57 protein-coding genes and 1 pseudogene (2 of these 58 only partly in view) are annotated in these 57,671 nt (G+C 47.5%); 32 read left to right on the top strand and 26 right to left on the bottom strand.

The window, feature by feature from the left end:
• The 11 genes from ACKFKH_RS13920 to ACKFKH_RS13870 form a co-directional block, all read left to right on the top strand.
• On the top strand, nt 1-291 hold the 3' portion of the coding sequence (locus ACKFKH_RS13920; protein ID WP_446858906.1) for a ParB N-terminal domain-containing protein. Its footprint begins 1,044 nt before the window's first position; 291 of the gene's 1,335 nt are visible here — the last part of the coding sequence; its start codon lies off the left edge, out of view; the stop codon is at nt 289-291.
• Nucleotides 292-915: 624 nt separating this feature from the next.
• Nucleotides 916-1,203, top strand: a complete 288-nt coding sequence (locus ACKFKH_RS13915; RefSeq protein WP_446858905.1) for a hypothetical protein — start codon at nt 916-918, stop codon at nt 1,201-1,203.
• Between the two features lie 305 nt (nt 1,204-1,508).
• Complete coding sequence (locus ACKFKH_RS13910) at nt 1,509-6,410, top strand: beta-ketoacyl synthase N-terminal-like domain-containing protein (RefSeq protein WP_446858904.1); 4,902 nt, start codon at nt 1,509-1,511, stop codon at nt 6,408-6,410.
• 8 nt (nt 6,411-6,418) lie between these two features.
• The gene (locus ACKFKH_RS13905; protein WP_446858903.1) at nt 6,419-7,159 is read left to right on the top strand and encodes a hypothetical protein; all 741 of its coding nucleotides are present in this window, start codon (nt 6,419-6,421) and stop codon (nt 7,157-7,159) included.
• Between the two features lie 25 nt (nt 7,160-7,184).
• A complete protein-coding gene (locus tag ACKFKH_RS13900) occupies nt 7,185-8,924 on the top strand; it encodes an SDR family NAD(P)-dependent oxidoreductase (protein ID WP_446858902.1) in 1,740 nt (579 codons plus the stop codon).
• A gap of 50 nt (nt 8,925-8,974) precedes the next feature.
• Nucleotides 8,975-14,905 carry a PfaB family protein gene (locus ACKFKH_RS13895; protein ID WP_446858901.1) on the top strand — a complete coding sequence of 1,977 codons (5,931 nt, stop codon included), beginning with the start codon at nt 8,975-8,977 and terminating at the stop codon, nt 14,903-14,905.
• A gap of 147 nt (nt 14,906-15,052) precedes the next feature.
• Entirely contained in the window at nt 15,053-16,696 is a 1,644-nt protein-coding gene (locus ACKFKH_RS13890) for a PfaD family polyunsaturated fatty acid/polyketide biosynthesis protein (protein WP_446858900.1), read from the top strand.
• A gap of 212 nt (nt 16,697-16,908) precedes the next feature.
• Nucleotides 16,909-17,262 carry a phosphopantetheine-binding protein gene (locus tag ACKFKH_RS13885; RefSeq protein WP_446858899.1) on the top strand — a complete coding sequence of 118 codons (354 nt, stop codon included), beginning with the start codon at nt 16,909-16,911 and terminating at the stop codon, nt 17,260-17,262.
• Nucleotides 17,263-17,289: 27 nt separating this feature from the next.
• Nucleotides 17,290-18,672 (top strand): thioester reductase domain-containing protein, encoded by a 1,383-nt coding sequence (locus ACKFKH_RS13880; protein WP_446858898.1) that lies wholly within the window; start codon nt 17,290-17,292, stop codon nt 18,670-18,672.
• 28 nt (nt 18,673-18,700) lie between these two features.
• Nucleotides 18,701-20,098 carry a phthiocerol/phthiodiolone dimycocerosyl transferase family protein gene (locus ACKFKH_RS13875; RefSeq protein WP_446858897.1) on the top strand — a complete coding sequence of 466 codons (1,398 nt, stop codon included), beginning with the start codon at nt 18,701-18,703 and terminating at the stop codon, nt 20,096-20,098.
• Entirely contained in the window at nt 20,095-21,318 is a 1,224-nt protein-coding gene (locus tag ACKFKH_RS13870) for a glycosyltransferase (RefSeq protein ID WP_446858896.1), read from the top strand. The genes ACKFKH_RS13875 and ACKFKH_RS13870 overlap by 4 nt, the downstream gene beginning before the upstream one ends.
• Nucleotides 21,319-21,388: 70 nt before the next feature.
• Here the strand turns inward: ACKFKH_RS13870 and ACKFKH_RS13865 are convergent, their stop codons facing one another.
• The 3 genes from ACKFKH_RS13865 to ACKFKH_RS13855 form a co-directional block, all read right to left on the bottom strand.
• A complete protein-coding gene (locus ACKFKH_RS13865) occupies nt 21,389-21,787 on the bottom strand; it encodes a hypothetical protein (RefSeq protein ID WP_446858895.1) in 399 nt (132 codons plus the stop codon).
• A 408-nt stretch (nt 21,788-22,195) separates the two neighbouring features.
• Complete coding sequence (locus tag ACKFKH_RS13860; RefSeq protein WP_446858894.1) at nt 22,196-22,345, bottom strand: hypothetical protein; 150 nt, start codon at nt 22,343-22,345, stop codon at nt 22,196-22,198.
• Nucleotides 22,346-22,427: 82 nt separating this feature from the next.
• Nucleotides 22,428-22,559, bottom strand: coding sequence for a hypothetical protein (locus ACKFKH_RS13855; protein WP_446858893.1), 132 nt, complete (start codon nt 22,557-22,559; stop codon nt 22,428-22,430).
• A 48-nt stretch (nt 22,560-22,607) separates the two neighbouring features.
• On the opposite strand from ACKFKH_RS13855, the pseudogene ACKFKH_RS13850 reads away from it, so the two are divergent.
• The 10 genes and pseudogenes from ACKFKH_RS13850 to ACKFKH_RS13805 all read left to right on the top strand — a co-directional run.
• Nucleotides 22,608-22,788 (top strand): annotated as a pseudogene (locus ACKFKH_RS13850) (hypothetical protein); the annotation flags it as partial.
• 119 nt (nt 22,789-22,907) lie between these two features.
• A complete protein-coding gene (locus ACKFKH_RS13845; RefSeq protein ID WP_446858922.1) occupies nt 22,908-23,051 on the top strand; it encodes a glycoside hydrolase 100 family protein in 144 nt (47 codons plus the stop codon).
• A 116-nt stretch (nt 23,052-23,167) separates the two neighbouring features.
• Entirely contained in the window at nt 23,168-23,938 is a 771-nt protein-coding gene (locus ACKFKH_RS13840; RefSeq protein ID WP_446858892.1) for a PRC and DUF2382 domain-containing protein, read from the top strand.
• A gap of 257 nt (nt 23,939-24,195) precedes the next feature.
• Entirely contained in the window at nt 24,196-25,128 is a 933-nt protein-coding gene (locus ACKFKH_RS13835) for an S-layer homology domain-containing protein (RefSeq protein WP_446858891.1), read from the top strand.
• 95 nt (nt 25,129-25,223) lie between these two features.
• Nucleotides 25,224-26,084, top strand: a complete 861-nt coding sequence (locus ACKFKH_RS13830; protein ID WP_446858890.1) for a formate/nitrite transporter family protein — start codon at nt 25,224-25,226, stop codon at nt 26,082-26,084.
• A 115-nt stretch (nt 26,085-26,199) separates the two neighbouring features.
• Nucleotides 26,200-26,826, top strand: coding sequence for a DUF3611 family protein (locus ACKFKH_RS13825; protein ID WP_446858889.1), 627 nt, complete (start codon nt 26,200-26,202; stop codon nt 26,824-26,826).
• 6 nt (nt 26,827-26,832) lie between these two features.
• Nucleotides 26,833-27,669, top strand: coding sequence for a potassium channel family protein (locus ACKFKH_RS13820; protein WP_446858888.1), 837 nt, complete (start codon nt 26,833-26,835; stop codon nt 27,667-27,669).
• 72 nt (nt 27,670-27,741) lie between these two features.
• Nucleotides 27,742-29,016, top strand: a complete 1,275-nt coding sequence (locus ACKFKH_RS13815; RefSeq protein WP_446858887.1) for a TIGR00341 family protein — start codon at nt 27,742-27,744, stop codon at nt 29,014-29,016.
• Nucleotides 29,017-29,102: 86 nt separating this feature from the next.
• Nucleotides 29,103-30,095: a mechanosensitive ion channel family protein gene (locus ACKFKH_RS13810; RefSeq protein WP_446858886.1), complete on the top strand. Its 993-nt coding sequence runs from the start codon at nt 29,103-29,105 to the stop codon at nt 30,093-30,095.
• Nucleotides 30,092-31,438 carry a DUF2254 domain-containing protein gene (locus tag ACKFKH_RS13805; RefSeq protein ID WP_446858885.1) on the top strand — a complete coding sequence of 449 codons (1,347 nt, stop codon included), beginning with the start codon at nt 30,092-30,094 and terminating at the stop codon, nt 31,436-31,438. Before ACKFKH_RS13810 ends, ACKFKH_RS13805 begins: the two co-directional genes overlap by 4 nt.
• A 105-nt stretch (nt 31,439-31,543) precedes the next feature.
• Here the strand turns inward: ACKFKH_RS13805 and ACKFKH_RS13800 are convergent, their stop codons facing one another.
• From ACKFKH_RS13800 to ACKFKH_RS13775, 6 genes are all read right to left on the bottom strand, one after another.
• Nucleotides 31,544-32,893 carry a cation:proton antiporter gene (locus ACKFKH_RS13800; protein WP_446858884.1) on the bottom strand — a complete coding sequence of 450 codons (1,350 nt, stop codon included), beginning with the start codon at nt 32,891-32,893 and terminating at the stop codon, nt 31,544-31,546.
• A 41-nt stretch (nt 32,894-32,934) separates the two neighbouring features.
• Nucleotides 32,935-33,156, bottom strand: a complete 222-nt coding sequence (locus ACKFKH_RS13795) for a hypothetical protein (protein ID WP_446858883.1) — start codon at nt 33,154-33,156, stop codon at nt 32,935-32,937.
• 60 nt (nt 33,157-33,216) lie between these two features.
• Nucleotides 33,217-33,549, bottom strand: coding sequence for a P-II family nitrogen regulator (locus ACKFKH_RS13790; protein WP_446858882.1), 333 nt, complete (start codon nt 33,547-33,549; stop codon nt 33,217-33,219).
• Between the two features lie 88 nt (nt 33,550-33,637).
• The gene (locus ACKFKH_RS13785) at nt 33,638-34,768 is read right to left on the bottom strand and encodes a sodium-dependent bicarbonate transport family permease (RefSeq protein ID WP_446858881.1); all 1,131 of its coding nucleotides are present in this window, start codon (nt 34,766-34,768) and stop codon (nt 33,638-33,640) included.
• A gap of 116 nt (nt 34,769-34,884) precedes the next feature.
• Nucleotides 34,885-35,094, bottom strand: coding sequence for a SulP family inorganic anion transporter (locus ACKFKH_RS13780; RefSeq protein WP_446858880.1), 210 nt, complete (start codon nt 35,092-35,094; stop codon nt 34,885-34,887).
• 324 nt (nt 35,095-35,418) lie between these two features.
• The gene (locus ACKFKH_RS13775) at nt 35,419-35,739 is read right to left on the bottom strand and encodes a cation transporting ATPase C-terminal domain-containing protein (protein WP_446858879.1); all 321 of its coding nucleotides are present in this window, start codon (nt 35,737-35,739) and stop codon (nt 35,419-35,421) included.
• 524 nt (nt 35,740-36,263) lie between these two features.
• On the opposite strand from ACKFKH_RS13775, the gene ACKFKH_RS13770 reads away from it, so the two are divergent.
• From ACKFKH_RS13770 to ACKFKH_RS13760, 3 genes are all read left to right on the top strand, one after another.
• Nucleotides 36,264-37,262: a DUF389 domain-containing protein gene (locus ACKFKH_RS13770; protein WP_446858878.1), complete on the top strand. Its 999-nt coding sequence runs from the start codon at nt 36,264-36,266 to the stop codon at nt 37,260-37,262.
• Between the two features lie 96 nt (nt 37,263-37,358).
• Entirely contained in the window at nt 37,359-37,706 is a 348-nt protein-coding gene (locus tag ACKFKH_RS13765; RefSeq protein ID WP_446858877.1) for a hypothetical protein, read from the top strand.
• Between the two features lie 12 nt (nt 37,707-37,718).
• On the top strand, nt 37,719-38,162 hold the full coding sequence (locus ACKFKH_RS13760; protein WP_446858876.1) for a DUF3991 domain-containing protein: 444 nt from the start codon (nt 37,719-37,721) through the stop codon (nt 38,160-38,162).
• Nucleotides 38,163-38,432: 270 nt separating this feature from the next.
• Here ACKFKH_RS13760 and ACKFKH_RS13755 read toward each other — a convergent pair whose 3' ends face one another.
• The 3 genes from ACKFKH_RS13755 to ACKFKH_RS13745 form a co-directional block, all read right to left on the bottom strand.
• On the bottom strand, nt 38,433-38,666 hold the full coding sequence (locus ACKFKH_RS13755) for a helix-turn-helix domain-containing protein (protein WP_446858875.1): 234 nt from the start codon (nt 38,664-38,666) through the stop codon (nt 38,433-38,435).
• A gap of 238 nt (nt 38,667-38,904) precedes the next feature.
• The gene (locus tag ACKFKH_RS13750) at nt 38,905-39,393 is read right to left on the bottom strand and encodes an anthrone oxygenase family protein (RefSeq protein ID WP_446858874.1); all 489 of its coding nucleotides are present in this window, start codon (nt 39,391-39,393) and stop codon (nt 38,905-38,907) included.
• Between the two features lie 100 nt (nt 39,394-39,493).
• A complete protein-coding gene (locus tag ACKFKH_RS13745; RefSeq protein ID WP_446858873.1) occupies nt 39,494-40,126 on the bottom strand; it encodes an FMN-dependent NADH-azoreductase in 633 nt (210 codons plus the stop codon).
• A 189-nt stretch (nt 40,127-40,315) separates the two neighbouring features.
• Here ACKFKH_RS13745 and ACKFKH_RS13740 point away from each other — a divergent pair, with 189 nt between their 5' ends.
• From ACKFKH_RS13740 to ACKFKH_RS13730, 3 genes are all read left to right on the top strand, one after another.
• On the top strand, nt 40,316-41,188 hold the full coding sequence (locus tag ACKFKH_RS13740; RefSeq protein WP_446858872.1) for an AraC family transcriptional regulator: 873 nt from the start codon (nt 40,316-40,318) through the stop codon (nt 41,186-41,188).
• Between the two features lie 33 nt (nt 41,189-41,221).
• Nucleotides 41,222-41,776, top strand: coding sequence for a hypothetical protein (locus ACKFKH_RS13735; protein ID WP_446858871.1), 555 nt, complete (start codon nt 41,222-41,224; stop codon nt 41,774-41,776).
• 115 nt (nt 41,777-41,891) lie between these two features.
• Nucleotides 41,892-42,464, top strand: a complete 573-nt coding sequence (locus tag ACKFKH_RS13730) for a dihydrofolate reductase family protein (RefSeq protein ID WP_446858870.1) — start codon at nt 41,892-41,894, stop codon at nt 42,462-42,464.
• A gap of 180 nt (nt 42,465-42,644) precedes the next feature.
• Here ACKFKH_RS13730 and ACKFKH_RS13725 read toward each other — a convergent pair whose 3' ends face one another.
• Nucleotides 42,645-42,962 carry a hypothetical protein gene (locus tag ACKFKH_RS13725; protein ID WP_446858869.1) on the bottom strand — a complete coding sequence of 106 codons (318 nt, stop codon included), beginning with the start codon at nt 42,960-42,962 and terminating at the stop codon, nt 42,645-42,647.
• A 323-nt stretch (nt 42,963-43,285) separates the two neighbouring features.
• Here ACKFKH_RS13725 and ACKFKH_RS13720 point away from each other — a divergent pair, with 323 nt between their 5' ends.
• Nucleotides 43,286-44,455 carry a tetratricopeptide repeat protein gene (locus tag ACKFKH_RS13720; protein ID WP_446858868.1) on the top strand — a complete coding sequence of 390 codons (1,170 nt, stop codon included), beginning with the start codon at nt 43,286-43,288 and terminating at the stop codon, nt 44,453-44,455.
• 12 nt (nt 44,456-44,467) lie between these two features.
• On the opposite strand, the gene ACKFKH_RS13715 is transcribed toward ACKFKH_RS13720, so the two are convergent.
• The 3 genes from ACKFKH_RS13715 to ACKFKH_RS13705 form a co-directional block, all read right to left on the bottom strand.
• Entirely contained in the window at nt 44,468-44,782 is a 315-nt protein-coding gene (locus ACKFKH_RS13715) for a hypothetical protein (protein ID WP_446858867.1), read from the bottom strand.
• Complete coding sequence (locus ACKFKH_RS13710) at nt 44,782-46,206, bottom strand: radical SAM protein (protein WP_446858866.1); 1,425 nt, start codon at nt 46,204-46,206, stop codon at nt 44,782-44,784. Before ACKFKH_RS13710 ends, ACKFKH_RS13715 begins: the two co-directional genes overlap by 1 nt.
• Nucleotides 46,207-46,287: 81 nt before the next feature.
• Nucleotides 46,288-47,019, bottom strand: a complete 732-nt coding sequence (locus ACKFKH_RS13705) for a prolipoprotein diacylglyceryl transferase (protein WP_446858865.1) — start codon at nt 47,017-47,019, stop codon at nt 46,288-46,290.
• An 86-nt stretch (nt 47,020-47,105) separates the two neighbouring features.
• Here ACKFKH_RS13705 and ACKFKH_RS13700 point away from each other — a divergent pair, with 86 nt between their 5' ends.
• Both ACKFKH_RS13700 and ACKFKH_RS13695 read left to right on the top strand, forming a co-directional pair.
• Entirely contained in the window at nt 47,106-47,807 is a 702-nt protein-coding gene (locus ACKFKH_RS13700) for a M15 family metallopeptidase (RefSeq protein WP_446858864.1), read from the top strand.
• A gap of 304 nt (nt 47,808-48,111) precedes the next feature.
• Nucleotides 48,112-49,035, top strand: a complete 924-nt coding sequence (locus tag ACKFKH_RS13695; protein WP_446858863.1) for a hypothetical protein — start codon at nt 48,112-48,114, stop codon at nt 49,033-49,035.
• A 109-nt stretch (nt 49,036-49,144) separates the two neighbouring features.
• Here the strand turns inward: ACKFKH_RS13695 and ACKFKH_RS13690 are convergent, their stop codons facing one another.
• The 5 genes from ACKFKH_RS13690 to ACKFKH_RS13670 form a co-directional block, all read right to left on the bottom strand.
• Nucleotides 49,145-49,564 carry a peptidylprolyl isomerase gene (locus ACKFKH_RS13690; RefSeq protein ID WP_446858862.1) on the bottom strand — a complete coding sequence of 140 codons (420 nt, stop codon included), beginning with the start codon at nt 49,562-49,564 and terminating at the stop codon, nt 49,145-49,147.
• 285 nt (nt 49,565-49,849) lie between these two features.
• On the bottom strand, nt 49,850-50,341 hold the full coding sequence (locus tag ACKFKH_RS13685; RefSeq protein WP_446858861.1) for a TspO/MBR family protein: 492 nt from the start codon (nt 50,339-50,341) through the stop codon (nt 49,850-49,852).
• Between the two features lie 292 nt (nt 50,342-50,633).
• The gene (locus ACKFKH_RS13680; RefSeq protein ID WP_446858860.1) at nt 50,634-50,900 is read right to left on the bottom strand and encodes a hypothetical protein; all 267 of its coding nucleotides are present in this window, start codon (nt 50,898-50,900) and stop codon (nt 50,634-50,636) included.
• Between the two features lie 51 nt (nt 50,901-50,951).
• Nucleotides 50,952-51,110: a tetratricopeptide repeat protein gene (locus ACKFKH_RS13675; RefSeq protein ID WP_446858921.1), complete on the bottom strand. Its 159-nt coding sequence runs from the start codon at nt 51,108-51,110 to the stop codon at nt 50,952-50,954.
• 20 nt (nt 51,111-51,130) lie between these two features.
• Nucleotides 51,131-52,501 (bottom strand): tetratricopeptide repeat protein, encoded by a 1,371-nt coding sequence (locus ACKFKH_RS13670; RefSeq protein ID WP_446858859.1) that lies wholly within the window; start codon nt 52,499-52,501, stop codon nt 51,131-51,133.
• A gap of 217 nt (nt 52,502-52,718) precedes the next feature.
• Here ACKFKH_RS13670 and ACKFKH_RS13665 point away from each other — a divergent pair, with 217 nt between their 5' ends.
• Complete coding sequence (locus ACKFKH_RS13665) at nt 52,719-53,699, top strand: carbohydrate kinase family protein (protein ID WP_446858858.1); 981 nt, start codon at nt 52,719-52,721, stop codon at nt 53,697-53,699.
• A gap of 80 nt (nt 53,700-53,779) precedes the next feature.
• Entirely contained in the window at nt 53,780-54,262 is a 483-nt protein-coding gene (locus tag ACKFKH_RS13660; RefSeq protein WP_446858857.1) for a CYTH domain-containing protein, read from the top strand.
• A gap of 209 nt (nt 54,263-54,471) precedes the next feature.
• Here ACKFKH_RS13660 and leuD read toward each other — a convergent pair whose 3' ends face one another.
• From leuD to ACKFKH_RS13635, 5 genes are all read right to left on the bottom strand, one after another.
• Nucleotides 54,472-55,077: a 3-isopropylmalate dehydratase small subunit gene (leuD, locus tag ACKFKH_RS13655; protein WP_446858856.1), complete on the bottom strand. Its 606-nt coding sequence runs from the start codon at nt 55,075-55,077 to the stop codon at nt 54,472-54,474.
• Nucleotides 55,078-55,153: 76 nt separating this feature from the next.
• Entirely contained in the window at nt 55,154-55,366 is a 213-nt protein-coding gene (locus ACKFKH_RS13650; protein ID WP_446858855.1) for a hypothetical protein, read from the bottom strand.
• A gap of 20 nt (nt 55,367-55,386) precedes the next feature.
• Nucleotides 55,387-55,713, bottom strand: a complete 327-nt coding sequence (locus tag ACKFKH_RS13645; protein ID WP_446858854.1) for a Uma2 family endonuclease — start codon at nt 55,711-55,713, stop codon at nt 55,387-55,389.
• 95 nt (nt 55,714-55,808) lie between these two features.
• Nucleotides 55,809-56,972, bottom strand: coding sequence for a glycosyltransferase family 4 protein (locus ACKFKH_RS13640; protein WP_446858853.1), 1,164 nt, complete (start codon nt 56,970-56,972; stop codon nt 55,809-55,811).
• Nucleotides 56,973-57,109: 137 nt separating this feature from the next.
• A protein-coding gene (locus tag ACKFKH_RS13635) for a class I SAM-dependent methyltransferase (protein ID WP_446858852.1) crosses the window boundary here: on the bottom strand, nt 57,110-57,671 show its 3' portion. Its footprint extends 230 nt past the window's final position; 562 of the gene's 792 nt are visible here — the last part of the coding sequence; its start codon lies off the right edge, out of view; it ends in the stop codon at nt 57,110-57,112.

The following is a 57,671-nucleotide window of genomic DNA, read 5'->3' as shown; positions in this document are numbered from 1 at the left end:
GACCTTTATGCGGCGGTCTTTTCTCGTCAGACGATCTCCAAACCCCAGGCAGCGATCGCCGTGCGCGGAGTTGAAGGAATCGTGGCTTATCTAATCAGTGCTTACGCCCAACCTGGGAATTTTGTGATTGCGCCATTTATGGGTCACGGTGAAGTGTTGATGGTCTGTGAGCGGATGGGGCGCATTTGCTTTGTGGGGGATCAGGAGCCAGACTGTATCGAGCGGGCGATCGCGAACTGGCAGTCTTTCACCGGAAAACAGGCAACCTTTGGAGGAGGGACTGAGCGGTGAGGGGTGGTTTTTGGCACACTGAGCGAAAAAGTGGGGGACTGAAACGGAAAAAACCTCAAGACTCGCGACAACTACGCACCTCAGACCTCTTTTTCTAACTCCGGGGTATTGTGTTTTTTTGATGAAGATTCCGTTAATTTACTGGAAGTTTCCATACCGCCTGTGATAACCTTTCTGCAAATGAAATCGCATCTCTGACCTTCCACCGAAGTTAAGAGACCTGAGATTTCTACGCTCTGAATTGCTGGTCTTGAACGCTTCTGAATCCTGTCATTCTTATGAAGTGGCAAAGTAAGTCCCGGATGGTCTGACTCACACCGTTAGCAGTTCCTCAAGTCACGTAAACAGTATGGCTGGCAAAGGTCTGTACAGCCGACTTCTGACCCAACTGGCAAGGTAAAACAGATGGGTAATTCGCGTAAAGAACTTGGACACAAAGCTTAAATCTGGCTCCTGAAGGTAAGTCTTTTCAATTTCTTGACCAATAATGTAGGGTTGACTACTAAGTGACTATCGCTCCTACTCTAGATTTGATTTAAGCAGACACAAGCCCGAAAGATTGATTGTTTTGAGGCTTTGATTTCTCGTATCAAGTCTTGCTCTAATTTTGGGGGATCTATTACTATGGCGTTTATCAGAGTTGACAGTCTTGTCATCAACACTGCTTACATTGCTGCCGTTGACCTTGAAAGCCATACTTCCTCTGGAGAAGACAGTGTAGCGATTTTGATGGTGACTCCCAAGTTCCCGTTGGCTCGGAAGGAAGATATTTCTCATAGTCCTCACCATTACGAATGGCTTGAATTTACTGGCAAAAAGGCGGTGGCCTTGAGAACCTACTTTAGTAGTCTCAACAATGTCATTGATCTACTGCCCAGTTCTTATTATTCAGTTGCGTGTGTTAACTCATAGGTTTCTCGATCGACTAAAAGTTAGGGCAACACTAGCTTTCACTGATTAACCCAGTCATTATAGAGCGTGCATTTTTGGTAGGGCGGCTCACACTCCCTGCACTTCCCACCTGCCGTTGGTGGGCTAACTGTGTGTACTCTCAACAGTCAGGTTAATCACGACGTTAGTTGGTAAAGCGAATTGAATAACCTCTACCGATCGAGCGAGTTTATCTATTTTGGCAAAGCTTACGCTAGTGAGCTATTGATCTCCGATCGCGACGGTTATTTCGCAAGCATTCATCCATCACGAATAAGGGTTTGTCTATGTCTACTTCTAGGATTGACCCGATCTTGGCACAGCTACACAGCGAAGTTGGCAACTTTGAGAAGGCGCTATTAGAGCTAATAAAGAGTAAAAACAAAAAAAAAGCGAGGTCTGAAACATTGGTGGACATCAACAAGACCAATCGGCAGCTCAAAAGCACCCCGATCGCCATTATTGGTATGGCTTCTCTCTTTCCGGAGGCTAAAAATCTTCAGGAATATTGGGACAACATCATGCGCGAGGTGGACTGTATTACCGAAGTTCCGTCGTCTCGCTGGGATGTCGATGAATTCTATGATCCCGACCCCAAAGCACAAGACAAAACCTACTGTAAGCGGGGCGGATTTATCCCAGATATTGACTTTAATCCGATGGAGTTTGGGCTACCTCCCAACATTCTGGAATTTACGGATGTATCGCAGTTGGTGTCGCTGGTGATTGCCAAAAAAGCGATGGAAGATGCGGGCTATGGGGAGACTCGGCAGTTCGATCGCGATCAGGCTGGTGTGATTCTCGGTGCTGCTGTTGGACGGCCGTTGAGCGGCCCGTTAACTGCCCGAATGCAATACCCCGTCTGGGAAAAAGTTCTTAAAAACAGTGGTTTATCGGATGAAGACACGCGGCGGATTGTTCAAAAAATCAAACTCGCCTACCTCGACTGGGAAGAAAATTCGTTTCCGGGCATGTTGACCAACGTGATCGCGGGACGGATTGCCAATCGGCTTGATTTTGGAGGCACTAACTGCGCGATCGATGCCGCCTGTGCCAGTTCTCTCAGCGCTTTCAAGATGGCAGTCAGTGAATTGAGCGAACACCGCGCCAACTTGATGTTGACCGGGGGCATTGATATTGACAACTCGATCGTCACTTATCTCTGTTTTAGTAAAACGCCTGCGCTGTCCAAACGTCAGGAAAGCCGACCCTTTGATGCAGAGTCTGACGGAATGCTGGTTGGCGAAGGCGTGGGAATGCTGGTGCTGAAGCGATTGGAGGATGCCGAACGGGATGGCGATCGCATCTATGCGGTGATTCGAGGCATTGGTTCTTCTAGTGACGGACGCTACAAAAGCATTTATGCACCTCGCCCAGAAGGGCAAGCCAGAGCCTTGCGACGAGCCTACGAAGAAGCGGGATTTTCTCCAGCCACGGTGGGCTTGATCGAAGCGCATGGAACAGGCACCGCAGCAGGCGATCCGGCGGAGTTTTCGGCGCTGGATCAGGTGTTTCGAGAAGCCGATGCGGAGCAGCAATCGATCGCATTAGGAAGTGTCAAGTCACAGATCGGACATACCAAAGCTGCGGCGGGTGCGGCCAGTTTGATCAAAGCAGTACTGGCGCTCCATCACAAAATCCTGCCTGCGACCATCAACATCACATCTCCCAATCCCAAGTTGGGCATTCAAACGTCTCCTTTTTACCTCAACACGCGCACTCGACCGTGGATTCGCCCTGCTGGAGAGCCTCCCAGACGCGCAGGTGTGAGTTCTTTTGGCTTTGGCGGCACTAACTTTCACATCGTGCTGGAAGAATACCAAGCCGAACATCAACAGTCCTATCGATTGCACAGTACGATTCAGACGCTACTCTTGACGGCCGCGACTCCCGAAAAATTGTTGCAGCACTGTCAAACAATTTTGCAGACGCTGCAATCTGAGGGCGGCGATCGAGACTATTTGGCGATCGTAAACGCTTCTAAACACCTGACGCTTGAACAAAATGCCGCTCGATTGGGATTTGTGGCAGGGTCACGCAGCGAAGCCTGTAATCTGTTGCAAATCAGCATTGAGCAGTTGCAGAAAAACCTGACGCTCTATGGATGGAACCATCCCCAAGGTATCTACTACCGCAAAAGCGGCATGGTAGGCAAAGTAGTGGCACTGTTTTCGGGGCAGGGATCGCAATATCTCGAAATGGGACGAGAACTCACGCTCAACTTTCCTACCTTGCGAGAAGGACTGGGCGAGATGGATCGGCTGATGATTCAGGATGGGCTAACCCCGTTGTCAGAAGTCGTGTTTCCTGTACCCACCTTTGAGAGCCAATCGCAGCAAGATCAAGTGGCAGCCCTACAGCGAACGGACTACGCCCAACCCGCGATCGGTATCTTCAGCAGCGGACTCTACAAACTATTGCAGCAAGCTGGGTTCCAACCTGATTTTGTGGCAGGACATAGCTTTGGAGAATTGACGGCACTGTGGGCAGCAGGCGTGTTGGGCGATGGAGATTACTACCGTCTAATCAAGGCAAGAGGGCAGGCGATGGCGACTCCCTTGGGAAATAGCGATGCGGGAGGAATGCTGGCGGTGAAGGGGGATGTCAGTCGCATTGAGGCGCTGATTCAACCGTTTCCCCAGGTGACGATCGCAAACTTGAATTCTCCTCAGCAGGTCGTTTTAGCGGGTGCCAGGTCAGAAATTGCTAAGGTGCAGTCGATTTTACAAGAACAGGGACTCTCTGCGATCGCGCTCCCCGTGGCGGCGGCGTTTCATACTCCCTTAGTTGCCCATGCTCAAAAGCCGTTCGCTCAAGCGGTTGAGTCGGTGACCTTTGCAAATCCTAAAATTCCGGTTTACACCAATGTGACGGGCAAGCAGTATCCCCCGGATGCGCCGACGATTCAAAAAATTCTCAAGGAGCATCTGATCAATAAGGTCTACTTCAGGCAGGAGATCGAGGCGATCTATGCAGATGGCGGTTTTTGCTTTGTGGAATTTGGCCCCAAAAATGTGCTGACCAATCTGGTGAAAGAGATTTTGGCAGACCAACCCCATGAAGCGATCGCCCTGAATGCAAACTGGCGCAAAGATAGCGATCGTCAATTACGTGAGGCGGCGGTGCAGTTGCGGGTTGTGGGGCTGCCCTTGGGAGATTTTGACCCCTATCCGCTAGAGCGAATCACGCCTGAAGTCAGTCCCAGAGCCAAAGCGCTGAATGTGCGATTAACAGCAACCAACTACATCAGCGAAAAGACGAGAATGGCGTTTGACATGGCGCTGCAAGATGGGCATAAGGTGACATTGGCGATTCCAGAGGCGATCGTGATGGATCGATCCCTTGAAGTTGTCTCCACCACAGATTCCAGCCGCAAAGCTGACCTAAACTCAAAAAAAGTTTTGCAATCTACCAAACCCGCACCCAAAGAGCAGTCGCAAAACGGACATGCGACAAACGGACATGCGACGAACGGACATGCGCGCAATGAGCCGCCAAAAGATGAGCCGCTCAAAGAGCAGTCGCAAAACGGACATTCAGCCCAGACGATAAAAGCGGTCGCCCAAGAAGCGGTCGCTCAAAAAGTGACTCAAAAAATGGTTGACTCTGTACCGCTCGATCGCTCTGCTCCCCAGCATTCTCAGCCCAAAACGACGACTTCCAAGCCTGAACCTGTTTCCATTCAGCCACCTTCTGAACCCAAGGGACTCCCTATGTCAAACTTACCTTTGCACTACCAACGCATTTTAGAGAGTTTGGAGTCTAGTCTGACGGAATTTAGCCACCGCCAACAAGACATTTTGCAAGTACACGAACAGTATTTGCAGCAGCATATTGACTATGCCCAAGCTTTTCTCGATTTGACTCAGCAGCAGAATGCTTTGTTTGGCAATTCAGACACTGTGACTCCCCAGGCTCAGACGACGGTAGCCGAAAGTCTGGAACGCAGTATGACGCAGTTTCATCAACATCATGGCGAGACGCTGCGGGTTCACGATCGTACGCTACAACATCAAGCAGACCACACTCGCAGTTTCTTTGAGGTTTTGCATTATCAGTATTCTGGACTGGTTTCTGGGGAAGTTGCATCAGAACAGCCTTCTAGACACAATGGGGCAAAGGTTCTACAAGAAAAAGTAGCGGTGTTGTCAGATACCATCTCTGCAAGTTACTCACAAGAAATCGCGACACCTGCGAACATTACACCAAAGGCAGTTCCCCCAGTGAGACAGCCGGAAGCGATCGCTCAACCTATTGCCAAAAATGGTGCTCTCAAGGTTAGTGCGGCTGAGTCTTTCAAGGTTGTGACGACTGTTGAATCGCTTCAGCAAGACATTCCAAAGGTAGTCCAGTCTACAGTCGCTAAAGCGGAAGTGCCCAAGGTGGAAGTTCCCAAAGCTGAAGCTCCCAAAGTCGAAGTTCCCAAAGTGGAAGTTCCAAAGGTCGAAGTTCCCAAAGTCGAAGTTTTACAGCAGTCTGAGCCTAAAACAGATGAAATGGCTGCTCTGGTAGATGCGCTACTAGAAATTGTCAGCGAAAAGACAGGCTATCCGGCAGAAATGTTGGAGTTAGACCTGGACATGGAGGCTGATTTGGGGATTGACTCGATCAAGCGAGTCGAAATCATGGGCACGATGCAGCAGCAGTTTCCTGACTATCCGGTGGCCAACCCCGAAGACTTGGGCGAGTTGCGGACGCTGGGACAAATCATCGAACAAATGCGTCAGGTTGCTTTGGTTGCAGTGCCGACAACTACAAAATCAGATACAAAATCAGAGGACACTTCCCTACCAGCGGTTAACAACCACACTGGAGTATTAGAAGTAGAGTCTGCCAAAGTAGTTGTGACCAAAGAGGTCGAGCCTACTGTTTCTGACCCCGATAACCCGACTTTAGACGATCTCTCAGCTCTGGTAGATGCGCTACTAGCAATTGTCAGCGAAAAGACAGGCTATCCGGCAGAAATGTTGGAGTTAGACCTGGACATGGAGGCTGATTTGGGGATTGACTCGATCAAGCGAGTCGAAATCATGGGCACGATGCAGCAGCAGTTTCCTGACTATCCGGTGGCCAACCCCGAAGACTTGGGCGAGTTGCGGACGCTAAGACAAATCGTTGAGCAGATGAAACAAACTGGGACGGAAAAAAAAACCATTCAGGCACCTATTTTAGCGAACAGTCCCGCCTGAGTTCACCGTTGCCCAACCATGCGATTCGTCGTCAGACTGTAAGACTGCAATTTTTGCCCGATCCCGATCGCCTCGATTTTGCCCTGCCCAAAGACCAGATTTGTTTGCTGACCGATGAGGGTTCCCCGATGACCATGAAAGTCGCAAAGTCTCTCATCCAGCAAGGTTGGAAGGTCGTCGTCTTGAGCTTTCCACACGCTTTGGTGACCAAACCAACCATTGCAGAGGGAATCAATCGAGTCGTAATGGACGGCTGGAGCGAAGATCAGTTAAAGTGGCAACTCAACACGATCGCAGACACTTACGGCCCGATCGGCGCATTCATTCACCTAAATCCCAGTCTAGAGGACTATCAGAATGCTGGAATCCAGGCTCCCGAAGTAGACAAGGCGATCGTTCAGCAGGTCTTTTTAATCGCCAAACATCTCAAAAAATCGCTGACTCAACCCCGGTCTGTTGGTCGCGCTTGTTTTCTAACAGTGGCTCGACTGGATGGCGCATTTGGTCTAAGTCAGCGGCTCAAGTTTAGTGCAATCAGTGCGGGATTGTTTGGACTCACCAAAACGCTAAATGCTGAATGGGAATCGGTGTTTTGTCGAGCGATCGACCTTAGCCCCCGTCTAGATTTTGGTCAATCCGCCCAGTGTATTCTTGCTGAGTTACATGATCCCGATCGGGGGATTGCTGAAGTCGCTTACGGAGAGCAAGGTAGAGCCACGCTGATTGCAGAAGTCAGCACAATGAGTTAACAACTAGCTTGGAGTCGGGGCACTTATGGTTAATGTGATTGCTCAAATCGATTCAGAATCCGTGTTTTTAGTCAGTGGTGGAGCAAGGGGCGTGACGGCTCAATGTGTACTCCGACTCGCTCAACAGTATCCGTGTAAGTGGATTTTATTGGGACGATCGTCGATCGCGACACCAGAGCCTACCTGGGCAGAGAATTGTTTTGACGAAGCTGAACTCAAAAAACGGGCAATGACCGCACTGCTCGAAACTGGCGAGAAACCAACTCCCGTCAAAGTTCAGAAACAACTCACGGCACTGACTGCCCGACGCGACATTGAGGCTACCTTGCAACAACTAGCCCAGTTAAATCGATCCGCAGAATATCTCAGTGTAGACGTGACCGATCGACCCGCCCTGCAAGAAAAGTTGTCTGGTGTCGTAAATCGACTGGGACGAATTACAGGCATTGTTCACGGCGCTGGAAACCTTGCCGACAAGCTAATTGAGAACAAAACTGCACAGGATTTTGAGTTAGTCTATGCTGCCAAAGTTCAGGGACTAGAAAATCTATTAAGCTGCGTTTCTCCAAACCAACTTCAGCATCTCGTATTGTTCTCATCAGTAGCTGGATTTTACGGCAACGCAGGACAGTCAGACTATGCGATCGCCAACGAAATTCTCAACAAATCGGCTCATCTGATTCGACAACACCATCCTCAATGTCACGTTGTCTCGATCAATTGGGGCCCGTGGGATAGCGGCATGGTCACACCCGAACTCAAACAAGCCTTTGCCGCACGCCAAATAGAAGTCATTCCGCTAGAGGTCGGGGCACAACTGTTTGTGGAAGAGGTAACGGCTCACACAGCGGCTCAAGTTGTGATCGGGAGTCCTCTGACTCGACAGGCTAACCCTCTGGATACAGAACTCAAAACACATCGGATTCATCGTACCCTGACGAGCGATCGCAATCCTTTTTTACAGCATCACGTCATTGGGGGACATCCCGTTTTACCTGCGATGTGCGCGGCTGGTTGGATGATTAGCACCTGCGAACATCTTTACCCTGGCTACCATTTTTTTGGTCTGGAAACCTTCAAAGTTCTCAAAGGCATTGTGTTCGATCGGACTCAGCCAGAAGAGTTTATTGTCGATGTGCAAGAAGTTGCCAAACTCTATAACGAGATTCAGTTTGATGTGAGAATCTGGAGTGAACCAGAACTCAAAAAGCTGAGATTTCACTACAGTGGTCAGGTGACACTGCGCCGGGAAGCCCTACCCGCACCCATCTACAATGCTTTCAACAATGAGTCTGGCAGCGCCATTTCTGGACAGTCTTACTATCAAGATAAAACGCTGTTTCATGGAGCCTCTTTTCAAGGAATTGAGCAGGTATTGAATATCACTTCAAAACACTTAATCATGCAGTGTTTTCTACCTGGAATTGCGGCAAAAGATCAAGGACAATTTCAAGCAGAAATGTTCAATCCTTACATTCAGGATGTGGGCATTCAAAGTATTTTGATTTGGTTGAGACACTTCCATCAAACCGGGGCGTTGCCGTTAGAAATTCAGCAGATTACTCAATTCAAACCGATCGCCTTTGAGCAGCGCTTTTACGCCGTGATGGAACTGCAACTCAAAACCGAAACCGAAATCGTAGCCAACATCACCGCATACGACCAGGAGAATGAAGTCTACGCCCGTCTGTCTGGAGTCAAAATGATTATCAGCGATCGCCTTAACCAGCTTTTTGAGCGATCGTCCTCGACCACAACCGTCTAGCCGCAAGTTGCCCATCCCTGAAAGCAGGGAATCGTATCAGGAGATTGATCATGGAGAAAATCGCGATTATTGGGCTATCTTGCCTTTTTCCCGATGCCAAAAGCCCTGCTGAGTTCTGGCAAAACTTAATCAATCAAACCGATTCTATTTCGCTTTCCACCGCAGAGCAAATGGGCGTTGATCCCGCAATCTTTTACGATCCAGTCAAGGGAAAAACGGGAAAAACGGGCAAGTATTACTGCATGAAGGGTGGCTACATTAAGAATTTTGAGCTTGACCCCGCAGGCTATCACATTGCTCCCGAAATTCTTCAAAGCTTAGACAGCATTTATCAATGGTCGCTCTACATTGCCAAACAAGCTTTACAAGACAGCGGCTACTTAGAAAATGCTTCTGTTCTTGCTAAATGTGGCGTGATTTTAGGTAACCTTTCTTCACCGACGCGATTTTCTTATCGACTGATTGCCCCCATCTATCAACGCATCATTGCTTCAGCCGTTCAAGAACTCTTTAATCAACCTCAATTCAAGCTCAACAATCTGCCTTGTCCAGATCAGATGTCGATTTTGAATGGGCTAACGGCCGGGTATCCGTCGGCGATCGTAGCCCAGGCATTAGGACTTTCTGGCATTAACTTTTCACTGGATGCCGCCTGTGCGTCGTCGCTCTATGCAGTTAAGTTGGCGTGTCACTACTTGTCCTCTGGTAAAGCTGATTTGATGTTGGCGGGAGCCGTAAGCTGCACTGATCCCTTCATGACGCATACGGCGTTTTCGCTATTTCAGGCTTACTCCGATGATGGCATCAGTCGCCCACTGGATCAGGATTCTGGTGGTTTGATGACGGGAGAAGGCGCGGGAATGCTGGCGCTCAAACGCTATAGTGATGCGGTCAGAGATGGCGATCGTATCTATGCCACAATTCTCGGACTGGGACTCTCCAATGATGGCAGAGGCAAGCACTTTCTTAGCCCAAACCCCAGAGGTCAGGTACTAGCTTTTGAGCGGGCCTACGCGGCGGCAGACATTGATCCGCAGTCGATTCAGTATGTCGAATGTCATGGCACAGGTACGCCCCTGGGCGATCGTACCGAACTCAACTCAATGGATACCTTTTTTGGGCAATATGGCGGCAAGCCTAAAATCGGCTCCGTCAAATCCAACATTGGGCACCTACTTACAGCTGCGGGAATGCCCAGTATGCTCAAGGTGATTTTGAGTATGAATGAAGGAGTGATTCCGCCGACGCTCAATCTTCAGGAGCCACTGAGTTCTGTTAACAATGTGATCGCACCTGAACAGATCGTCAAATCTGTCACCCCCTGGAATAGCCAAACTCCGATAAAACGCGCTGCTGTCAGTGCTTTTGGCTTTGGGGGCACCAATTCTCACCTGGTACTAGAACACGGAACTTCTAATAAAATTCTTCCTCCCACTAACCCAGTAGAACTGCCCAAACTCGCGATCGTTGGCATGGATGCGTTCTTTGGTCAGTGTCATAGTCTGGATGCCTTCGATCGCTGTATCTATGACGGATCTCAGCAGTTTATTCCGCTACCCAGCGATCGCTGGCGGGGGTTTGAGAAACTACAATCGCTGATGACGGATGCTGACTTGCCCAATGCTGAACCCCCGCTGGGAGCCTATATCAAAGAATTTGAACTAGACTATCTGCATTTTCGCATTCCTCCCGACGCAAACGATCAGCCCATTCCTCAGCAGTTGTTGATTCTCAAAGTAGCCGACGATGCGCTCCGCGATGCTGGGCTAGAAGAAGGAGCTAATGTGGCGGTGATTGTGGCGATGTCTACTGAGCTTGCGTCTCACCAACATCGGGCCCGCTGTGATTGGCTCTGGCAGGGAGAAGAAGCATTGGCTAAAGTGGGCATTGTTCTACCTCCTGAGAAAAAAGAGGAACTAGAAGAAATTCTCAAAGAAGGCTTCCAAAAGGGGCCGATGCAGGTAAATCAGTGCATTAGCTTTATTGGCAACATTATGGCCAGCCGGATCTCTACGGTCTGGGATTTCACAGGCCCGACGTTCACGGTTTCTGCTGAAGAGAATTCTGTGTTCAAAGCGTTAGAAGTTGCTCAAATGCTACTGTCTGATAGTACGGTGGATGCTGTTTTAGTAGGAGCGGTTGACCTGACTGGCGGGGTTGAGAATGTTTTACTCAGAAGCCAGATTGCTCCCCTGAATACGGGAACAGCTACCCTGGGCTGCGATCGCGCCAGCAATGGTTGGATGGTCGGAGAAGGAGCGGGAGCCGTCGTCGTCAAGCGTCTGGACACTGCTCAGGACGATCGCGTTTATGCGGTAGTTGATGCGATTAGTCTAGTACAAGATGAGCCAACGCGCTCTAACAACTTACCTTTGTCGCCTCAGCCCCAAGCTGTTGATCAGTCCTGTCAGCAAGCATTTCAGCAAGCAGGCATTACGCCCGACGAAGTAGGCTATGTAGAAATGTTTGGCAGCGGGATTGCTGAAGAAGATGCGGCAGAAGTTGCGGGACTAACTCGTGCTTATCAATCGGCGGCTGAATTGAATTGTGCGATCGGCAGCGTCAAAGCCAACATTGGACACACCTTCTCAGCGTCTGGGATGGCAAGTCTGATCAAAACAGCACTCTGTCTCTATCACCGCTACATTCCCGCAACCCCTCGCTGGTCACGTCCCAAACAGCCAGAACTATGGCAGGGCAGTCCTTTCTATGTTGCCACAGATTCTCGACCCTGGTCAGTGCCTGATCGCGCCCTCAAACGCACTGCCGCAATTAACGGATTGGGACTCGATCGCACCTATGCCCACGTAATTTTGTCAGAAGATCCCAACCAGTCCAGCCGAAGTAATCGGGTGCTAGAACAGCTTCCGTTTCGGCTATTTCCGATCGCAGGTGACGATCGCGCCAGCATTCTGAATCAGCTAGCGGGTCTTGAGCAGATTTTGGATCAGTCTTCCTCCCTCGTCATTGCTTCTGGAAGAGCATTCGAGGCATTTCGCGCTCAGTCTAGTCCTACTTACACAGCAGCGATCGTGGGGCATAGCAAAGAGGACATTCGGCGTGAGGTCGGGCGTGCCCGAAGTGGAATTGCCAAAGCCTTTGAGCAGAATGGAGAGTGGAAAACACCGCTAGGCAGCTACTTCACCGCGAATCCCCTGGGTAAAGGGGGGCATGTTGCCTTTGTGTATCCGGGTGCATTTACGTCTTACATCGGTATGGGGCGAGAATCCTACCGATTATTTCCCAACTTATTCGACAAGCTGACTTTATTTGGGGAAACCAACCTTCAGCAACAGCAATCTCACCAATCTAATCAAGCCTTGTATCCCCGCAGTTTAGAAGCTTTGTCAGTGCGGCAACTAGAAGCGTTAGAACTCCAAATGATCGGAGACGCTAACAATATGCTGATGGCTGGTACGCTCTCGACGATGGCGGCGACAGCGATGCTCAAAGATCATTTTCAGGTGCAGCCCAAAATTGCTTTTGGTTACAGTCTGGGCGAAGTGAGCATGATGTTTTCGCTCAATGTTTGGACAAGTTCAGAATCTATTGCCCACGGTGCAGATGATTCTCCATTGTTTCAGACAAGGCTTTCTGGCCCTAAAAATGCTGTGCGCGACTATTGGGGATTGCCCCCCAGTCAGGAGACCGCCAGCGACGATTTTTGGAGTACCTATGTTGTGATGACGAAGGCTGATCGTGTTCTGGAAGCCTTGAAGCAAACTGATCGCGTGTATCTAACCCACATCAATACTCCCAATGAAGTCGTCGTTGCTGGAGATGCTAAAAGCTGTCAGCAGATGATCGATCGCCTGGAGTGTGAATCTTTTCGGGCACCTGCTAACTATGTGCTGCACTGTGAACCCATGCGGTCTGAATACAATGAGTTTGCCAGGTGGATGGTGTTGCCTACGCAGAAGATTGAAAACGTAAATCTCTACACGGCTGCTACTTACAACAAGTCGATCTTAGATAGTCAGAAGATTGCCCACAATGTTGCTGAAGCGCTAACTCGACCTTTGAACTTTCCGCGTCTAGTTGATCGCGTCTATGCTGACGGAGCCAGAATTTTTATAGAAGTCGGCCCAGGGGGCACCTGCTCTCGTTGGATTCGAGAAACCCTGAAGCACAAGCCTCATACTACGATGCCCGTTGTGACGAGAGGGGTTGAAGATGCGGTGTCGATCGTGCGGCTATTAGCCAAGTTGGTGAGCCATCAAGTTCCCGTTGATTTGTCTTCTCTGTATCCTCCCATCGTCGATCGTAAGGCTCGATCGCTGATCAAAACTGTGACCTTGGGAGGTCAGGACATTCGAGCCGCTATTCTCACTGAGGAAAATCGGAAAATCTTTGCGGAGTACAGGTCGCCTGATTCTACTCAGAGCAGCCCCGCTAAGAGTCCACTCTTTCCTTATCGCAAGCCCAGCGACCCGCTACCCCAGGCGATTCCCGCTCTAGAACGGCTTTATTCTTTGTCTTCAACCTCTCTCCGCCCTATGTCCAAGCTCTACCAAACGCTTAGAGAAAACCTCACACTCACAACTCAAACTCAGCGTACCTTCCTACAAACTCGCCAGGAATCACTACAGCAATTGAGTAGCCTGATCCAACTTCAAGTCAGTGCTTTGCAACAGATGATAGGCAGTCCAAACGACACAGGATATAGGACAGGAGACAGTGGACAGGAGACGGGAGACAAGGGACAACAGACAATAGACAGAAGACAAGCTTACCCGCCTCGCCATACCCCTAAAGAACCTACTAAACTTACGCCTCCCCCTGCTCAACCTGCAACTTCCTTCGATCGCCCCCTAATTTTTGACGAAGCCCAGGTATTAGAATTTGCAGAAGGTAAGCTGTCTAAAGTGTTTGGGTCAGAGTATGCGATCGTAGATACTTATCCTCGACGGGTGCGCCTCCCCATGCCGCCCTACTTATTTATTAGTCGCGTCACCAAAATGCAGGCAAAGCGAGGCTGTTTTGAACCCTGCTTTATCGAAACTGAGTTTGACCTTCCTGATACAGCAGGCTATCCCGTTCCCTGTGCAATGTTTATCGAGGCCTGCCAGGGCAACATGATTTTGATCAGCTACCTGGGCATCGATTTTGAGATTAAAGGAGAACGGGTTTATCGCGCCCTAGACGGCATTGCTAGCTTTGTTGGAGACTTGCCCCAACCGGGTGAAACTATTCGCTGCTGTGTACAGATTACGTCGTTTGTGAGAAGTGGCGATACGCTGCTGTACTTCTTTGAGTTTGAAATCTTTGTGGGCGATCGCAAGTTTCTCGAAGCCCGTGGAGGCGCAGGATTCTTTACTGACGACGAACTGAAAAAAGGGCAAGGGGTCACCTTGAGCGATCGAGAAAAAGCCGCCCGTAACCAAATTCAAAAACAGTCCTTCAAGCCACTGTTGCCTTGTTCAAAAACCTACTTCGACAAGGCTGATCTGATTGGACTCAGTGAAGGCAATTTCTCTTGTTTTGGAGCCGACTACCATCCTCGCGATCGCAATCCTGCCCTGAGATTTCCATTACCTTTGACGCAAATGGTCGATCGGATTGTAGCGATCGATCCCACGGGTGGAGCCTGGGGACTAGGACTCATTGTTGCCGAAAAAGACCTGAATCCAGAACACTGGTACTTCAACTGTCACTTTAAAGACGACTACTGTCTACCTGGTACGCTGATTGGAGAAGGCTGCTCTCAAGTTTCTGTCTTCTATGCTCTCTACCTGGGACTACAAACTCGCACCCAAAACGCCAAATTTGACCCCATCATGCACCTCACCCAATCTGGTCGCAGCCGTGGCCAAGTCACCCCCACTTCTGGCACCCTCACCTATCAGCTAGAAATCACCGAAATTGGTCTAGAACCCACCCCTTACCTGAAAGCCGATGCTTCCGTCATCTTCGAGGGCAAAACCATTTCATTCATCAAAAACCTAGGAACTCGCCTAGTCGAGCAAACCATTAGCGATTAAGTATTAGCGATTAAGTATTAGAGCGATTCACCTGGCAACGCCTGAAAACACACAATTGTAGTTCACCACCCAGCACATGCTTTGAACCACAAGTTTTGTGAGCAGTGCCCCTACTAGACTTCATCCCTCATCCCTCATCCCTCCCCTATGCTCACCCTCACCCCCAACGGCATCCACAGTTCCAAAGCGCTCACCCAACAGGCACAACCCTGGCAAGTAGCGTTTGATGACATTACCTTCGACCCGATCGGCATTCAATCAAAACTACTAGACCTCGAACACCCCTGTCACATCGTCTGCATCAATGGGCAAATAGGCGTTACCCAAACTGGACATCTTGCTTACGGCAACGGCAACACAGCACAGGTCGATTGCCTCCTCACTTCCCCCGCTATGACCCTTCAACAGTTAGGCGATCCGAGCTTTCTCAGCTTTCATGGGGTTCGGTTTGCCTACACAACAGGCGCAATGGCGGGAGGGATTGCTTCTGAAGAATTAGTGATTGCTTTAGGCAGACAGCGAATTTTGGCATCTTTTGGCGCAGGTGGTGTTCCTCGTTCTCGAATTGAAGCAGCGATTAATCGAATTCAGCTTGCGCTACCGATCGGGCCCTATGCCTTCAATCTCATCCACAGTCCCAGTGAGCCAGCCTTAGAACGCGGAGCCGTTGATCTGTTTCTCAAGTATCGAGTCAGAACAATAGAAGCCTCTGCCTTTCTCGATTTGACTCCCAATATTGTCTACTACCGGGCTGCTGGACTAACCCTAAATTCTGCCAATCAGATTCAGATCAAAAACAAAGTAATTGCCAAAGTGTCTCGTCGAGAAGTTGCCGCCAAGTTTCTACAACCTGCTCCTCCTCACCTACTAAAGCCACTGGTCGAACAAGGCTTAATTACTGAACTGCAAGCAACGCTGGCCGAACAAGTGCCAATGGCAGACGACATCACTGTAGAAGCCGACTCGGGTGGACACACTGACAATCGATCGCTGGTTTGCCTACTCCCCGCCATTCTTAATCTAAGAGACGAAATTCAAGCACAGTGTGGCTACGAACAAGTCGTCAGAATCGGCGCGGCGGGCGGAATTGGCACTCCAGAATCAGCACTCGCGGCTTTTACGATGGGGGCTGCTTATGTCGTAACTGGATCAGTGAATCAGTCTTGCATTGAAGCGGCGGCTTCTCCCCACACCAAACAACTGTTAGCTCAGGCTGAAATGCCGGATGTGATGATGGCTCCCGCAGCCGATATGTTTGAGATGGGTGTCAAACTACAAGTGTTAAAAAAAGGCACCCTCTTTCCAGTCCGAGCACAAAAGCTCTACGAGATTTACAACCGCTATCAGAGCATTGACGAGATTCCGATCGCCGATCGACAACAACTAGAAAAGCAAATCTTTCGCCGTAGTTTGGATGAAGTCTGGGCAGGTACTGTGGAGTTTTTTAGCCAACGAGATCCCGACCAGATCACGCGCGCCGAGGACAACCCAAAACGTAAGATGGCACTAATTTTTCGCTGGTATCTAGGCTTATCGTCTCGCTGGTCAAACTCTGGTGAAAAAGGAAGAGAACTCGACTATCAAATCTGGTGTGGGCCAGCAATGGGAGCCTTCAACGACTGGGTAAAAGGATCTTATTTGGAGAATCCGAGCGATCGCCGAGTCGTCGATGTTGCCTTTCAAATCATGACTGGAGCCGCTTTCTTACATCGTCTACAAGGTCTAAAGGTTCAGGGACTACATTTTCCGGCTGTTTATAGTCGATATCGACCGAGGAGGGATGAGGGATGAAAAAGTTGGATTGCTCTGCTTAACTGGGGACTATTAGAAAGATCAGCCTCCCTAGCCACCTTGAATCATTTGTGAGAAACGTTAAAGAACGGGTTCTTAGTCATTTGTTCTTAGCGTTACGACTGATTACTAACTACCAATCACCGAATTCTCACAGCTCAAATAGGATAGCTATCGTCACGATCACTTTTGTTAAATTTGGAGAAGTGCAAATGAACCAGTCTAGTGCTGACACAATCGCTCAACTCCCTAAGACCACAGACAATATTCAGTCCTGGTTTGTAGCGCAGATTGCCGAGCAGTTGGCGGTTGATCCGGGTGAAATTGATGTTCGAGAAACCTTTGAGAACTATAGTTTAGACTCGGCTCAAGCATTAGCCGTTGCGGGTCGTGCCGAAAAGTTTCTGGGATTTCAACTTTCGCCTACTTTGTTGTGGCATTACCCCACGATCGCTGCCCTCTCAGAACGTCTTGCTGAAGAAGCTGCCTCTGATGCTGATCTATTAGCTGCGATCGACGACGAAACTCTGGCTCAAGCCCTGGCAGAAATTGAGCAGCAAACCTAGTAGCAAAGTTCTAGTACCACACTACCCATGACCAACCTCTCAACTCGTATCGAAAATCTTTCTCCAGAACAACGACAACGGCTGGTACAGCGACTTCAAGAAAAAACGGGAACAACTCGTCGCATTGCTAGTCCGACAGCCGTGGATTTGGAAACTGAAGCAATTCTCGACTCAGCGATTTCTCCTCAAGGTAAGCCTGTTGAAACTACAATCCACCCGCGATCGATTTTCTTCACCGGAGCAACTGGTTTTTTAGGAGCGTTTCTGCTGGTTGAACTGCTGAATCAAACTCATGCTACATTCTACTGTCTAGTCCGGGCAAACAGTCTGGAAGCAGGTAAACAGCGCATTCAACAGAATCTCAAAGAGTATGGTATCTGGCACGATCGCTTTAGTTCTCGAATCATTCCTGTTTTGGGTGATCTAGAACAGCCACAAATGGGCATTCCTACTGAACTATGGGAAACGCTGTCGGCTGACATTGATGTAATCTATCACAATGCCGCTTCTCTCAATTTTGTCTTCCCCTACTCGGTGGTAAAGCCGATGAATGTTTTGGGAACGCAGGAAGTCCTTCGCCTGGCTTGTCAGACCAAAGTTAAACGGCTCCACTATGCCTCTACTTATGCAGTGTTTGAGTCTCCGGCATACGCTGGTAAAATCGTAGCTGAGGCAGATTCAGTTGACCACAGTGAAGGAATTGCCCTGGGCTATACCAAAACAAAATGGGTTGCTGAGAAGCTAGTTCAGTCTGCTCGATCGCGCGGTTTGCCTGTTTGTATTTATCGTTTGCCATTAATTTCTGGACACAGCAAGACGGGAGCCTGGAATCTGAAGGACTTCACCTGTCTAATGATCAAAGGCTGTGTTCAGATGAAATGCTGGCCGATATTAGATAGCTTGATTAGCATGTCTCCAGTAGACTACACGGCTCAAGCGATCGCTTACCTCTCCCAACAGCCAACATCTCTAGGACAAAACTTTCATCTAACTAACCCCAACCCAGTCCATGTGACTGAAGTACAGCAACAGAGTCGTTCTAAAGGTCTGTTTGAGTATCTTCCCTATGATCAGTGGCAAGCACGATTAGTTGAAGCCACGCGATCGCAAGACAACGCTCTATCAACCCTGAAACCGTTTTTCTTGGAACCGTGGACTGACGAACAACTCACCATTCCAGAGATGTATCAGCGGTCTAGAACACCGATTCTCGATTGTCAAGCAACGCTGAAAGCTTTGGTAGGAAGCTCGATTGTTTGCCCTCCCTTCGATCGTAAGCTGATGACTACTTACCTTTTCTACTTCGTTCAGAATAACTTTCTGAATGCTGAGACGCTGGGACGCTCCAGGTTTCTTGCACTAAAGCTCTTACTGCCTTTCCACCGACTCAAGCAATGGTTCCGTAGCTGAGATAACAATCATATTTCAACAGTTCACCATGCTGCCACTTGACACTCGAAGCGCGTTTAGCGCAAAGCGCAACCCTGAAGGAACTGAGTCCAGGCTTCTTGCTGCCAATGAGCAAATGATGGAAATGCTAAACCGTCAAGGCTCTGGCAGTCTAAATGTAATTACTATTAGCCAAATCAAGGGTTCACTTAGTCCTAGCCTGGTGAGACAAGCGATCGCTCACCTTCAACAACAACACCCCCGACTTAATTCTCGAATTGTTGGTTCCCTGGATAATCTAAGCTTCGATCACGGTGATTCAATGCTACCGTTACGAGTAGTTACTGGTGCACACAAACAGCAGTGGCAAGCGATCGCCTGCGAAGAGATCAACGAACCGATCGAGTCGCAAAAAGGATTGTTGAGAGCCGTTTTAGTGGAATCTGCCCAACAAGCTGACTCGTGCCATTTGATCACAACCACTCATCACGCAATTTCAGATGGCTTATCCTGTGTTCGTCTGCATTCAGAGCTTTTAATTTATTGCCAGAAAGTCACAGAAGGCAAGCCGATCGAAGTCGTTAGAGCGCCTCTACTGCCTGCTCTGGAGTCATTTCTACCAGCCTGGACAAGGGGTTGGTTGGGCAGATTGAATGCAATCCTTTTTGGCTTGGGGTTGATAGTTCAGCGTCTCAAACGTCGTCCAGAACATATTCCCTTAGAGGAGTCTACTTCCCTGAGCGATCGCACAACTGGGTTGATTTGTCGTCAGATAGATCACGCCCTGACTCAAAAGATTATCGACCACTGTCAGCAGAAGAAAACGACGGTTCACAGTGCTTTGGCGGCGGCGATGATGTTAGCGGCGGCTGAAAAGATCACGCCCGATCGCAACCGCCCGATTTGTGTCAATTGTCAGTCTGCGATCGACTTGAGAAGACGACTCAAAAACTGCGCTGACGACCGCCAACTCGGATTGTTTGTGACCTCGGTGATTACTTACCATACGATCGCTGCTAAAACATCTCTCTGGAACCTCGCCCAACAGGTTAAGCGCAACATACAATCTAATATTAAATGGGGACATATTTTTCGCTTTCCACTAACATCCAAATTCTTTACCGAGTACTATCTATCGCACCCTGACGAAGTTAATTCGACTGTCTTCTTGACAAATTTGGGTCAGATTACAGTTCCTAGACAATATGGTTCATTTGAGCTAGAGAATATTCACTTTACGGTTTCCAATATCTTCTACGCAGGATCTCTTTCCGCCAGTGTGTCTACCTATGCAGGCAAAATAAACTTAAACTTCATGTTTGCCCAACCGTCACTGAGTCAAGAAACTGTTGAGCAACTAGCTGACAGCACCCTGACCTATTTATCTGAAGCCTGTCAGCCTGTCCTTCCAAACCGTTTCAAAGCATCCATTAGTGAGCAGCTATGACCGAACTTGCCATTAGCGTCTTTTTTAGTTTAGTAATTCTAACTCTAATTCAAATTCTGTTCACTGTCCTATTCGTCCAACGCTTGAAGCCTGCTCGGTTAGGAGAGTTATCTGCTTCTAAAGTAACGGTGGTTCTTTGTTTGCGGGGAGTTGATCGCAGCTTATCTGACTGTCTAGAAGGCTTGCTTTATCAAGATTATCCCAACTATACGGTGCTGATCGTAGTAGAAAGTTCTACTGATCCGGTTTGGGAAGTGATTACGCCAATTATCAGCCAATCTACGATCGCTCAAGTACAGGTTCTTAAAGAACGGTTAGAAACTTGTAGTCTCAAGTGTAGCCAACTGCTTCAGGCGATCGCATCTCTCGATTCTGATTGTGAAGTTGTGGTGCTGATTGAGGCTGATACGATTCCACATTCTACCTGGCTCCGAGAACTGGTGGCTCCTTTAGAGAACGATCGCATTGGAGCAACGACCGGAAACAGTTGGTATAGCCCTGAAGGTCAAATGGGGAATGCGTTCCGCTACTTATGGAATGCGTCTAATGTGGTGATGATGTACTTTAATCAGATTCCCTGGAGTGGGTCGATCGCTTTCAAAACTGATTTAATTGATCAAACTAACCTACTAGAAATCTGGAAACAGGCGCTTTCTGATGGGGTGCCTTTGCATCGTGTTTTACGACAACGAAAGCAACGCATTCAATTTGTGCCCTCGGTGATGATGATTCAGTCTCAAGCCTGTAAGTTCTCTAGCTTTTGGCGTTGGGCAACTCGTCAGATGGTGATGGTTCGGCTCTATCATTCAGCCTGGTGGGGCACTTTGATTGCCAGTGTGATTAATACTCTGGTGATTGGACGAGCTATAATTCTACTTGCGATCGCGGCGCTAACAGGTCAGCGGTCAGCCTTGATTTGGGTGGGGTCTGGATTGGCGTTCTACACGGTGATGATTGCGGTGTTGGTTAGCTTGTTGCAACGGGGAGTTGTGCGGGCAAAGGGAGAACGAACTGGTATTTCTATGGGCGCGATCGCTCAATGTTCAATTGCCATTCCTTTTGCTCAGTTCGTTCAGACTGGAGTATTTATAGCGGCTTTGCTGACGAAAACACTCAAATGGCAAGGGATCATCTATCAAATCAGTGCCACAAAAAGCATTCAGGTTCTCTTTCGTCAATCTGCTGCCCAACCTACAGAAGTAGAAATTCCTTTTAGCTGACGCTAGTAGATTAAAATTCAGTCAATCAATCAGGAATCTCTACTCTGTGTTGGACAACTTCAAATTTTGGTCAGCGGGGGCTAACAGTTTGGCCTCGGCTCCAGGGATTGTTCCAGGTAGTAGTTGTGGTGCCGTCTGGGTGAGTTGTAACCTGGCCACTTCCCCAGGGATTGTTCCAGGTGGTGGTTGTGCTACCGTCTGGATTGGTGATGACCTGACCACTTCCCCAGGGATTGTTCCACGAGGAGGTCGTGGTGCCAGTGTTGGAGGAGCCGGAAGAACTGTTGTTTGGGTTCATAGTTTGAGGTGGATTAGCTTGTGGATTAACTTGGGATGTAACATTAGTCGCGGATTCATTAGTCCACTGTGAGGCAACAGGTTTAGAACTCGCATGAACGATCGTCGCTGCAACCAGTGCTAAAACGCCAAAGGCAATCAGAGGTAGAAGTCCGTGAGAACGATTGAGCATTATCATCTCCTTAAGTAGGATGCCAAATCAAGCTCAATAAATTGGGCTAACTCAACGTTTTGGAGTGGTGAAAATTGAGAAAAGGTTGTTTCGGGATGGGTAGATCGAGCCGAAGGTAGTCAGCGACACTAGCCAGTAAGCATCGTGCATTTATGATCGTATATTACCAGAAATTACTAAAAGCAGTCAGTCACAGACACTACTTTTTATGACTAATCATTTTCTCCATGATTACTATAGAAATCCTGTTTGAGTGGTGAGAATTCGGTGCTTAGGATCGTGAATTAAATAAGATCGTTTATTGCCAAGCTACTTCGCCCCCTTTGATCACCTGCAAGAGGAATGAGCGACAGCATCCGATTTCAGAGTTACAGCCAATCAATAACATAAAAAGTCAATCCGTAGTGACTAACCTAACTCTCGTTGCTGGGCGTTAATTTTCTCACAAGCGGAAACTTTACTATTGTCAGCGGCGATCGCACATCGTTCCATGAAATGTCCATACCGCTCTGGCTCAAAGCTAGACTGGACTTGCCCATCTCGACTAGATCGCAACAACTTCCTCCGAAGGCTCCTTTGGAACAACCAGAAGCCAACCGTTCTCAACCCGAAAATTGTAATCCTGTTCACCCTCAAGTTCCTAAGTTCCGGTTTGCTCGAAGTGGTTCCAGAGTTGCTCGATTACGATCGCAGCTTTAGGAGTCAAGGCTGGAGATTGCTGTAATTCTTCTCTCGCTACGGTTCCTTCGGAGTTGCGCTCTGCGCTAATCACGCTATAAATGGTATGCTAGTTGGGCTTTTTGGTCGATTTCTTCTGGTGGACTTGCGGATGATGAAGTTGAAACAGAAGATATCTGGTGGGTTTCGCTCAGTCGAAGGGGCGCAGATTGTTTAGTCGCATTCGCGGCTACATTTCCACGCTCAAGAAGCAAGGATTAAATGTGTTGGATGCACTTAAGCAAGTGTTCCTGGGCAATCCGACTATCCCTCAACCTGAGTAGTTACCCTGCTTGAACTGAGACAGTTTTCTAAAACGCTTAAATAATGCCTAAAAGCATATTAAGAGAAGTCCTACAATTCCTTAGTTGGACGAATTGTAGTCAGCATCACCTGACTAGTCATCCAGTCATCCAAGCGCTATGGTCGATCGGGTCGTTTGATTGGTAAAGAAGCACGATTGTACCAAACTTGGAGTATTTCGGGATTGATAGCAGCGAAAGAACTAATGAGCAATCCGGCTCATCTCAATTTGATTACTTTTTAAGCACGAACATCATTTTCTGAGCTTGTCACTTTCGAGTCACATTTGCTTTCAACACTAAAGATAGTGCAATTCACTATTTCCCTAACGCAACACATTCAAACATGGAGGACAATGTAATGGCACTTATGAAATTCAAGGAATTCTATCCAGACTATCGCAGCACATCCACGAGCGATGGTTTCGATATCGATGACCTAAAGAACTTTAGCGTTTACGCAGATGGAAACGACAAAGTTGGCTCAGTTCATGACATTTTAGTTGATGCTCAAGATGGGCGTATCCGCTATTTTGTTGTTGATACTGGCTTCTGGGTGTTTGGCAAAAAAGTTTTACTTCCCGTGGGTTGCGCTAACGTTGACAACAGTGACAATCGCATCTACGTCAGTGGCATGACCAAAGAACAAGTTGAAGAATTGCCAAACTACGATGAGTTGGACAAGATCGACTACAACTACGAAGAACAGGTGCGAAACGTTTATCGCCCGATTGGTCTGACACCCGGACTCGCGAAAGATCAAAGCAAGCAAAAAACCTCCAAAACGTCATTGCCTTGTAGTTCAGATACCTACCGCTACGAAGATGATGCAGACCTATATGATTTGAGCAATCACCAAGGACTGAAGCTCTACGAAGAACGCCTGATTACCAGCAAAAAGCGTCAGAAAACGGGAGAAGTCTCGATCGGCAAGCACGTTGAAACCACAACTGCGCGAACCACGGTTCCTATCGAAAAGGAGCGAGTCGTCATCGATTGCACTACTCCAACTCAACCAACTGCGATCAACCCTAGCGATGCGGCGTTCCGAGAAGGAGAGGTGGCTCACATGGATGTGTACGAGGAAACGCCTGACATTCGCAAAGAAGCCTTTGTACGGGAAGAAGTGTGAGTACGAAAAGAAGTTGAACAAGACACCGTGACCGCAGAAGAATCGATTCGTCGTGAACAACTGGATGTTGATACACAGGGACAACCGATCGGTGAACGTTAAAAGCAGACTTTCTGGGTAATCGGCGTAGGGGTTTGTGCGAATAAGTGCAAGCCTCTACCGTATCCGTTTTTAGGGGCTTGACTTCATCCTCCTGATGGAGGAATGCTTTATCAAGAAAAGCTAGTCTTCAAGCAACGAAACGTGAAAGCCCTACCATGTTAAAACTGAAGTTAACTAACCAAGCAAAGATCGGAGCGATTACGATCGGAGTCTTAGCAGCTACAATTGTACCCTTCGCCGCTTTGCTGTCGAATTCGGCTACGGCTCAGAACGCAAACTTTCCAGATACTTCAGACCACTGGGCACAACCCTTCATTGCCCAGTTAGCTGAACGTAACATTATTACAGGATATCCAGACGGTACTTATCGCCCAAATCGTCCTGTTGAGCGAGATGAATTTGCCGCGATCGTTCGCAGTGCGTTTGATCAACCCAAAGAGCGAAGCATTGAGAGTGGCAGCACGTTTAAGGATGTGCCTCAAGGCTATTGGGCAGCCCCCGCAATCAAGGAGGCCTACGAAACGGGCTTTATCTCCAGCTATCCGGGCGGTTCGATTCGTCCGAGGCAGCCTGTGACTAAAGTCGAAGCGATCGCCTCACTAGCGCGAAATCTAGATTTGCAAAAGGCAGCACAAACGCCTCCGCAACCCATACCCCCTGTTGTCTCAAATCAATCAACTCGCCCCCGACAAGCTAGGCGACGAGGGCTGATGTTGCCAATGGCATCCACCATGCTTTTAGCGCCGCTGATCCGGCCTGTGGTCGCTGCTGCAAATCCTCAACCTAACACCGCAACACCAGTAACCCCAAACACCGCAAATCAACCTAAGACTCAATCGCCCTCTGCATTGGTGAACCAATACTATCAAGATGCAAACCGGATTCCAGCTAGTGCGATCGATGAGGTTGCAGCGGCAACGAGAGCAGGCATTGTCGTAAACCATCCGAATGTTAGAATTTTGAACCCCAATCAACCTGCGACTCGTGGAGAGATGGCGGCTTTAGTTTATCAAGCTCTGGTGAGTCAAGGTCGGGCTGAACCAATCCCTAATCAGCCTGCTGTTCAGTACGTTGTAAGGCCACGCTGACGGTAAGGCGCTCCTTGAGTTAAAGGCTCAGGATCAGGGATTGGATTACGATCGAGCATCAAGCGAGTTACGCATTGAAAGATAAAAGGAATACGATGAGCCAACTTCAAGAGCAGAGCAATCCACCCACGGAGGAGCGATTTGAGCAAGAAATTGGATTGAGTCCACAGGAGCGGCAGAGCATTATTGAACGTCTGCGTCCGAGTGCATTGATGATCCATGAAACGATTCGACTGGAAGGAGAATATCAACTGCGTCGCCCGACTTCTGCACTGGCTTGGTCTGCATTAGCAGCAGGATTATCAATGGGCTTTTCACTGGTGGCTCAAGGTTTGCTGAGAGCAAATTTGCCGGATCAGTCTTGGAGTACGATCGTGGCGAGTTTCGGTTATAGCGTTGGCTTTGTGATTGTGGTGATGGGTCGCCAGCAACTGTTTACAGAGAACACCTTGACAGCAATCTTGCCGCTTCTTTCTCAACCGAGTCGAGCGGCATTTTTGCAGGTTTTGCGACTGTGGTCGATTGTGTTGTTGAGCAATCTAACGGGTGCGGCGCTATTTGCGATCGTGATTGGAAACATCAATGTGTTTTCAACCGAGGTACAACATACCTTTACTGAAATCGGGTTAGAAGCTCTCAAAGGTGAAACACTAGAAATGTTATGCCAGGGAGTTTTTGCTGGATGGTTAATTGCGTTAATGGTTTGGCTGCTGCCATCGGCAGAAGCTTCTCAGTTCTGGGTGATTATCCTCATTACATCTTTAGTCGGATTAGCTGAGTTTCCACACAGCATTGCTGGATCAGTTGAAGTCCTTTACTTGGTTATGACTGGCACAGCGACTTGGGCACAGTATTTTGGACAATTCTTGATGCCAACACTGCTTGGTAATATTGTGGGTGGAGTTTCATTGGTTGCTGCACTGAATCATGCTCAAGTGGCGCGTTATAAAGATTAGTCGAGTTCAGGTTTATGCCAATGGGATGGTTCTATATCGCTCTACAGGGAGTTGTTGTTCGCCTTATTCTAGATTAATGTACAGACTACATAACTAGTGTTTTAAGAGGACTACAATGCAAACGTCGGCACACATTGAAAGCGATTCTCTATTCTATAAGTTAGAGGTTATTGGCAAGATCTTGCGCCTGATTGGGTGGTCTGGTTTGGTGACTCAATTGGGTCTGGCCCTTGCAGCAGGAATGATGTTGTTGTTTGCGATCGCAGGCCGCAATTTTAACCAGGCCGCGATCGCTCCTGTCCCAGGGGCACCCGTTTACAACTTTCGCGATGCTGCAACACCGGGATTAGGAGTGGGAGTTTTTTGGGCAGTGTGTGGGGTTCTGACACTGTTATTCACGTCCTACCTGGCGTTTCGTCAACTTCGTTTTGCCCGTCGCCTACGCAATCCAAATCCAGACCTTCATCCGAAAAAAAGCGACGTGATGAAAGTCTTACAAATTGCTATTATCGTAGGATTTGTGGGCATGGGGTTCACTATTTTGGGAGGTGGAGCGGCATTGGGGGTGCTGTTGTCTAAGTCCATCACGATGCCCCAGGGTGCTGCCCTTTACGCGCCGAACCGGATTATTCGCCCCCTTGATGTGCTGGTGGCGATGGCAAATATGGTTGGCATTACGGCGCATTTTTTAGGCACGATCGCCTCAGTCGCTACGGTCAAAACGACAATAGAGCATGAATAATAAAGCATGAAGCCCATGCAACCGCCAGAACACTCTCTATCGCAAGCCCGGAGCGAAGTTCTTCAACAGCTTGAAGATTGGCTTGATCTGCCAATGCTAGTGTTGAGCTTTGTATGGCTCACTCTATTTATTGTTGAACTCATTTGGGGACTTAATCCATTTCTTGACGCGGTTAGCATTACGATTTGGATTCTGTTTATTTTTGATTTTTTATTAGAGTTTGCTCTGGCTCCTCACAAACGCGCTTATCTTCAGCGAAACTGGTTAACGGTCTGCTCGTTGGCTTTGCCTGCCCTCCGCACTCTGCGAATTGTCCGGGTAGTAAGGGCATTGCAATCCGTGCGGGCAGCGCGAGGAGTCCGATTGTTAGGTGTGATGACTCGCACTACAAGAGGAATGCGATCGCTGAGTGCGAGTTTTCAACGACGTGGATTTGGTTATGTTATGGCTGCAACAACAATCGTCATTTTGATCGGTGCGGCGGGAATGTATGCGTTCGAGCGAGACATGCCGAATGGCTTGGAGAGCTACGGAACTGCTTTGTGGTGGACTGCAATGCTGATAACCACAATGGGATCGGATTATTTTCCTCGGTCGCCGGAGGGTCGTATTTTATGCTTTATGTTGGCGGTGTATGGCTTTGCTATCTTCGGGTATGTGACCGCTACGCTTGCTACTTTCTTTGTAGGTCGAGATGCCGAAAATGAACAAGCAGAGATCGCTGGCGCAGCATCCATACAAACCTTACAGACAGAAATTTTTGCATTACGAACAGAAATTCAAAAACTATCTCGCAATCATCGGATGTCTCAGTCATCGGTTGATCAATCCGACTTAGAGTAGTGACCACTTGCTTAATATTGATTGTTTTTTACTAGAGGGTTTAGGCATTGAGAGTGTGTATTAGGAGTAACGATGCGCCAACTGATGATTCAAGTGCCGCAGGGACAAGGAGAGGCAGTTCTGCAAATTGCCAAATCCTGTGATGCAGTCAATGTTTCAAAGACTGAAGCCCAAAGTTCTGAGCAAGAAATTGATCTCCTAATCGTCCACGTTTCTAATCGACAGGTTGAGGATTTGCTTGCCCAGCTAGAAGAGTTACCAGAAGCCCACATTACTCTATTGCCAACGGGCGTGATTGCATTGCGTCCTCCCGCATCTGAAGCTCCGCAGCAAGTCACCAATGTTCAATCTCGCAGCCCGATCGAGGTCTTCTTATCCGGGCTGCAAAGCGTGGGATCGTGGCGAAGTTTCCTGGCATATGCCGCAGTTGCCGGGATTGTCGTGTGGATTGGACTCTACACGAATACGAGCTATCTGCTGGTTGCTGCAATGCTGATTGCTCCCTTTGCAGGCCCAGCAATGAATAGCGCAATCGCAACCGCACGCGGAGATCTACAGCTATTGGGACGAAGCATTCTGCGCTATTTTGCAGCGTTAACAGTAACGATTGCGATCGCGTTTCTATTGAGTTTGCTCCTTCAGCAACAGATCGCAACGAGCCTCATGCTAGACAATAGCCAAGTCTCAGCCGTAGCCCTACTCATTCCGATCGCGGCAGGTGCAGCAGGCGCACTCAACTTAGTGCAGTCGGAGCGCAGTAGTTTAGTTTCTGGAGCAGCAGCAGGAATGTTAGTGGCTGCCTCGCTTGCTCCACCTGCTGGAATTGTGGGTATGGCAAGCGCGATCCAACGGTGGGATATGGCAGTCGATGGGCTTTTTTTGCTCTTGTTGCAACTGTTTGGAATCCATCTTTCTGCCTCATCAATTTTTCGGCTCTACGGACTGACCCCTCAAGGGAGCCGCTATTCGCGAGGAAAGCAACGGGTATTTCCGATCGCTTTGGGAGTGACACTCGTTTCACTGACATCTCTTTTGACCTGGCAATTCTCTAATTCACCTCGATTAGAGCGTTCTAGTCGCGCCCAACGGGCTAATGCGGAGGTTCAAAAAGCTGTTGAACAAGTTGGACTCGCGCAACTTGTGGAGGCAAATGTCCGCTTTACTCGCTCAGATATTGCGGATCAAAACACGCTGCTAGCGGAAGTTTATGTGCAACGTGACACAAACAATCCTGCTTCTTCTGAGCAAATCCGCGATCGCTTAACTCAAACGATTCAAACTCGCTTACTAAACCAAGGATTTAATGTAACTCCACTAGTCAATGTAACCGTTTTAGAAGCACCTTAGCCTTAACGAAGAACTAAAGATAGATGGAAAGTTCAGCTTGCTACTCTATTATCGGGGCGAAGTTAGAGAGGGCTGAACAAGCAATCATGATCGAATTATCTGTAATTTGGAGCAAGCTGCAAGAGATGGTGAGAGGCTTTCTAGCTCTGCTGCCTAATATTGTCCTGGCGATCGTTGTCTTTATCATTTTCTTTTTCGTTGGTAGAAGCATCAAGCGCATTGTTCGACGTGCGACTGAAAATCGCCGCCGCGCTAGAAATCTAGGATTGGTTTTAGGAAGACTGGCGCAAGGGTCTATTATTCTTGTCGGATTGTTTGTTGCATTGTCGATCGTCATTCCGTCGCTAAGAGCAGGTGATCTTGTTCAGCTTCTTGGAATTAGTGGAGTTGCGATCGGGTTTGCATTTCGCGATATTCTACAAAATTTTCTATCTGGAATTTTAATCTTATTGACAGAGCCATTCCAAATTGATGATCAGATTGTTTTTAAGGATTTTGAAGGAACCGTTGAACGGATTGAAACTCGTGCAACAACGATCAGAACCTATGACAATCGCCGCATTGTGATTCCTAACTCTGAACTCTTTACGAATTCCGTCACCGTTAACACTGCATTACAGCATCGGCGGATGGAATACGATATTGGTATTGGATACGGAGACGACATCCATCTGGCAAAACAACTGATGCTAGAAGCGATCGCAAGTGTGAATGAAGTTCTCAAAGAGCCTGCGCCTGATGTTTTGGTTGTTGGGTTTGGTGAGAGTGCGGTCAATATTCGGGTTCGCTGGTGGATTTCGCCCCCTCGTCGGATTGATGACTTAACCTCTCGTGATCAGGTACTCATCGCCATCAAACAGAAGCTATACATTGAAAATGGGATCGATTTGCCTTATCCAACTCAGCAAATCCTCTTTCATGACCAAACTGAAGAAACAGATGGCGATCGCGCTCGACAACGAGAAGGATGGCCAGCGGGTCGAAATCAGCAAGCTCCCAAACCTCGAAACATTAGTCGTGTATTGCAACATCTTGCACAGCAGTCATCCAATGGGCATCAACCTCCAAAAGATTCATGAAAAATACGAAGCTAACGAAACTGTGGGATTCGCTGCAATCTAGCTACTGGTTCCTACCCACGTTAATTGCAGTCCTCATGGCAGTGCTAGCATTGATTCTGCTTTATATTGATTGGATCGGCAAGGCTCCAGGATTTTGGTGGTTGTACACAGGCAGTCCTGCTGGCGCACGATCGATGCTTTCGACTGTTGCAGGAGCAATGGCAACCGTTGCAGGAACAGCGTTCTCAATTACGATCGTGGCGCTTCAGCTTGCTTCATCCAACTTTGGCCCTCGGTTGCTGCGTAATTTTATGCATGATGTTGGCAATCAATTTGTTTTAGGAACGTTCATTGGCACGTTTCTTTATTGCCTGCTGGTGTTGCGAAATATCCGAGGAGAAGACTTTGATCAGTTTTTACCGCAGCTTTCTATCACCGTTGGGATGGGATTAGCGATTTTTAGTACCCTTGTTTTAATCTATTTTATTCATCACGCTTCCACCATCATTCAAGCTTCTTCCGTAATTTCAACGGTAAGTGATGAACTAGAACAGACCATCGATCGATTGTTTCCTCAACAAATTGGATATAGCTTAGAAGACTCACAGCATCACGCTGGAGAAATCCCAGCACAGTTTGAACAGCGATCGATTCTGGTTAAATCGACTCACAAAGGCTACTTACAACTGATCGACGATGAAAAACTAATGAAAATTGCGTGTCAAGCAGATGTATTACTGTGCCTAAAAGCGAAGCCCGGTAGTTATTTGATTAAAGGAAGTCCGCTCGCTTTGATCTACCCACAAGAGCATCTTTCTTCTAAGTTAGCCAAGCAGATCAACAAAGCTTTTATCGTGGGTCAAGAACGGACAGAAAAGCAGGATATTGCTTTTCCAATTGAGCAGTTGGTAGAAATTGCTTCGCGGGCACTCTCTCCAGGAATCAATGATCCGTTCACGGCGATTCGCTGTCTCGATCGTCTAGGAGCAGGCTTAAGTCAATTGGTTCAACGGGATTTTCCCTCGCCCTACCGTTATGATAAATATCGCAATTTACGAGTGATTGTAGAGCCTGTGCAGTTCGATTTTCTAGTCGATCGTGCTTTTATTCAGATTCGTCAGTATGGACACTCTGACTCGACGGTAATGATTCAATTGTTAGATACGATCGCACGAGTCGCTACCTATACCAAAAGCCCGAAGCAACGGATAGTCTTACGTCACCATGCGGAAATGATTTGGCGAGGAAGTCAGGAAGGACTGTCTGAAGAGTACGATCGCACCCAGGTCGAAAAGCAGTATCAGAAGGCTTTGGCCACATTAGACCCGAAAGCAACTGAACTCGAACTGAGGCAACTTTGAAGAAATGAAACCTGTGAATCCAGAATGTCGAAGTTAGCTCTAGCGATACTCTCATCATTTCCGGAATTCACAGTCAAATCGCTCAATGCAATTTTCTAACGCTCGTTACTCGCTGGCGGGTTCTCCTTGAGCCGAGGAAACGGTCGCCTGACCAAAGGCAACCCGCAGAAACGGCGGCGCTAAAAAGGTCGTCAAAATCACCATGATGATAATTGACACTTCCAAGGGTTTATCTAAGATGCCGCTGGCAGAGCCAATTCCGGCAAACACTAGCCCCACTTCACCGCGCGGAATCATCCCTACACCAATCGCAAGACGATTAATTTCTGGTTGCCCAAACACAGCCCATCCTGTGACTAATTTGCCAATGATTGCGATCGCCACCAAAAAGACCGCAATCAATAGACCTGCCCGATTTTCTGGCACTGCCGGGTTCAGCACTCCCAAATCAGCCCGCGCTCCTACCGTCACAAAGAAAATCGGCACAAGCAAATCCGCGATCGGTTTAATCAACGCATCCAGCTCGTTCCGCGCATCGGTTTCATCCAAGACTAAGCCTGCTGCAAATGCACCCAAAATCGCTTCAAGATGGATTGCATTGCCTAAAAACGCCATGAAGAACGCAAAGACAAACGCCGGGACTACAATATTGCCGCGAGTTTTAAGTTTTTCGACGATCGTGACAAAGCTTTTATTGAAAACGCCACCTAACACAATTGAACCAATCAAAAATGCTGTAGCACTGACGATCAAGTAAATCACATTAGCAACATCAATTTCGCCCGTTTTCGCAAGGCTGGCAACAACCGCGAGAACAATAATACCGAGAACATCATCAATCACTGCTGCGCCAACAATGATTTGCCCTTCTTTTGATTTGAGTTGACCTAACTCCGATAAGACTTTAGACGTAATCCCGATACTGGTTGCCGTCAAAGCTGCCCCCGCAAAAATCGCTGGAATCGCTGCAACATGAAAGAGCATCATCAATCCGACTGTGCCTGCCGCAAACGGAACCACAACCCCAACGCAGGCAACGACCGTCGCTTGAATTCCAACTTCTTTGAGTTGACGCAGATCAGACTCCAAGCCAATTTCAAACAGCAAAATAATCACGCCAATCTCAGCTAACACTGAAATCACTTCACTTTGCGTTTCAAAGATTCGCGTCAGGGCATCCGGTGCAAGCTGATTTAACCCTTGCACTACCGTCATAATTACAGAGTCCGAGGCAGCGAGTCCGCCTTCGGGAAAGATCACTAGATGCAACGCCGAAACCCCAACAATTACCCCAGCAACTAATTCTCCCAGTACAGGCGGGAAATCTAACCGCTTTGCTGCTTCTGCACCAAGTTTACTAGCAAGATAAATCACAACCAGCGTCAACAAAACACCAGATAGAATAATGGGTGAATCCTCAGCAACAACGGTCGCCAGGAATGGTATTGGAGCCATGAGAGCAGCTATTCCCCCGCTGAACAGAATGTTGGACAAAATCATAAGTTTGAAGCGATGAAGGTTAAGGGTTTGAGGGAGCCATAAAACCAGGGGGATGAAAAAGGCAACCGATCAAGGACGGTCATGCTTTGGATGCGGTTGCCTGGAACGAGACAAGCCTGGTCGTCAATGGGTGATGCGGGCGAATGGGCGTTGAGACTACTGTGAATCACGATCGGCTTCTCCGGTTGGGCATCCTCTCCATCGACTAACGTTTTCAAGTCGTGATCACCAAAAAGCCGGGGTCATGACCCGGCCATTTAGGTCGGTGTCGTCTCGATTCAACAGCCATCTGGCCCACAGAAACTGTGCCCGTACAGTACCTCCGCGTCACAGATGTAGATAATGCCTGCATAGTTGAGGAAAAACTTTATTGCGATCTGATCCGCAATATTCTCGGCCATATCTCGATCGGGGGTGAGTACCTCAAACTTTACATTCGCTTGGGTGTCGGAAACGCTGGGTTGTCCTGACGATCTCACGTTGCGACTGCCTTTACCGCCAGTGTCCACCACCGTATAACCGGTCGCCCCGGCTTCATCGATGATCTTGGCGATCTTTTTCAGCAGAATCTTTTCGGTGACGATGACGAGCTTTTTGGCTGGCTTGGCCATGTTGGTTACCTCCTTACATAACAAATGCATATTAATCCACTCGGTCTGTCGGTGCTTCCTGGATCGGCAGACCGCGACCTGTTTGCGATTAGCCGCCGAGCGCCTGGGCAAGCCCGATGAAGAACGGTATACATAAGCCGATCGCAATGGGCGTGCCGACGGCTGTGGAGGCTCCGATGTAGGCGGAGGGATTGGCCGACGGGATACCGGCTCGCAACGTGGGCGGACCTGAGATGTCTGAACTGGAGGAGGCGATGACAGCCAAGACCACAACACCGCCCATGCTGAAGTTCATGGTGTAGTGGGCAATCATGCCGAGACCAAAGGCGATTAGCCCATGCACAAACGGTGCCACCACGCTATACACAACGTACCATTGAGCTACCTTACGCAGCTCGCCAATTCTTGACCAGGCCTCCATACCCATGACCACCATCAAGATCGAAAGCAGACCGCGAAAGAGGGGGTCGTAGAAGCTTTCATAGACACTTTCCGGCTTGGTGAGGATGCCAAGAGCAAGTCCGAGCAACATTGCTGATAGGGCTGGGCCCTGGAGGCTTTCCTGCACGATCGGCCATATTTTGACCCGATTATCCGCAAGCCCCTTCTGCGTGCTGAGATACTCCTGCCGACTACCAGGATAATCCTGCTGATCGGGATAATCACCTGCCGCAACGGGCTGCTTGCTGAAAGACCCCTGCACGGTGGATGGGGCGGCTACACTATGCTTCTTCTTGTTGTTGAGATAAATGTTGGCCACAACAATCGCAGTCACGAGCGCTGGGATATCCATGAAGGGATAAAGTGCGCCAGTCCATGCCTCGTATGGGAGTTTTTGTTCTTCCAGGAGCGTCAGGGCGGCGGCCATGGTAGAACCACTCACAGCCCCAAACAACCCCCCGGTCGCGATCGCATCCACAGTTTTGACCTTCGGCAGCTTGGCCAACGTATATCGCGCGATGAATACAATAAGAACCCCTACCACTACAGCAAACGCTGCGGGTAACACCATATCCGCCAGATTGGAATTGCGGATCGCGATTCCACCAGTCAGACCGATTTTGGTGAGCAGCATGAAGACAATGATTGTACAAATCGACTCTGGGATTACCAATTGGCTACCGAGCGCAGCAATGACCATACCACCAATCAAAAAGCCGAGTGTTGGGGACTGCAACTGCTTAACGAAGTCCATTACAAAAAAGGACCAAAAATCCACGAATACCTCCTTATGCCTCCTCTAACGAGGAGTATTACAATAAATGAACTAAATGAACTAAATGAACTAAATGAACTTGAAAGAGTTAGAGAAAGCAGGAGTGAGGCGTTTCACCCCTACGGCCCAGGTGTTGCACGAGAACCTATGGACACCAAACAAAGCGGCAAAGAAGCCGACACAAACTGTCCCCTACAGCCCACCAGTGGAACTACACCAGAGGCGACCCCGAAAGCAAGGGCGAGCGGCAATGAGACGACTGCGGCAGTGACACCCCCAAAGATGTCTCCCCACAGGTTGTTAAATCGAATCAGATTGGTGATTGACATCGGTGAATGAACAGTAGAGGGCAACCAAAAAGAACCCATCTAATACAGATGAGTGGACTTAAGCTAGAGAGGGTCGATCGCGATTTCAGGAGAAACCCAGGTAGGCTGTTCAGTCCATTCTGCTATCGACTTCAATCTGGAGAAATTCTAAATTATCTTTATCTTTCCAACTCTACGCTACTGTGAGTACGATTGCTTACTGACTAGCCCAAGAGAAAGATATCCCTTTCATAGAAATCTCTCTATCGCTCTTGGTCAGGTAGAAATTGGGGACGCGATCGTCAGATTGTGGCATCCACCGAAGTTGCGATCGTCTGCTCAGTGTTAATCAAATCGGTCAATCCGATTCACCAAAAGCGCCACTGAAATCATCGGCAGTGCTGGAAGAAGGCAGATCAGCCATTGCGTGAGATTTAGTGATGCGGTTCCAAATAACACATTCATCATGCTCCACTGGCTGAAGACGAATTGTAAGACGATCGCGCCCCCAACGCCAAAAATAATGGTGCGAGTATCGCTGAAAGCCAGTGCTTTTCTTCCTCGAAGTTTCGCAAATAGAGTCGCTCCTAGTTGACTAATGCTCAACAGATAAACAATCCGACCTGCTACTAAGTAGCTGGGTGGAATTAAAGAGAAGACCCTCATTCCCAACCCTTCTTCCCAAGGAGAAAGGAGCTAGATTCAAAGTCCCTCTGGGTGAGGGCGGTTTGCGGCATCTTACGTTTAATTAGCCCTTGAGCAGAGCATCGACTGGTTTGAGAATAATGTTGCTGAACATATTCCTAACCCTTCAGATTCCAACTGGTTGATTACTCGGCTACAAGCGATCGTTGCGAACTTATCAAGATACGCATTTGATTTCCTGGCAAATTCCATTAACGCGGCGTTTGAATTCGTCGTTGTTGTCGTATTGACATTGATGTTGCTGGTTAATCCACAGGTATATCGTCAGGCGCTGGTTCGATTTTTCCAGCATTTTACCGGAAGCGAATGGATGAAGTCTTGACCCAATGCGCGACCACTCCAATTCAGTAGTTGATCAAGTGCGAGTGACGCTGCTTGGCACCGAACAGTTGCGAAAATTACCGCCTTTAAATCTAACCTATGCTAGATGAAAAATGTTAGGAAGGTCGCCTTTAATCTTCATCAGACTCTTTGTAGCAAATTCAATGGTGCTGAAAAATATCCGCGATCGCTTTAGACAGTCTCGTCGTAAACGGCGTGATCCTCCGCAAGTTCAGCAGTTTGTAGCAGATTTGATGGCGGAATCAAAGTCTGATGAGGTTTACTTAATTCTGATTGTCAGTTCCTGTGCGATCGCAACGTTTGGATTGCTCTCCAACAGCACTGCTGTAATTATTGGGGCGATGATTGTCGCGCCGCTGATGTTGCCAATTCGGGGACTCGCGCTAGGTGCCTTGATTGGAAATCTCTCTTTGTTTCGTCAAGGTGCAATTTCAGTCGCGATCGGAACTCTACTCGCCATTGTAATTTCCTGGCTATTGGGCGTGCTTGTTGCCTTACCGAGCTATGGAAGCGAGATTTTAGCGCGATCAGAACCCACATTGCTGGATTTAGGGATTGCAGTCGCAGCAGGTGGTATTAGTGGCTATGCCAAGGTTGAACCGAAGATTGCGGGCAGTTTAGCGGGAACTGCGATCGCGGTTGCCCTAATGCCTCCAGTTTGTGTCATTGGTTTAGGATTAGCAGCATCAGACTGGTCACTCAGCCTTGGAGCAACTCTGCTCTATCTGACCAACTTACTTGGCATCACATTATCTTGTATGCTGACGTTTCTGATTGCAGGCTATACCCGATTTCGCCATGCCCGAAAAGCATTAACGTGGGCAACGCTTCTAACCGTAATTCTGTTAATTCCGTTGGGGGTAAGCTTTGCCCGTTTGATTCAGCAAGCACAACTACGGACTAACTTGCAGCAAGCTTTACTAAATCGCACTGTCACGTTTCAACGGCTCGAACTACTCAGAACCGATGTAGATTGGCTCTCACAGCCGCCGATCGTCCGATTGAGTGTACGAGCAAGAGAACCTGTTACTCCCCGACAAGTGCAGCTTTTAGAAGAATTTATTAGTCGAGAAATGAGGCAGCCTTTCACGCTCATTTTTGAAGTCGGTCAAATTGAAGAAGTGCGCCGTTCGGAACAGTAAGCAGTCGATCGATTAGTCTGGTTCTCCTTGCATCTCTCGAACTTCAAACGTAACTACTCAGGTTGAGGGATAGTCGGATTACCCAAGAACACTTGCTTGAGTGCATCCAATACAACAGAACGCAATTCAGAAATTGAGGCTGCCAACAAGCCAGCTATACCTCCTGCTTCCCCAATTCAATCGCACTTAGAAACTAACCAAGCAAATTCGATCGACATTGCAGCCCTCGCCAATGAAGTGAGAAATTTTGATTTAGAAGCCGTAGCAGCCAGTTTGGGACTTCAGAAAGACCAACGCGACAAGAACAAGTGGAAAGATGCAAGTCACACAATTAGCATCAATGACGGAAAATTCATGGATTGGTTAGCTGATAAAGGTGGTGGAGGTGCGATCGATCTCGTCATGCACGTTCGCAAAATTGAGTTCAAGGAGGCAGTTCAGTAGCTTTCAGGGCAAATGCTATCCGCTCCTGTTCAGTTTCAATCCTCTTCAGTACAAAAAGAGCCTCGTCCACTCGAATTGCCGCCCCGAAACGAAGACCATTGGGCAACCGTGCGACAGTACCTTGTTGAAACACGAGGGCTACCTGCAACCTGGATCGATCGCTTTCACAACACAGGGTTAATTTACGCAGATGATCATCGCAATGCTGTTTTTCTTCGGCATAGCGATCGATACAACGACCAAGCCTGGTCACGTCATGAAGCCACAGGTGCAAGTCTGCGCGGCACACGCTATACAGAACACGCCTTTCATGGATTGGCTCCTAGTTCGTCTCGTGAGAATGGATGGTTTTGGTTGCGATCAGCGAATGGCGAAGTCAATCGAGTGATTTTGACGGAATCCTCGATCGATGCCATCTCTCTAGCGGCCTTGGAAAAAGAGAAGTCGTCAAACTAAACTACGGTGTCAACCGACGGGGTTGCAGCCTGGAAAATTCACCGCATCTTCGTCTAGAAATCCAGCGATCGCCATTTCGATCACCGCTTCGATCGAAAAATTGACTTGAGCTGCATACGTCATCAGTCCAAGTTTAATTTTTTTCCGGCAACCCGTCTAAGAATGCTTGAGCGACTTCAGAGCTGAGATGTTCACGGACTTGTTCAGGGGCTTGCATCGTCATTCCTCCCTACTTCTTACGAACGTTATAGCGTGGTTTTGCACTCTGGATCATCCGTGTCTCCAGAAGGTCGCCTCGCTGAAAAGTTTGAATCGTCGCCCTAATCCATCTGCTCCCGCTGCTTCAAAGGCTTGTTTCGACTTGCTAATGAAACCGACTGAAACCTGCAACACGTCTTGAATCGCAAAATAGGTGTACCCCTGTAAGACCATCTGCACCGCCAGTGCCCGCTTCAGTTCACGCGGGTCTGGATTGCTTTGAATCATCGCAATTAGCTCTTCCATCGGTCGCTTCGCTGCATCAGAAGTTAAACTGTGCAATAGCTTAACTTCCTTGGAGAATTCTTACAACTAATTTAGGACTACTATAGCAATCCTAAATTAGTTGTAAGAATCTTGAAATAGCCCGTTCTTAGTGATTCATTCTCAACCATTAATTGACGACCAACCACTAATCACTAAGGACTAACCACAGAATTCTCACAACTCAAATGGGATAGCGATATCAGCTTGTCTGACGCAATCACTTTACCCCGCAAACCGTAAACAATATCGCTGCCGCTAATGCTGCAATTGTCCGAAGGTGGTTCCAGAAAGTCCAGTTAGCCAGGTATTTAGTCCATAGGGTTGTCCCTTCTGGGCTGTCGGGTTTGACCACTGCCAAGGCATCGTTTAATGGAACATTGCAGGCGATCGTGACTCCAATTGTACCAACCAGATAGAACAGACTACCGAGTAACAAGTAGCTTGTCCCTGGCTGCTGCCACTTCAACATTGAGGAAATGGCTAGAAAAATACAAGTTGCGCCTGTTCCCAGGAATACGGTCATGAACCAGGGATTAATTACCGTGATATTGATCGACTGCATAGTGGCAATCCCGGATGCGGTCGGCTGTTGAGCCAGAGCATTCATGACAAAGGTTGAGAAGGCGAAGAAGACTCCTGCGATTAGTCCACAACCTAGCACCGAGAACAGCTTCAATCCAAAAAGCAAGGGGTGAGGGATTTCCATAAACTCTCCTACGGCTTACTGTAAGTTCAAACTGAGTAATCGTTTGCTGAACAATCTGATTAAGGCGATCGCAGCCGCTATTAAAGGTTACTGCATTGCGCTATCCTCCAACCAGTTGAGCAATTTGAGTACGAGCAGATGCAATTGACTCTGCCAACTTTTGCCCGCCGTATTCGTCGTCTTCAACATGAATAAAGGTGATATCAGTGATGCCCATAAACCCAAAAACAGTAACAAGATAAGGGTCGTGATGATTCATCTTCTCGTAGCGACCACCAGGCTGAAAGCCAGAATCACCTCGTGCTTCGATGATAAACATTTTCTTACCTAACACGAGTGGCTTAAAAGCATTGGCACGATCATCGGGTTCAAAGGCAACGGTGCGTCCAACTCGGACAATTTGATCAATGTAAGCCTTGAATCCACTGGGAACACTGAAGTTGTACATGGGAACGCCCATCACATAGACGTCAGCCGCTAAAAATTCATCTACGAGCCGATCGCTGAAGTAAATAGCTTTCTGCAACTCAGGTGTGTGTTGTTCAGGGGGTGTGAAAGCAGCAGCAATCCAGGGTTCATCCACATGAGGAATAGGATTACGACCGATATCTCGATAGGTGACGGTAGCGGTTGGATGAATTTGTTTCCATTGTTCGATAAATTCTCTCGTGAGTTTACGCGAATGAGAGCGCTCTCCTCTAGGACTCGAATCAAGATGCAATAGATGTGCCATAGGTTCTCCTGATGGATTACTCTCTCAGCTTAGACAATCATTTTGAGCGGGACTATCTGATTCCTGTGCCACTATCAAAATCTTGCGGTTCCTTCGGATTTGCGCTTTGCGCTAAACGGTTTTCAGCCTGCTTGATGGAAAGCCTGAAAAAGTGAATACAATCAGAACTAAACGCATTAGGATTGCATCATGAAAAATCCTGTGACACCTCAGCTCGAATGTGGCTGCCTACCCCTCTTATCTAGCCGAAATCAAGGTTGGGAAAACATTCTAGTCGAACAATTTCAACATCCGCCGGGGGAAGGAAAAACTTATTACAGCGATGAACACACGATTTGTCTGTCGCTTGCTACTCGTCCCGTTCGCTTTCTACAAATCAAAGGAGGCAAAACCCACACGAGCCTGTATGGAAAAGGTGACATTTCTATCACGCCTGCCAAGATGCCGTTTTTTGCGCGTTGGGAGGGAGATGACCACTACCTGCACATTCGGATTGCGTCTCAATTTATTCAAAACGTTGCCAGAGAAAGCCTAGAGAGAGATTGCGAACGCTTGGAGTTGCTGCCCGAATTTCGGACGCGCGATCCGCAGATTGAAGCAATCGGCATGATGTTACTGACTGAACTTCAACAAGACAATTTAGGCGGCAGGCTCTACATCGACTCGCTATCCAATGTTCTGGCAGTTCATCTCCTTAGACAATATGCGGCGGTCAAACCTGCATTACCGATTTACAACGGGGGCTTACCTCAGCGGCAACTTCTAAAAGTCTTAGATTACATCAATGATCATCTCGATCAAGCGATTAAACTGGCAGATTTGGCGGCGTTGCTAGAGATGAGTCAATTTCACTTCAGCCATTTATTTAAGCAAGCGATCGGAATGTCTCCTCACCAATACCTGCTTCAACAACGAATCGAACGCGCAAAGCAGTTGTTAAAACAGAGCAATCAATCGATTCTGGACATTGCTTTGATGTGTGGATTTAACAGTCACAGCCATCTGAGTAAACAGTTTCGGCAAGCGACTGGGATAACACCAAAAGCTTACAGAGTCAGATAGCGGATAGCTATATCTCAAAGGGAGTGGGAGGTTATGAAGTATGGCTATATTGAGCGCGAACGCCGCTTTTTGATTAAAAGTTTACCCCTCGACCTGAGCTTAGAGCATGATTATCGTCGGATACAGGATGTCTATTTTCTAGATACTCACCTGCGCCTACGCACGATTACCACGCCGGATGGACAATTGATTCAGCAGAAGTTTGCTCGAAAACAAGCCATGAGTGACTCTAATCGTCACGCCCACATTACCAACCTTTACTTAGCTCCAAATGAATACCAACTGTTGGCTTCGCTAAAGGGATCAGACCTACACAAGCGACGGTATCAATATCCCTATCTCAAACAGATTGTTGCGGTTGATGTGTTTGAAGGGCAGCTAACAGGACTGATCTTAACCGAAGTTGAATTTCTGAATGATGAGGCGATGGAACAGTTTCAACCGCCCGATTTTTTTGAAATTGAGGTAACAGACGACCCATTCTTTAGAGGTGGTCATTTAGCAACAATACAAGCTGACAGATTGCATCAAGAACTAAATGTTCGATTTCAAGGCAAAGAAACGAGGGAGGCAAAAGCGACAGGTTAAGTTTTTTTAGAAGCAGTTTGAGAGGGATGCTGTGTTGTAGTATTTTGTAGTATGACAAAGGCTGAATATTTAGCTAATTCAGATCTTGAACCCTTCCTTCTGGAGGACATTAAGAATGCGTGAACTGAAGTATTACATTGCTTGTACCGTCGATCGCTTCATCGCCCGCAAAGACGATTCCTATGACTTTTTTCTGATGGAAGGAGAACATGTCGCCGATCTGCTGACTACCTTTCCTGAAACAATTCCGGGTCACGTTCGGAATAAACTTGGCATCACAGCTGACAATCAGTACTTTGATACCGTGTTGATGGGACGCAGGACTTATGAAATTGGACTCAAAGAAGGAATTAGCAATCCTTATCCACAGATGAAACAGTATGTGATTTCTCAAACCCTAAAAGCCAGCCCAGACTCAGCGATCGAACTTGTCTCATCCGACCCCATAGCATTCATCAAAAAATTGAAGCAGCAACCAGGTCAGAATATTTGGCTGTGTGGTGGTGGCAATCTAGCAACAATACTTTTTCCAGAAATTAACGAGTTGATTTTGAAGGTGCATCCCATTCTACTCGGCTCAGGCATTCCCCTGTTTTCGGGTGTTGTTACACAGACTTCGCTAAAACTTACCCACAGCCAAATCTATAACAATGGGTTCATGTTGCTGCATTATCAGATAAATCATTAAGGAAAAGTTTATATCCTGCTCCAAATGGGGTTGTGCTCCAACTGGTTCAATAGACAATCGAACAAGCCGCGTGAAGTTGAACTTTGCTGTTAGGCGGTTCATCGCTCAAGAATTTTTTACGCTAACTAGCGTTTATATCAAATCTTCAATTGCGCTGGAAACAAGCGTCTTCGACTGCTGCTAATCGCCAGCTATAAACGTCACCTCGCAAGTATCCCGGTGACGCAAATGCCTCCTTCGCTTCAAAGCAGCGTAAAGTGCCTTGACTTGAAGATCAGTCAGTTCTTTGGATTCTGGCTCTGGTTCACTGGGCGCACTCACGGACAGCATTGGGTTGTCGGTCATGTAGTGTGCCTCTTGCAGCCAGCGGAAGGGCTTGTCTGCTTCTAAATCGTGAACCACCGCTGTTTCCAAATGCTTTTTGTAGCGCGTGATATCCCAAGTTGTCATTTGATTCCAGGGCTTGTCTGTCCAAGCCACTGCTCGACCCGCACCCATCGCAGGCCGTCAGAGGGTGGCTCCTTGAGATCGGGCAAGCACTGTTCCTGACGCTTTGGGGCAGCCGAATCTGAAATTGGGCGGGGAGACTCAGAAAAGTTTAGGGGTGGTCATAGTGCGGCTCTAGCAAAAATTAGAGGATTCATCTGCTAGAAATTATGATGATATTTAATAAAAGAAAAGAAATTTGAATGGTCGAATTCAGAAAAATATCCTTGTTTGTTGATGAGCAGGTCGCATTTTTGCTGAAGATGCTAAAAAATAATCAAGCGATCGGATGGACGGTCAGGTTATCTTAAGGAGTGACGATCTGAGGATAAGTGATGAGGATTAAGGCTCAAGTTGAAGTAGCTTGTGCGATCGTAGTTCTAACTTTTTGCCTCTGGACGGGCACCGCGTTGGCAGCGTCTTCACCGCCTCCTCAATTAACGGCTCCGTCGCCCACTTACAACTCATTTTGGGAAAAACTGGAGCGATTGAGAGAAGACAGACAACTTCAACAGTTGGTGGAAGATGATTTAGAAAAGAGCTTTGTGATTCGGACGCAGATTCAAGAAGAAGTCGATCGAGCGTTTGGACATACAACAACTTTATTGAATGTTTTATTGGGGGTATTAACAGCTTTGCCTGTGTTAATTGCGGTGGGCGTTTGGTTCATTCGTCGCAGTGTGGTCAATCAGATTATTAATGAGACTAAGAAACAAGTTCAGGAAGAAGTTCACAAACAGCTTGAAGCAGAAGTAACAGCAGAATTTAAGAAACAAACAGAAGTCTTTCAACAGGAGATTGAAAAGTTAAAAGCTGAATTTGAAGATCAGTTATCTCAACTAAAAAGTCTATTTTCAGACACTCAAAAAGAGAAAGATCAGATCATTCAAGAACTTTCCCAAATCACCCCTTCTCTAGTTCGAGACTCGACCACACCTGAAACTCAGCAGAAAATTCAAACTTTAACTAGACAGCTTGAATGGTTAAAATCACAAAACTCTCAGCTTTCTTTCACAGTTCACGACTACATTGAGCAGGGCAAAGCTTTCTATTTTGAGGGACGATTTGAGGAAGCGATCGCTTCTTACGACAAAGCCATCCAGATTGAACCTGACAACGCAAAAGCCTGGTTTAGTCGCGGGGCAGCCCTGGCAAAATTGCAGAAGATAGAAGAAGCGATCGCTGCTTACGAAAAAGCCACTCAAATCAAATCAGATTTCTCAGAAGCATGGTTTGGAAAAGGGGTTGCATTTACAAAACTACAGCGGAATGGAGAAGCGATCACCGCTTACGAAAAGGCAACTTCTATCAAATCAGATTTCTTTTCGGCCTGGTTTGGTAAGGCTAGATGTTATGCTTTGCAGGGTGAAGTTGAGTTAGCGATCGAGAGTCTTCAACAAGCCATTAATTTGAATCCAGAAAGAGCTAAAGAAATTGCAAAAACTGACCCTTCTTTTGAGCAGCTTCGAGAAAATGAACAGTTCAAGAAGCTAATTGAATGTTAGAAGAAATCAGTTTTAGAAACGCATTCCTCCAATAATATAGAAGCAGCTTCCATTCAATAAAGCTGTGATTACTGCACCGATGATCACGCCTTTCATGCGTCCCCATTGTTGTCTTCTTGCAAATCGAACGGCGATCGGAACAATATAAATTAACTGAGATAATCCGATTCCAAAGGTCAAGTACACAAAAATAATTGGAATTGAAGGGAGTTGAAGGTTTGTAAACAGCCCTGCCATTCCTACAAAGAAAATAACTGCTAGAATGTTGAGTCCAAATGCCAGAAAAACGCCTCCAACAATATCTCTCAATTCGCTTTGTTGTGACATTACACTTGCTCCTGAAGCCGATTTGAGACGAGAGGATAACCTACACTTCCTTCGCGGTAAAACATATTGTAAGTATCAAAAGGAATGATTCTACCGTCAGGGTGAGCAATGTGAATACAGGAACGCTTGACCGATCGCACGTCAAAGTTAAACGGATCTAGAAACTGCATAATAATCACTCGAAACACATTCTCATAGGTAATTCCTGACGGCACTGGCAGCATCGGTAAACAACACAAAAGCTGTCTTAAAGTTGTCGCCGAAGAACTTGGAGAATGACTGGTTGAAAAAAGTTTGAAAATCTGTTTTTTCAGGTCTTCATTTTGTTCATATAAAACTGAGTTTGGCATCACTTCTAAAAACGCTGTAGGGTCGAGTAACCCAGTTAAAGGAATCACTTTACCGTTAACTTTTAGCGCGTATGCCAGTGCCAAACAGTCCGGATGACAAGGAACAGGCAGCAAATCTTTGGGCTGAAAATGAGGACTTTGTTCTAAAATGGCACGACGAACCTCGGTCAAGGTGTAGCGATCGCGCTTCGGGTCAAAATCCTTCAGTCTTCCAGCGGCTTGAATGGGCTGAAAGGTGACACCTCTCACACATCGCTGTTGTAGTCCGTATTCAATAATCTTGCCAATCTCGTGATCATTCAATCCTTTTTTAAGCGTGACGACCAACGTGGTTGAAATCTTGAATTCATTGAGGTTAGCGATCGCTTTCTCGCGAATATTTCTTAAGTCTGCTCCTCGCAATTCTTTCAAGGCTTGTGCTTCAAAACTATCAAACTGCAAGTAGATTTCGATACCCGGCATGTATTGACTGAGGCGTTCACAAAAGGCACGATCGGTCGCAATTCTCACGCCATTGGTATTAATCATCAAGTGTTTAATGGGCTTGCGCTTAACGATTTCTAGAATTTCAAAAAACTCTGGATGAATCGTCGGTTCACCACCGCTAATTTGTACAATATCCGGTTCTCCTTCATTCGCAACCACGTTGTCTAGCATTTGTTCAATTTGTTGTAGACTGCGATGTTGACGCGGTTGATTCGCAGAGGAAAACTCTTCAGCCCCGGAGTCTGCATAACAGATCGGACAAGAAAGATTACAGCGATCGCTCACTTCCACCAAGGTCAAACAACTATGCTGTTCATGATCAGGACATAGCCCACAATCATAAGGACAGCCATACCGGATTGGTGTATTGAATTTGCGCGGCATATCTCCTGGTTTAATAAACTCTTGACACTGTTTGTAATAGTCAATGTCGTCAGCAATTAAAACTTCTTCTTGACCGTGAATCAGACAGTGTTTGACTAAATAAACATTCTCATCTCTGAAAATAATTTTTGCTTCGACTTTCGTTAAACACTTCGAGCAAACACTATTGGTTAAAGCGTAGAAGAGGTAGGGGCGAGTAGGCATGATGAGGGATGAGGGATAAGGGATGAGGGATGAGGGATGAGGGATGAGGGATGAGGGATGAGGGATGAGGGATGAGAGAGGTTATAGTTTTGAGAATTGGAATAACTTGGGAATCGTGGCTCGGTAGTGTAAGAGAGCGAATAGACAGGCGATTTGAATGGCGCTCAGGTTGAGAACGGGATGGAAATCAGGTTTGATGAAGTCAATGAGAAAGCGAAAGCTTAAATAAGCGATCATATAAAACTTGAACAAATCACCGGATTCTGATAGGAAGCGAGATCGCCACTTCAAAAATATTAACAACGCAAATAGAAATGCAATCTCGTATAACTGAGTGGGATGACGGAGAATCCCATCTCCAAAGTCAAAGCCCCACGGGAGCAAGGTGGGAGTGCCATAGGTTTGATCACTTAACCCAGTTAAAAAACAGCCGATGCGCCCGATCGCCGTTCCCAAAATCAACGGATAAACGAAGGCATCTCCAGTCGATTGCTTGACCCCGATAATTTTCTTGATCAGTTCAACGCCTGCTACTGCACCAATCAGCGCACCCACCACCGTTTTACCCTGTAGCAACAGTAACCAGAATTGTTCTTGATGTTGCCAAAATAAATCAATGTGTTGCAAAATGACGAGCAGCTTTGCGCCGATTAATGCACCGACTAATCCACCGACGACGATCGAACTTCTTTGAGTAGCGGGAATAATGTCCTTCCGAAAATTTCGCAAACTGAGACGCAGAGCGACACTGTAAGCGATCGTCTCAAACAAAAAATGTGGATGAATACCCCAGATATAAACAGGAAAATTCACGCTGATTTTGAATGACAGAAGACTGCTAAACTATACGCGACTCAGCCCCAAAAGCAGCCGACTTGTCACACTCTTTTATGCTTTCTATGAAACCTTATCAGCAAATTGCGATCGTAGAGTGCGGCGAACCTCTAGTTGCGATTCCAGCTAATTTCTCGCTTGTGTCGCCTCATCCTTATCAAAAATTGGGTGCGCCTTATGGAGAAAAATCGCCCTTTTATCTGCGTCAGGGAGTGGTCGATCGCTTGCTCACGGCTCAAAAAATGCTGCAAAAAATCTATCCTGGTTGGCAACTTCAAATTTTTGATGCTTACCGTCCGGTTGCGGTTCAACAATTCATGGTGAATTACACTTTTTTAGAACTTGTGCAATCCAGAAGTTTAGATCCAGCCAGCCTGACTGATGAGCAGCGTCAAGAAATTTTTCAGCAAGTCTATCAATTCTGGGCAGTCCCAAACCTTGATCCCACAATGCCACCGCCTCATAGCACGGGAGCCGCGATCGATATTACTTTAATTGATGAATTAGGAGACACGATCGACCTGGGTTCAGCGATCGATGAAATCTCGGAGCGATCGCACCCCAATCATTTTGCAAATAGTACTGACTATAAAGAACAACAATATCATCAACATCGCCAACTGCTTGAGAAAGTAATGCTCACGTCTGGATTCAAACAACACTGGAATGAATGGTGGCATTTCTCTTACGGCGATCAGATTTGGGCATGGCTGATGGGTCAAGACACCTCAACCCGACCATTGACCGCCAAATATGGGCGAGTTTGAGAACGTTGAACAAGCGCCTTTTGCATTAACCCCGTAAAACCCGCAGAAAATATTAAAGATTTAGTCAAGAAAACACCTTGTTTATTTTAATTCTTCGTGAGGGAGGCTAAAACTGGACTGCAATCTTTCTCTCTAAGAAAGTTATTCTCTCTAAACAGAAATCGAGATTCATTCCTGAACTATGCAAGACAAGATACTCAGTTTCAAAAGACCCAACAGTCGGCACTTTTACGCTCGTCGATATCAAGGCAAGATCGAATCAGGACTAACCCTAGACTACGTGCGCTTTCAGAACACAATCATTGTGCCTGGAGTCGATGTAGATGTTGATGTAAAAGCAATAGAGTCCGGAACAGCACGCTACAAAGAGTTACTCTATATTCCTGTTTACTTACTCTCTGCACTCAACATCAGAATTATAGTTGCGTTAGCACTCGTCTTGACTTTGATGACCCTGCTACCAGGGAGTAACACCTCTTTGAATTTCGGTGGAGCGTTATTCGTTTATCTACTAGTTTGCGGCTGCTGTATTTTTTTTGCGACTTGGGTAATCAGGCGCGTTTATCAGTTTATCGGGGAGAGGAGAGTTAGAGTTTCTTCTGCTATCTTCAACATTGTCTTCTTTGTGACAGCTACCTCGACGCTTTATGCTTATGGAACGCACAGTGGCAGCGCGGCTTTGAATTTAGGTTGGCAGGTAGTCAATTTAGTCATCGCTTTGTATTTAGCACCCGCGATCGTCACATTTCTTTGCTGCATCAACATTCGTGCTATTCGGCACCTCAAGGTTGAGCATGAATGGCGGGTGAATGACAGAATTTATGGCGGACACCTGAACGACAACAATGAAATTGTTCTATACCCCCGATCAGGAGAAGGATTCCATCCGCTGGATGCGTTGGAATATAAAACCCTGATTGCTTACCAGACCACCCAGGGGAATCCGATGAAAGCAAGGGAATTGATCAAAGTTTGGCGCACAAAACGGCTGAAAACCTCGGTCGATGAGAAGCTAATGCGGCTCAAACAGTTTAATCTTCCGAAGCAGTTCGTTCTCCTAGTCTTTAAAGCTGCTGCACCGTTGATAGGGCTGTTTTTGGAAAAGACTGGAACAACTCTGAATGCTAAGGTTTTAGCAAAGTTCGGAATGTGGCTCAGGTGGCAGGGGTTCGATCGCGTCTTCCTGATCTACCAGGAATGCGAATCCGCCTTGAAGCGTGGTTTTTAGCATGGGTGGATCACCAAATGGTGAGAGCTGTTAGCGTTTGGGAGATTAGCTTTGGGTTCTGAAAGGTGAGATCTGCGGTTTAACTCATCCTCCAAAACCCAAGCGTCTCTTAGGCTTCGATCTTCACTGAGATAATTTTGTCACCTTGACGAATTGCATTCACGACATTCATATCCTGTGTTTGCCCAAAGGTGGTGTGTTTTCCGTCTAGATGAGGCTGGGGCGAATGGCAGATAAAAAATTGACTGCCGCCTGTGTTGCGTCCTGCGTGAGCCATCGACAACGTACCCGCCACATGCTTGTTTTTGTTGATTTCACAGTTGATTTCATAGCCAGGGCCACCCGATCCCGTGCCTTGAGGACAGCCACCTTGAATCATAAAATTGGGAATGACCCGATGAAAATTAAGCCCGTCGTAAAAGCCCTTGTTGGACAGATCGACGAAATTCTGAACCGTGTTGGGAGCATCTGCATCGAACATGTCGATATGAATAGTGCCCTTGTCCGTTTCCATGATTGCGCGAGTCATATGTTGCTCCTTTTTTGCACTTTCTGATCCTACAGCTGCACTTTCTGATCCTACAGCGTTAAGGAGAGATGAGGGAAAACGGCGTTCCGCTGCGCGAGGAAGGATGAGCGGATGAGTTAGGCTTCTCAATACTTTCTTAATATCAATTAGAGGAAGCTTCCGTTTTGATTACAGATTTGGATTGCCTCCAAATTCCTCTCCTCTTAAAGTCCCCCAGATTGGGGGGTTGGGGGGCAGAAGCGTTGTACAACGAAGCAGAAAAAACCAGATCAAATTCATGTTTTCTCAAGCAGATTCAGGATTGAGTTTGCTCATTTCCCAGGTCGTGTAGGTGCCGATCGGACTCCACAATAAATAAGGCACTAACAACAAAGCAGCCCAGCCTGAAACTTGCCATACGAGAAGCGTGAGCGGGATTCCCAGCAAAAACCCTAATCCCCCAATGAAGGTGCCTACTTTCAAACTGCGCGTTCGGAACATGACCGGGGAATAGAGAATAATTGCAATCTCAACCAGCAGATAATACGCCATTAAGGGCCAGCTTTGAGTCTGCTCCCACACACTGTAAGCTGACCATGCACCGCAAATGAAGACAATCGTCCAAATCACAGGAATCAGCTTCTCAAACGTCAGCCAGCGAGGGCGGCGCAAGCGATTGAACCATTTGATATCTTTGGGACTGAGAAGACTACCGCCCAACGCCACCAAAAACGTTACGAGTCCGATGACCATCCACGACTTGATCATAATTCTCAGCCCAAAAAGAACAGACGACATCATTTTTTTGCCACCCAGCGTTATTGTGTCAGAGTTCTTCTAGCGTGATCATCAATCTTGAGAGCGATCGTTCTCGTCTCTTGATGCTTCTAGAGGACGCTTTTGATCCGCAATTCAATTTGCAAAAACCAAACAGCATTAGGCCAGCAGTTCTTCGATTTCCTTGTCTGTGAAACCAAATTGTCTGAAGATTCTCAATACATAAGCTGGAGACATTTCACCTGCACCGATATCGATCGGGACAATCCTTTTCTGGTCTTCAACGGTTCAACAGTAGAGTGAAGGGATGTTTTTAGGCATAGACAGCCCGTAATTCATAAGTTTCTGAGGTTGGTTCTTGAGAGCCGATGTTTAGAAACTCATGCAATGCTCTGATGGAGACGGGTTCTGAGTAAATATCTTTGTCTGACTCATCGACCATTTGAAGGGAGTCGATCGCTGCTTTGAGCTTTTGAATGGCGGTGTCTTGAGTGTCTCCCTGCCCAACGATGCCATTTTCGAGACATAGGGCGACCCAATGGCCTGCGCTTTGTCTCAAGACGAGGGTGTAGAAGTCCATCAGTTTGAACCAGTAAGGGATGTTTTTAGTGTATCAGCCGTGTTTGAGAGTTTATGGATGTTTGGGGTTGTGAATGGCTTGCCACCATTGATGGGCACTTGTGGCGTGGGGATGATCCTGTCCGAGGGTACGATCAAAAATTGCGACGGTTCTGGGTATTAGGGGCTTTGCTTCATCCAGTCGATTCAGGCTGTCGTAGAGAACTGCCAGATTTCATAAGCTGATCGGGGCTATCTGAGGGGCGGGGACTCTCGGAGCGACGGGGCAGGGGGGATGGGAGAGATGATTGGATTGGTAGGAAATGAGGGAATGCGAGGTGAGGGAATGGGAGACGCGAATGGGGAGGCGTTGATTGATTTGGCGAGGTCTAATGCTTGTGAGAGGAGAGGAGAGGCTTTTTCGGGTTGTCCGGCTTGGGTGTAGCGCTTGGCAATCTCAGGAAGAAGCGTCGCTAGAAGCGTAGAAGTCTTGATTGTATTTGCAATCTTTAACGCTGTATCAGGCTGATTGAGCTTGAGGTAGTGTCGCGCAATCTCAACCAATGCCTGATCTTTACGAGACCCGTCTGGTAACGTTTGGCTAATTTGTAGTGCCGATTCGATTTGACCTTGTTTGGCAGATTCAGCCGCGATCGTCGCCAACACATTCTCCTTAAGATTAGAGTCTTGAATGCTCTGAGCGATCGTCACTGCCAAAGACAACCGCTGCTTGACTTGATCAGAACTGGCAGACTTATCCAAAAATAGCCGCCCTCGTGCTGCACTTTCCGCCGCTTCGTATCTCGCACAATCATCACGTTCCAACTCAATCAACTGAGCAAACTGGCTTGTTTTACCAGAATCCAAAGCTGCCCACATCAGATCTGACAACGTACTACGATGAGCACCGTCACGCTGCGATCGACTGACTCTAAAGGCTTGCTCATAGTCCCCTGCCTTAGCGTACTGGAGCGCCAATTGATTCATTGCTGTCTCCTGAGCATCACGGCCCGAAATCGTTAGAATGGCTTGCCTTGCCTGATCGGATTGCCCCACCGCAGCCGATTTGAGTGCAACTTGGGTCAAAGCCTCTACCCTCGAAGCATTCTCTTTGAGCGATCGTGCCAACTGCATCGCCGTCTTAAAGTCACCCGCCGTCACATAGCCCTGAGCGATCTCAATCATCGCCTGGTCGTAGTCATAATTATTTTTGAGCGATCGAGCCGTTTTGAGCGCCAGAGCCAACGTAGAACGGGCTGCTTGCGGCGGTTGAAGATTCGCAATTTCGACCAGCTTTGTCGCCTTCAAAAACGGATCTTTGACTGAAGTGATCACCCCCAACGCTCTATCGACTTGCGCGATCGCAGCATACTGCACCGCAACAGATGCCAAAGGTTCGTCCGCAGAATTTGCCAAAAGCGATGGCATTCGATAAGAGAGAAGACTCAGAGGACGAATCGGGCGCATCAAGGAAGTACAAAGAGAACTAGCAGGAATGAAGAGTCTCGAAGGCGGCAGGGCAGCAGGCGATCGACGCGGCCTTGGGGCAGCCGAGAGAAGACCGGGAATCAACCCCAATTGCAGACCGACCAACAGCACTGAGACCGTGAGCTTTTGAAACATGAGTTCTTCGCCGATTCAAAGACAACCTATCGAGAAAAATTTTACCACCGAGAAATAGAAGATCTGTGTGATTTCTCGTAGGCTCAAGAAACTTTTGAGAAATCTACCTTATGAGAGGGGCGTTTGTTAAATCAATCCAGCAAATTCGATCGTAAGATTCATCCTTCTGTATAAGTAAGTTGCACAGTATAAAAATACTATTCGCAAAGGAACTGCCGTGACTCATCCCCGTGTCATTTGTCTAGGCGAAATCTTGTTCGATCGCATCTCCAATCAGCCCGGTCGATCGCTCGAAGCCGTCAATTCTTGGACATCATATCCGGGAGGCGCTCCGGCAAATGTGGCTTGTGCATTGCCAAAATTAGGGACTCCTTCAGCGTTTGTCGGCTGTGTAGGACAGGATGAAATGGGGCGATCGCTGGTCGAGTTGCTTAATTCAATTCCGGTAGACACGACGGGCATTCAGTATCATCCGACTGCGCCAACTAGAACGGTCATGGTGTTGCGATCGGAAACAGGCGATCGTAGTTTTGTGGCCTTCGGAGACCAGCGCAACTCAGCAGAATTTGCAGACACGCATCTCCAAGCGAGTCAGTTGCCTTCTGCATTATTTGAATCAGCCGACTTTCTAGTTTTGGGCACATTAGAACTCGCGTATTTTGACAGTCGAGCCGCGATCGCGCGTGCACTAGAACTGGCAGAACAATTTTTTGTCAAAGTGGTTTTAGATGTCAATTGGCGACCCGTCTTCTGGTCAGATCAAAACGCGGCCCCGCCAATGATTCACGAATTGATCAAGCGAGTTGACTTTCTCAAACTAGCCGACGAAGAAGCCCAATGGCTGTTTGACACAACCGATCCGGGCGCGATCGCTCATCGGATTGGTACGCTAGAAGGCGTATTAGTCACGGCTGGCGAACAGGGTGCTGCTTACTGTCTGGGCGACAACGAAGGCAAAATTCCCGCTTTTGAAATCGATGTCGAAGAAACTACGGGAGCCGGAGACAGTTTTGTAGCGGGGTTTGTTCATCAGCTTTGTCAGCGAGGCATTCACAATTTGAGTGATCCAGAGGTTGCGAGACAAGTCGTTGCGTATGCCAGTGCTGCGGGTGCGTTGACGACCACTCGATCGGGTGCGATCGATGCCCAACCCACTGCCGCAGAAGTCGATGCGTTTTTGTATATGCAAGGTAAATAAAGGGATGAATGAGGCAAAAAGCAGAAATCACTGTTTAACTTAAAGATTGTCAGTAATAATTTATCTCTCGTCATTTGAGTATGGCTGTTGAAATTGAACGAAAGTTTTTAGTCAAGAACGATCGCTGGCGCACACTAGCCACCGGAGTGTTGTACCGTCAGGGCTACATCATCAGTCAACCGGGAAGAACGGTGAGAATTCGCGTGGCTGGGGATCAAGGATTCTTAACCATCAAAGGAGATACCAAAGGAATCGCTAGAGCAGAATTTGAATATGAGATTTCGATCACTGATGCGAATGAACTGTTAAACACACTCTGCGAACCTCCGATAATCGAAAAATATCGCTATAAGATCAGTTTAGGAAACTTAGTTTGGGAAGTCGATGAATTCTTAGGAGAAAACCAGGGATTGATCATTGCTGAAGTCGAATTACAGAATGCAGAACAAGCGATCGACCTTCCCGACTGGATTGGCGAAGACGTTTCCCACGATCCGCGCTACTACAATTCCAACTTATCAAAACATCCCTTTAGCCGCTGGTCAATAAAAGCATCTGATTAAAGCGCAATCGCCCACACACGGCAATCTGCTCAGGAGTTGCAGAAACACTTCCAGAAGGCAATTATTTTTTCTTTACCACCTTACCAAAACTCACAAACAAGTCTATTTTGCCTCATCCCTCATCCCTTCTCGCGCAGCGGATTACCCCAAAGGGGGAACAGATCATCGAAGTTCTCCCTCTCGCGAAGCGGAATTCTCCCTCATCCCTCTTAAACCGCTATTTTACTCCAGGTCACATAAGGCAGGTTAGCAGCCGTTTTCTGGATTTGATCTTTCTGAGCGACTAGCTGACCGCAAGGATCCCACGTTCCAGAAGTCAGCATCATTCGCGCTCCGTCACCCATTGCGATCGCGCCCTCAAATTCGCCGCTCGTCACCTGTAATGTTTCCAAATCCACCTTAATTTCAGCCTGCGGATTGTCAGTGAGAATTTCTTGTAGCTGCTTCGTCACGCTGGAATCAGCCGTCACACAGGGAATACCCATCGCCACACAGTTTCCAAAAAAGATTTCGGCAAAACTCTCACCTACAATCGCCCGAATGCCCCATTTAGCAATCGCTTGTGGTGCATGTTCTCGACTAGAGCCACAGCCAAAGTTTCCATTCACGACCAAAATCTTAGCGCCTTGATACTGCGGCAGATCAAAGGGATGCTGACCGTTTGCCTGAGTGCGATCGTCAATAAACACCGCTGCACCCAACCCATCAAAGGTTACAGAACGCAAAAATCGAGCGGGAATGATGCGATCGGTGTCAATGTCGTTGCCCACCAGCGGAATCCCACGCCCTGAAACTGTCTTCACTTCGCTAACCATAATCCACTCTTTGCTGCAATTTGTCTATTTTCTCACTTTTAGTTTCTCACTTTTAGCATTTGTTAGAACTGCAAACTTAGGGACTATCTCCCTGTAGCTCTTGTAATTTCGCCTCCATTTCTGCCAAACGCGCTGCCATTTCTTGTCGAGCCGCCGCTTCCTGATTTGCCCGTTCTTCTGTCTCTCGAAGTGCCTGATCTAACTCTTCATGCGCCATCAGTTTTTGACCCGTTGTTGGATCATAAAAGCGAAGTTCACCACTAGAATTGACGCGCAAATCTAACCCCAAAGTGTCACTGTGAATAGAAATTACATCACCTTCAACAACGCTAGACGGAATGGGATAGTAATTACTTCGTCAAGCCATAATCCTTGTAGTTGAGGAACGAGATAGTCACCTGTGGGATCATATTGAAAATATTCGCGAACGCCCAAGAATGCATAGATTCCTTTTTTTGCGCCCTGATCGTTACTGCGGGTTGATTTTGACGTGATTTCTAGAACAAAGTCGGGCGGTTTGTCTCCTTCTTCCCAGGTTTTGTAGGAGACATCCGATCGCTCCCGAAAATAACCTCTCAAAGATGTGCGAGCGTAGATCAGATACTCACACTGAACATCACCCTCTGTATCTCTCAAATGTCATTCACCAATCTTTTTTTGCTTTTGATCCGTGTCAATAGACTGCTAATTCTGCTTCATTACTGTTCTTATTTCTATCGTTCAACTCTGCATCACAGCACTTTATTAAACATTTCCAGGTACTTTGGACGCAGCGTATCCCAGGAGAAGCGATCGTAAACGCTTTGATGACGGCGGTCGCTCCGAGTTACCTGCAAGGGGTCGCACTGCTCAAAATCCTGGTTTGCTAATACTTGAGTGATTTGTTGGGCAAGCATTCCACGTTGACTAAAATCAGCTAAATAGCCTTCCTTACCAACGACAAACTGTGTCACTTCATAGTCGTGCGCCAAACAAGGTAAGCCATACGCCATCGACTCAACCAGCACTCGCCCAAAGCCCTCTGACACCGAAGCCAGCACAAAACAATCTGCAACTTTGTAGTAGTGATCAATCTCACTCAACGCCACCGTTCTCACCTCAAAATTGTCGCCTAGCAGACGCTTTCCAAGCTGAATGACTTCGACGGATTCTGAGGACTGTTGCCCCATTAATAGCAAATAAGGACGTGGCTCAGGCAGGCTTGCGACTTCTTGAATCACATAATCCATGCGCTTGTGGGAGCGATCGATGGTTCCGACAGACAGCACCAAAGGACGATCAGTAGGCAGATTTAACTGCTGGCGTAATGTTGTTTTTTCGGTCGCCGTCAGCAGACACAAATCACGGGAAATATTGAACCCCAAAGGAAGCAGCGTTTGCGTATCAGCAGGCACACCATGATCGAGAGCGCGTTGAAAATGGGCAGGCGCTAACCGTTGAACGTGATCACAGCGAGGAGCAGCCGGAGACATCGGCCCGCCATCACAAAAGATCAACTTGTAAGATTGCTTCGTTAATCGCCGCCAAACGCCCAAAAAGTTGCCAATGCTATCGTCGCTAAAGTAAATGATGTCCGGCTTGTGGCGTTGAATATGGGGCAAAAGACTCAGGGTAAAGGCTGCCTGCTCAACGTAGTATGCGTCGTAGTTGCGTCGTCCTCTTACCCGTTCTCCGATCGCCAAAACAAGTCTCCCTAATTGAATGCCAATCCAGCTTTTGCGAGGAATGTTCCACAAGGAAATTTCTTTTTTTGCCGCCGATCCGCCGCCTTTAAATAGCGTGATGTCGATCGACGATTCTTTAGACAGTTCATCAAAGCATTCTCGCGCAAAGGATTCGTAGCCTCGCTGCACATTCCCCAAGCCAGAACAAACCAAGAAAATCTTCGTTTTCATAGTGCAACCTTTAGTGCAAGCTTTATCGTGCAACCTTTATAATGCAACCGCCGTTTTAGAACCTCCTACTTATCTGAAGTTATACAGGGATCTGCTAACAGTTGGACAAGAACCACATAGACTGCACTAAAATTTCATTAAAGCTTGTAAGCAACCACAAAAAAGGTCGTGGCTTCATCCCACACGCCCTGATCAGTGACGAGAGTTTCGACGATCGCATCAAATTCATGTTTAAGCTGTTGAATGCGATCTGACTCTAGCGCTACGAATGGATCGTCTGGATGTAGCCAAAATTGACCATTCCAACGACTTTTAGCATCCTCAAGACTCCGGTAAGTTCCTCGTTGCTCGGTATGAATTTCAACCGCATGGAACCCTATTTCACCCAGTAGTTGACGAATTCTTTCAGGCGTTCCAAGTGGAATATGGAGATTGGGAAGGGAAATACCACAGCGGTCACAGGCCTGACTAATTGCAGGCGTGAGAAAGGACGTTTCAGAAAAACTGGTGAATGCTAAAACCCCGTGTGATTTTAGATAACGAAACCATTTTTGTAACGCTAACGGAATATCAGCAAGCAGTACGATCGCATATGAACAATAAATACCGTCGAATTGATCCGGTGCAAATTCGATGGTCTCAGCGTCCGTTTCAATCCATTCAATATTCTGTAACTCAACTGATTTCTGTTTTGCTAGA

The organism is Phormidesmis sp. 146-20, assembly GCF_052939475.1.
Note: the sequence above shows the minus strand (reverse complement) of the source record. Positions and strands in the feature narration are given on the sequence as shown.

Bases quoted from the DNA above. Each gene is read 5' to 3' on its own strand.
- ACKFKH_RS13915 (WP_446858905.1), top strand. From the start codon at position 916: ATGGCGTTTATCAGAGTTGACAGTCTTGTCATCAACACTGCTTACATT.
- ACKFKH_RS13910 (WP_446858904.1), top strand. From the start codon at position 1,509: ATGTCTACTTCTAGGATTGACCCGATCTTGGCACAGCTACACAGCGAA.
- ACKFKH_RS13900 (WP_446858902.1), top strand. From the start codon at position 7,185: ATGGTTAATGTGATTGCTCAAATCGATTCAGAATCCGTGTTTTTAGTC.
- ACKFKH_RS13895 (WP_446858901.1), top strand. From the start codon at position 8,975: ATGGAGAAAATCGCGATTATTGGGCTATCTTGCCTTTTTCCCGATGCC.
- ACKFKH_RS13890 (WP_446858900.1), top strand. From the start codon at position 15,053: ATGCTCACCCTCACCCCCAACGGCATCCACAGTTCCAAAGCGCTCACC.
- ACKFKH_RS13885 (WP_446858899.1), top strand. From the start codon at position 16,909: ATGAACCAGTCTAGTGCTGACACAATCGCTCAACTCCCTAAGACCACA.
- ACKFKH_RS13880 (WP_446858898.1), top strand. From the start codon at position 17,290: ATGACCAACCTCTCAACTCGTATCGAAAATCTTTCTCCAGAACAACGA.
- ACKFKH_RS13875 (WP_446858897.1), top strand. From the start codon at position 18,701: ATGCTGCCACTTGACACTCGAAGCGCGTTTAGCGCAAAGCGCAACCCT.
- ACKFKH_RS13870 (WP_446858896.1), top strand. From the start codon at position 20,095: ATGACCGAACTTGCCATTAGCGTCTTTTTTAGTTTAGTAATTCTAACT.
- ACKFKH_RS13865 (WP_446858895.1), bottom strand. From the start codon at position 21,787: ATGCTCAATCGTTCTCACGGACTTCTACCTCTGATTGCCTTTGGCGTT.
- ACKFKH_RS13840 (WP_446858892.1), top strand. From the start codon at position 23,168: ATGGCACTTATGAAATTCAAGGAATTCTATCCAGACTATCGCAGCACA.
- ACKFKH_RS13835 (WP_446858891.1), top strand. From the start codon at position 24,196: ATGTTAAAACTGAAGTTAACTAACCAAGCAAAGATCGGAGCGATTACG.
- ACKFKH_RS13830 (WP_446858890.1), top strand. From the start codon at position 25,224: ATGAGCCAACTTCAAGAGCAGAGCAATCCACCCACGGAGGAGCGATTT.
- ACKFKH_RS13825 (WP_446858889.1), top strand. From the start codon at position 26,200: ATGCAAACGTCGGCACACATTGAAAGCGATTCTCTATTCTATAAGTTA.
- ACKFKH_RS13820 (WP_446858888.1), top strand. From the start codon at position 26,833: ATGAAGCCCATGCAACCGCCAGAACACTCTCTATCGCAAGCCCGGAGC.
- ACKFKH_RS13815 (WP_446858887.1), top strand. From the start codon at position 27,742: ATGCGCCAACTGATGATTCAAGTGCCGCAGGGACAAGGAGAGGCAGTT.
- ACKFKH_RS13810 (WP_446858886.1), top strand. From the start codon at position 29,103: ATGATCGAATTATCTGTAATTTGGAGCAAGCTGCAAGAGATGGTGAGA.
- ACKFKH_RS13805 (WP_446858885.1), top strand. From the start codon at position 30,092: ATGAAAAATACGAAGCTAACGAAACTGTGGGATTCGCTGCAATCTAGC.
- ACKFKH_RS13800 (WP_446858884.1), bottom strand. From the start codon at position 32,893: ATGGCTCCAATACCATTCCTGGCGACCGTTGTTGCTGAGGATTCACCC.
- ACKFKH_RS13790 (WP_446858882.1), bottom strand. From the start codon at position 33,549: ATGGCCAAGCCAGCCAAAAAGCTCGTCATCGTCACCGAAAAGATTCTG.
- ACKFKH_RS13780 (WP_446858880.1), bottom strand. From the start codon at position 35,094: ATGTCAATCACCAATCTGATTCGATTTAACAACCTGTGGGGAGACATC.
- ACKFKH_RS13775 (WP_446858879.1), bottom strand. From the start codon at position 35,739: ATGAGGGTCTTCTCTTTAATTCCACCCAGCTACTTAGTAGCAGGTCGG.
- ACKFKH_RS13770 (WP_446858878.1), top strand. From the start codon at position 36,264: ATGGTGCTGAAAAATATCCGCGATCGCTTTAGACAGTCTCGTCGTAAA.
- ACKFKH_RS13760 (WP_446858876.1), top strand. From the start codon at position 37,719: ATGCTATCCGCTCCTGTTCAGTTTCAATCCTCTTCAGTACAAAAAGAG.
- ACKFKH_RS13755 (WP_446858875.1), bottom strand. From the start codon at position 38,666: ATGGAAGAGCTAATTGCGATGATTCAAAGCAATCCAGACCCGCGTGAA.
- ACKFKH_RS13750 (WP_446858874.1), bottom strand. From the start codon at position 39,393: ATGGAAATCCCTCACCCCTTGCTTTTTGGATTGAAGCTGTTCTCGGTG.
- ACKFKH_RS13745 (WP_446858873.1), bottom strand. From the start codon at position 40,126: ATGGCACATCTATTGCATCTTGATTCGAGTCCTAGAGGAGAGCGCTCT.
- ACKFKH_RS13740 (WP_446858872.1), top strand. From the start codon at position 40,316: ATGAAAAATCCTGTGACACCTCAGCTCGAATGTGGCTGCCTACCCCTC.
- ACKFKH_RS13735 (WP_446858871.1), top strand. From the start codon at position 41,222: ATGAAGTATGGCTATATTGAGCGCGAACGCCGCTTTTTGATTAAAAGT.
- ACKFKH_RS13730 (WP_446858870.1), top strand. From the start codon at position 41,892: ATGCGTGAACTGAAGTATTACATTGCTTGTACCGTCGATCGCTTCATC.
- ACKFKH_RS13725 (WP_446858869.1), bottom strand. From the start codon at position 42,962: ATGGGTGCGGGTCGAGCAGTGGCTTGGACAGACAAGCCCTGGAATCAA.
- ACKFKH_RS13720 (WP_446858868.1), top strand. From the start codon at position 43,286: ATGAGGATTAAGGCTCAAGTTGAAGTAGCTTGTGCGATCGTAGTTCTA.
- ACKFKH_RS13715 (WP_446858867.1), bottom strand. From the start codon at position 44,782: ATGTCACAACAAAGCGAATTGAGAGATATTGTTGGAGGCGTTTTTCTG.
- ACKFKH_RS13710 (WP_446858866.1), bottom strand. From the start codon at position 46,206: ATGCCTACTCGCCCCTACCTCTTCTACGCTTTAACCAATAGTGTTTGC.
- ACKFKH_RS13700 (WP_446858864.1), top strand. From the start codon at position 47,106: ATGAAACCTTATCAGCAAATTGCGATCGTAGAGTGCGGCGAACCTCTA.
- ACKFKH_RS13690 (WP_446858862.1), bottom strand. From the start codon at position 49,564: ATGACTCGCGCAATCATGGAAACGGACAAGGGCACTATTCATATCGAC.
- ACKFKH_RS13685 (WP_446858861.1), bottom strand. From the start codon at position 50,341: ATGTCGTCTGTTCTTTTTGGGCTGAGAATTATGATCAAGTCGTGGATG.
- ACKFKH_RS13680 (WP_446858860.1), bottom strand. From the start codon at position 50,900: ATGGACTTCTACACCCTCGTCTTGAGACAAAGCGCAGGCCATTGGGTC.
- ACKFKH_RS13670 (WP_446858859.1), bottom strand. From the start codon at position 52,501: ATGTTTCAAAAGCTCACGGTCTCAGTGCTGTTGGTCGGTCTGCAATTG.
- ACKFKH_RS13660 (WP_446858857.1), top strand. From the start codon at position 53,780: ATGGCTGTTGAAATTGAACGAAAGTTTTTAGTCAAGAACGATCGCTGG.
- leuD (WP_446858856.1), bottom strand. From the start codon at position 55,077: ATGGTTAGCGAAGTGAAGACAGTTTCAGGGCGTGGGATTCCGCTGGTG.
- ACKFKH_RS13640 (WP_446858853.1), bottom strand. From the start codon at position 56,972: ATGAAAACGAAGATTTTCTTGGTTTGTTCTGGCTTGGGGAATGTGCAG.